This window comes from Pseudomonas sp. Irchel s3f10, from assembly GCF_900187515.1.
GTDB classification, from domain to species: domain Bacteria; phylum Pseudomonadota; class Gammaproteobacteria; order Pseudomonadales; family Pseudomonadaceae; genus Aquipseudomonas; species Aquipseudomonas tensinigenes.
Window position 1 is genome coordinate 225,392 of the sequence record NZ_FYDZ01000001.1, and the last position, 55,955, is coordinate 281,346.

General features: G+C 59.6%; 52 protein-coding genes (2 of these 52 running past the window's edge). 21 read left to right on the forward strand and 31 right to left on the reverse strand.

Annotated elements, in window-relative coordinates; all coding sequences use genetic code 11:
• Positions 1–199, reverse strand: partial view of an alpha-ketoacid dehydrogenase subunit beta gene (locus CKW17_RS01060; protein ID WP_003224000.1) — the beginning only. It extends 860 nt beyond the left edge of the window; the window shows 199 of its 1,059 coding nt (coding positions 1–199); it begins with the start codon at positions 197–199; the stop codon falls past the left edge of the window.
• Position 200: 1 nt separating this feature from the next.
• Entirely contained in the window at positions 201–1,436 is a 1,236-nt protein-coding gene (locus CKW17_RS01065) for a 3-methyl-2-oxobutanoate dehydrogenase (2-methylpropanoyl-transferring) subunit alpha (RefSeq protein ID WP_095118320.1), read from the reverse strand.
• Positions 1,437–1,621: 185 nt separating this feature from the next.
• Between CKW17_RS01065 and bkdR the strand changes: the two genes are divergently transcribed.
• Positions 1,622–2,110: a Bkd operon transcriptional regulator BkdR gene (gene bkdR, locus CKW17_RS01070; protein ID WP_016985245.1), complete on the forward strand. Its 489-nt coding sequence runs from the start codon at positions 1,622–1,624 to the stop codon at positions 2,108–2,110.
• A 3-nt stretch (positions 2,111–2,113) separates the two neighbouring features.
• Here the strand turns inward: bkdR and CKW17_RS01075 are convergent, their stop codons facing one another.
• Both CKW17_RS01075 and CKW17_RS01080 read right to left on the reverse strand, forming a co-directional pair.
• Entirely contained in the window at positions 2,114–2,971 is an 858-nt protein-coding gene (locus CKW17_RS01075; protein WP_095118321.1) for a tyrosinase family protein, read from the reverse strand.
• A gap of 125 nt (positions 2,972–3,096) precedes the next feature.
• Positions 3,097–3,960 (reverse strand): MBL fold metallo-hydrolase, encoded by an 864-nt coding sequence (locus CKW17_RS01080; RefSeq protein ID WP_095118322.1) that lies wholly within the window; start codon positions 3,958–3,960, stop codon positions 3,097–3,099.
• 91 nt (positions 3,961–4,051) lie between these two features.
• On the opposite strand from CKW17_RS01080, the gene CKW17_RS01085 reads away from it, so the two are divergent.
• The 3 genes from CKW17_RS01085 (at position 4,052) to CKW17_RS01095 (ending at position 6,615) form a co-directional block, all read left to right on the forward strand.
• Positions 4,052–4,393 carry a helix-turn-helix transcriptional regulator gene (locus CKW17_RS01085; RefSeq protein ID WP_007965280.1) on the forward strand — a complete coding sequence of 114 codons (342 nt, stop codon included), beginning with the start codon at positions 4,052–4,054 and terminating at the stop codon, positions 4,391–4,393.
• A 167-nt stretch (positions 4,394–4,560) separates the two neighbouring features.
• Positions 4,561–5,805 (forward strand): FAD/NAD(P)-binding oxidoreductase, encoded by a 1,245-nt coding sequence (locus CKW17_RS01090; RefSeq protein ID WP_095118323.1) that lies wholly within the window; start codon positions 4,561–4,563, stop codon positions 5,803–5,805.
• A 9-nt stretch (positions 5,806–5,814) separates the two neighbouring features.
• Positions 5,815–6,615 carry a sulfite exporter TauE/SafE family protein gene (locus tag CKW17_RS01095; protein WP_095118324.1) on the forward strand — a complete coding sequence of 267 codons (801 nt, stop codon included), beginning with the start codon at positions 5,815–5,817 and terminating at the stop codon, positions 6,613–6,615.
• Positions 6,616–6,718: 103 nt separating this feature from the next.
• On the opposite strand, the gene CKW17_RS01100 is transcribed toward CKW17_RS01095, so the two are convergent.
• The 6 genes from CKW17_RS01100 to CKW17_RS01125 form a co-directional block, all read right to left on the reverse strand.
• Positions 6,719–7,999 carry a TRAP transporter large permease gene (locus tag CKW17_RS01100; protein WP_095118325.1) on the reverse strand — a complete coding sequence of 427 codons (1,281 nt, stop codon included), beginning with the start codon at positions 7,997–7,999 and terminating at the stop codon, positions 6,719–6,721.
• A complete protein-coding gene (locus tag CKW17_RS01105; RefSeq protein ID WP_095118326.1) occupies positions 7,999–8,526 on the reverse strand; it encodes a TRAP transporter small permease in 528 nt (175 codons plus the stop codon). Before CKW17_RS01105 ends, CKW17_RS01100 begins: the two co-directional genes overlap by 1 nt.
• A 76-nt stretch (positions 8,527–8,602) precedes the next feature.
• On the reverse strand, positions 8,603–9,574 hold the full coding sequence (locus CKW17_RS01110) for a TRAP transporter substrate-binding protein (protein ID WP_095118327.1): 972 nt from the start codon (positions 9,572–9,574) through the stop codon (positions 8,603–8,605).
• A 64-nt stretch (positions 9,575–9,638) separates the two neighbouring features.
• Positions 9,639–10,532 carry an SMP-30/gluconolactonase/LRE family protein gene (locus tag CKW17_RS01115; RefSeq protein ID WP_095118328.1) on the reverse strand — a complete coding sequence of 298 codons (894 nt, stop codon included), beginning with the start codon at positions 10,530–10,532 and terminating at the stop codon, positions 9,639–9,641.
• A gap of 30 nt (positions 10,533–10,562) precedes the next feature.
• On the reverse strand, positions 10,563–11,387 hold the full coding sequence (locus tag CKW17_RS01120; protein WP_095118329.1) for an NAD(P)-dependent oxidoreductase: 825 nt from the start codon (positions 11,385–11,387) through the stop codon (positions 10,563–10,565).
• A 277-nt stretch (positions 11,388–11,664) separates the two neighbouring features.
• Complete coding sequence (locus CKW17_RS01125) at positions 11,665–12,960, reverse strand: OprD family porin (protein WP_095118330.1); 1,296 nt, start codon at positions 12,958–12,960, stop codon at positions 11,665–11,667.
• Positions 12,961–13,275: 315 nt separating this feature from the next.
• On the opposite strand from CKW17_RS01125, the gene CKW17_RS01130 reads away from it, so the two are divergent.
• Positions 13,276–14,931: an MFS transporter gene (locus CKW17_RS01130; RefSeq protein ID WP_095118331.1), complete on the forward strand. Its 1,656-nt coding sequence runs from the start codon at positions 13,276–13,278 to the stop codon at positions 14,929–14,931.
• A complete protein-coding gene (locus CKW17_RS01135; protein WP_095118332.1) occupies positions 14,928–16,070 on the forward strand; it encodes an HlyD family secretion protein in 1,143 nt (380 codons plus the stop codon). Before CKW17_RS01130 ends, CKW17_RS01135 begins: the two co-directional genes overlap by 4 nt.
• 124 nt (positions 16,071–16,194) lie before the next feature.
• Here CKW17_RS01135 and copD read toward each other — a convergent pair whose 3' ends face one another.
• The gene (gene copD / locus CKW17_RS01140; protein ID WP_095118333.1) at positions 16,195–17,052 is read right to left on the reverse strand and encodes a copper homeostasis membrane protein CopD; all 858 of its coding nucleotides are present in this window, start codon (positions 17,050–17,052) and stop codon (positions 16,195–16,197) included.
• 3 nt (positions 17,053–17,055) lie between these two features.
• Positions 17,056–17,418, reverse strand: coding sequence for a copper homeostasis periplasmic binding protein CopC (copC, locus tag CKW17_RS01145; protein WP_095118334.1), 363 nt, complete (start codon positions 17,416–17,418; stop codon positions 17,056–17,058).
• 139 nt (positions 17,419–17,557) lie between these two features.
• Between copC and CKW17_RS01150 the strand changes: the two genes are divergently transcribed.
• Positions 17,558–18,178: a TetR/AcrR family transcriptional regulator gene (locus CKW17_RS01150; protein ID WP_038365564.1), complete on the forward strand. Its 621-nt coding sequence runs from the start codon at positions 17,558–17,560 to the stop codon at positions 18,176–18,178.
• A 286-nt stretch (positions 18,179–18,464) separates the two neighbouring features.
• Here the strand turns inward: CKW17_RS01150 and preA are convergent, their stop codons facing one another.
• The 3 genes from preA to hydA all read right to left on the reverse strand — a co-directional run bounded on the left by preA (position 18,465) and on the right by hydA (position 22,705).
• Positions 18,465–19,739: an NAD-dependent dihydropyrimidine dehydrogenase subunit PreA gene (gene preA, locus CKW17_RS01155; RefSeq protein ID WP_077573438.1), complete on the reverse strand. Its 1,275-nt coding sequence runs from the start codon at positions 19,737–19,739 to the stop codon at positions 18,465–18,467.
• On the reverse strand, positions 19,740–21,107 hold the full coding sequence (locus tag CKW17_RS01160) for an NAD(P)-dependent oxidoreductase (RefSeq protein WP_095118335.1): 1,368 nt from the start codon (positions 21,105–21,107) through the stop codon (positions 19,740–19,742).
• A 158-nt stretch (positions 21,108–21,265) separates the two neighbouring features.
• Complete coding sequence (gene hydA, locus CKW17_RS01165) at positions 21,266–22,705, reverse strand: dihydropyrimidinase (protein ID WP_095118336.1); 1,440 nt, start codon at positions 22,703–22,705, stop codon at positions 21,266–21,268.
• A gap of 626 nt (positions 22,706–23,331) precedes the next feature.
• On the opposite strand from hydA, the gene CKW17_RS01170 reads away from it, so the two are divergent.
• From CKW17_RS01170 to CKW17_RS01180, 3 genes are all read left to right on the forward strand, one after another.
• Positions 23,332–24,816, forward strand: coding sequence for an NCS1 family nucleobase:cation symporter-1 (locus tag CKW17_RS01170; RefSeq protein ID WP_095118337.1), 1,485 nt, complete (start codon positions 23,332–23,334; stop codon positions 24,814–24,816).
• 136 nt (positions 24,817–24,952) lie between these two features.
• Positions 24,953–26,236 (forward strand): Zn-dependent hydrolase, encoded by a 1,284-nt coding sequence (locus tag CKW17_RS01175; protein ID WP_095118338.1) that lies wholly within the window; start codon positions 24,953–24,955, stop codon positions 26,234–26,236.
• Positions 26,237–26,337: 101 nt separating this feature from the next.
• Positions 26,338–27,279, forward strand: a complete 942-nt coding sequence (locus CKW17_RS01180; RefSeq protein ID WP_095118339.1) for a bifunctional oligoribonuclease/PAP phosphatase NrnA — start codon at positions 26,338–26,340, stop codon at positions 27,277–27,279.
• Here CKW17_RS01180 and CKW17_RS01185 read toward each other — a convergent pair.
• Together CKW17_RS01185 and CKW17_RS01190 are read right to left on the reverse strand one after the other, a co-directional pair.
• Positions 27,249–28,115, reverse strand: coding sequence for a CAP domain-containing protein (locus CKW17_RS01185; protein WP_095118340.1), 867 nt, complete (start codon positions 28,113–28,115; stop codon positions 27,249–27,251). The two genes, CKW17_RS01180 and CKW17_RS01185, sit on opposite strands and share 31 nt — an antisense overlap.
• A 274-nt stretch (positions 28,116–28,389) precedes the next feature.
• A complete protein-coding gene (locus CKW17_RS01190; protein WP_095118341.1) occupies positions 28,390–29,160 on the reverse strand; it encodes an alpha/beta hydrolase in 771 nt (256 codons plus the stop codon).
• A gap of 112 nt (positions 29,161–29,272) precedes the next feature.
• On the opposite strand from CKW17_RS01190, the gene CKW17_RS01195 reads away from it, so the two are divergent.
• Positions 29,273–30,217, forward strand: a complete 945-nt coding sequence (locus CKW17_RS01195) for an aldo/keto reductase (RefSeq protein WP_176470017.1) — start codon at positions 29,273–29,275, stop codon at positions 30,215–30,217.
• A gap of 359 nt (positions 30,218–30,576) precedes the next feature.
• Here the strand turns inward: CKW17_RS01195 and CKW17_RS01205 are convergent, their stop codons facing one another.
• Complete coding sequence (locus CKW17_RS01205; RefSeq protein ID WP_095118343.1) at positions 30,577–31,470, reverse strand: LysR family transcriptional regulator; 894 nt, start codon at positions 31,468–31,470, stop codon at positions 30,577–30,579.
• 97 nt (positions 31,471–31,567) lie between these two features.
• Between CKW17_RS01205 and CKW17_RS01210 the strand changes: the two genes are divergently transcribed.
• Complete coding sequence (locus CKW17_RS01210; RefSeq protein ID WP_095118344.1) at positions 31,568–32,044, forward strand: cupin domain-containing protein; 477 nt, start codon at positions 31,568–31,570, stop codon at positions 32,042–32,044.
• A gap of 240 nt (positions 32,045–32,284) precedes the next feature.
• On the opposite strand, the gene paoC is transcribed toward CKW17_RS01210, so the two are convergent.
• From paoC to CKW17_RS01230, 4 genes are all read right to left on the reverse strand, one after another.
• Positions 32,285–34,483 (reverse strand): aldehyde oxidoreductase molybdenum-binding subunit PaoC, encoded by a 2,199-nt coding sequence (gene paoC / locus CKW17_RS01215; RefSeq protein WP_095118345.1) that lies wholly within the window; start codon positions 34,481–34,483, stop codon positions 32,285–32,287.
• Entirely contained in the window at positions 34,480–35,436 is a 957-nt protein-coding gene (locus CKW17_RS01220) for a xanthine dehydrogenase family protein subunit M (RefSeq protein WP_095118346.1), read from the reverse strand. Before CKW17_RS01220 ends, paoC begins: the two co-directional genes overlap by 4 nt.
• On the reverse strand, positions 35,433–36,056 hold the full coding sequence (gene paoA / locus CKW17_RS01225) for an aldehyde dehydrogenase iron-sulfur subunit PaoA (protein WP_095118347.1): 624 nt from the start codon (positions 36,054–36,056) through the stop codon (positions 35,433–35,435). Before paoA ends, CKW17_RS01220 begins: the two co-directional genes overlap by 4 nt.
• Before the next feature lie 423 nt (positions 36,057–36,479).
• Positions 36,480–38,234 (reverse strand): L-lactate permease, encoded by a 1,755-nt coding sequence (locus CKW17_RS01230; protein ID WP_095118348.1) that lies wholly within the window; start codon positions 38,232–38,234, stop codon positions 36,480–36,482.
• A 243-nt stretch (positions 38,235–38,477) separates the two neighbouring features.
• Between CKW17_RS01230 and CKW17_RS01235 the strand changes: the two genes are divergently transcribed.
• Both CKW17_RS01235 and CKW17_RS01240 read left to right on the forward strand, forming a co-directional pair.
• Entirely contained in the window at positions 38,478–38,681 is a 204-nt protein-coding gene (locus CKW17_RS01235; RefSeq protein ID WP_007918829.1) for a hypothetical protein, read from the forward strand.
• A gap of 110 nt (positions 38,682–38,791) precedes the next feature.
• On the forward strand, positions 38,792–39,859 hold the full coding sequence (locus CKW17_RS01240) for a hypothetical protein (RefSeq protein ID WP_224795143.1): 1,068 nt from the start codon (positions 38,792–38,794) through the stop codon (positions 39,857–39,859).
• 87 nt (positions 39,860–39,946) lie between these two features.
• Here the strand turns inward: CKW17_RS01240 and CKW17_RS01245 are convergent, their stop codons facing one another.
• On the reverse strand, positions 39,947–40,231 hold the full coding sequence (locus CKW17_RS01245) for a hypothetical protein (RefSeq protein ID WP_095118350.1): 285 nt from the start codon (positions 40,229–40,231) through the stop codon (positions 39,947–39,949).
• A 287-nt stretch (positions 40,232–40,518) separates the two neighbouring features.
• Here CKW17_RS01245 and CKW17_RS01250 point away from each other — a divergent pair, with 287 nt between their 5' ends.
• Positions 40,519–41,601, forward strand: coding sequence for a hypothetical protein (locus tag CKW17_RS01250; protein ID WP_095118351.1), 1,083 nt, complete (start codon positions 40,519–40,521; stop codon positions 41,599–41,601).
• Positions 41,602–41,603: 2 nt separating this feature from the next.
• The gene (locus CKW17_RS01255; protein ID WP_095118352.1) at positions 41,604–41,957 is read left to right on the forward strand and encodes a DUF1428 domain-containing protein; all 354 of its coding nucleotides are present in this window, start codon (positions 41,604–41,606) and stop codon (positions 41,955–41,957) included.
• 116 nt (positions 41,958–42,073) lie between these two features.
• Here the strand turns inward: CKW17_RS01255 and CKW17_RS01260 are convergent, their stop codons facing one another.
• On the reverse strand, positions 42,074–42,268 hold the full coding sequence (locus CKW17_RS01260; protein WP_095118353.1) for a hypothetical protein: 195 nt from the start codon (positions 42,266–42,268) through the stop codon (positions 42,074–42,076).
• Positions 42,269–42,375: 107 nt separating this feature from the next.
• Here CKW17_RS01260 and thpR point away from each other — a divergent pair, with 107 nt between their 5' ends.
• Entirely contained in the window at positions 42,376–42,897 is a 522-nt protein-coding gene (gene thpR / locus CKW17_RS01265) for an RNA 2',3'-cyclic phosphodiesterase (RefSeq protein ID WP_095118354.1), read from the forward strand.
• Between the two features lie 236 nt (positions 42,898–43,133).
• Here thpR and CKW17_RS01275 read toward each other — a convergent pair whose 3' ends face one another.
• The 5 genes from CKW17_RS01275 to CKW17_RS01295 form a co-directional block, all read right to left on the reverse strand.
• Complete coding sequence (locus CKW17_RS01275) at positions 43,134–44,231, reverse strand: polyamine ABC transporter substrate-binding protein (protein ID WP_007919260.1); 1,098 nt, start codon at positions 44,229–44,231, stop codon at positions 43,134–43,136.
• Between the two features lie 189 nt (positions 44,232–44,420).
• Complete coding sequence (locus tag CKW17_RS01280; RefSeq protein WP_095113595.1) at positions 44,421–45,296, reverse strand: ABC transporter permease subunit; 876 nt, start codon at positions 45,294–45,296, stop codon at positions 44,421–44,423.
• A complete protein-coding gene (locus tag CKW17_RS01285; protein WP_095118355.1) occupies positions 45,293–46,207 on the reverse strand; it encodes an ABC transporter permease subunit in 915 nt (304 codons plus the stop codon). Before CKW17_RS01285 ends, CKW17_RS01280 begins: the two co-directional genes overlap by 4 nt.
• Positions 46,204–47,346 carry an ABC transporter ATP-binding protein gene (locus CKW17_RS01290; protein WP_007919249.1) on the reverse strand — a complete coding sequence of 381 codons (1,143 nt, stop codon included), beginning with the start codon at positions 47,344–47,346 and terminating at the stop codon, positions 46,204–46,206. The genes CKW17_RS01285 and CKW17_RS01290 overlap by 4 nt, the downstream gene beginning before the upstream one ends.
• Before the next feature lie 365 nt (positions 47,347–47,711).
• On the reverse strand, positions 47,712–48,473 hold the full coding sequence (locus tag CKW17_RS01295) for a gamma-glutamyl-gamma-aminobutyrate hydrolase family protein (RefSeq protein ID WP_095118356.1): 762 nt from the start codon (positions 48,471–48,473) through the stop codon (positions 47,712–47,714).
• Positions 48,474–48,755: 282 nt separating this feature from the next.
• Between CKW17_RS01295 and CKW17_RS01300 the strand changes: the two genes are divergently transcribed.
• The 4 genes from CKW17_RS01300 to CKW17_RS01315 all read left to right on the forward strand — a co-directional run bounded on the left by CKW17_RS01300 (position 48,756) and on the right by CKW17_RS01315 (position 54,265).
• The gene (locus CKW17_RS01300; RefSeq protein WP_007918694.1) at positions 48,756–50,132 is read left to right on the forward strand and encodes a glutamine synthetase family protein; all 1,377 of its coding nucleotides are present in this window, start codon (positions 48,756–48,758) and stop codon (positions 50,130–50,132) included.
• A gap of 259 nt (positions 50,133–50,391) precedes the next feature.
• The gene (locus tag CKW17_RS01305) at positions 50,392–51,882 is read left to right on the forward strand and encodes an aldehyde dehydrogenase (protein WP_095118357.1); all 1,491 of its coding nucleotides are present in this window, start codon (positions 50,392–50,394) and stop codon (positions 51,880–51,882) included.
• A 49-nt stretch (positions 51,883–51,931) separates the two neighbouring features.
• Positions 51,932–53,215 carry an FAD-binding oxidoreductase gene (locus CKW17_RS01310; RefSeq protein ID WP_095118358.1) on the forward strand — a complete coding sequence of 428 codons (1,284 nt, stop codon included), beginning with the start codon at positions 51,932–51,934 and terminating at the stop codon, positions 53,213–53,215.
• 501 nt (positions 53,216–53,716) lie between these two features.
• Positions 53,717–54,265, forward strand: coding sequence for a cupin domain-containing protein (locus tag CKW17_RS01315; protein ID WP_007950154.1), 549 nt, complete (start codon positions 53,717–53,719; stop codon positions 54,263–54,265).
• Positions 54,266–54,849: 584 nt separating this feature from the next.
• Here the strand turns inward: CKW17_RS01315 and CKW17_RS01320 are convergent.
• Positions 54,850–55,638 carry a DUF4225 domain-containing protein gene (locus tag CKW17_RS01320; RefSeq protein ID WP_095118359.1) on the reverse strand — a complete coding sequence of 263 codons (789 nt, stop codon included), beginning with the start codon at positions 55,636–55,638 and terminating at the stop codon, positions 54,850–54,852.
• Positions 55,631–55,955 carry the 3' portion of an Hcp family type VI secretion system effector gene (locus CKW17_RS01325; protein ID WP_095118360.1) on the reverse strand. It continues 176 nt past the right edge of the window, so the window shows 325 of its 501 coding nt (coding positions 177–501); its start codon lies off the right edge, out of view; the stop codon is at positions 55,631–55,633. The genes CKW17_RS01320 and CKW17_RS01325 overlap by 8 nt, the downstream gene beginning before the upstream one ends.

The following is a 55,955-nucleotide window of genomic DNA, read 5'->3' on the forward strand; positions in this document are numbered from 1 at the left end:
GCGAGGTGCCGTATTTGGTCTGCAAGCCTTCGGTGCAACGGAACACGCCGCCGAAGTAGCCGACGTCCTGACCGAACACGACGACATTGTCGTCACGCTCAAGCATCACATCCATGGCCGAGCGCAGGGCCTGGATCATGGTCATGGTGGTCGTGGTCATGGCGGTTTCCAACTGAATATTGTTGTTGTGATCGTTCATGTCAGATCCCCAACTGCTGACGCTGGCGCTTCAAGTGCTCCGGCATCTCTTTGTAGACGTCTTCGAACATGGTCGCGGCGCTAGGAATCTGGCCGCCGGCGAGGGTGCCGTACTGTTCGGCCTGTTTCTGCGCGGCAATCACTTCGGCTTCGAGCTCGGCGCTGACGGCGGCGTGCTCTTCTTCTGACCAATGGCCGACTTTGATCAGGTGCTGCTTGAGACGGGCGATCGGGTCGCCGAGCGGGAAGTGACTCCAGTCATCGGCCGGGCGATATTTCGACGGATCGTCGGAGGTCGAGTGCGGACCGGCGCGGTAGGTGACCCATTCGATCATGGTCGGGCCGAGGTTGCGGCGGGCGCGTTCGGCAGCCCAGGCAGATGCCGCATACACCGCGTAGAAGTCGTTGCCATCCACGCGCAGCGAGGCGATGCCGCAACCGACGCCGCGTCCGGCGAAGGTGGTGGCTTCACCACCGGCGATGGCCTGGAAGGTCGAAATCGCCCATTGGTTATTCACGACGTTGAGGATCACTGGCGCACGATAAACGTGGGCGAAGGTGAGGGCGGTGTGGAAGTCCGATTCGGCGGTAGCGCCGTCACCGATCCACGCCGAAGCGATTTTGGTGTCGCCCTTGATCGCCGAGGCCATGCCCCAGCCGACCGCTTGAATGAACTGGGTGGCGAGGTTGCCGGAAATGGTGAAGAAACCAGCCTCTTTAACCGAATACATGATCGGCAACTGGCGGCCCTTGAGCGGATCGCGCTCGTTGGACAGCAGTTGGCAGATCAGGTCGACCAGCGGCACTTCGCGGGCCATCAGAATGCTTTGCTGACGGTAGGTCGGAAAGCACATGTCGTCGATGTTCAGGGCCAACGCCTGAGCACTGCCAATGGCTTCTTCGCCAAGGCTCTGCATGTAGAACGACATTTTTTTCTGACGCTGGGCGACCACCATGCGGTTGTCGTAGATACGCGTCTTGAGCATGGCGCGCATGCCTTTGCGCAGGATCTCGACCGGCACGTTCTCAGCCCATGGGCCGAGGGCGTTGCCCTGATCGTCGAGCACACGAATCAGCCCACGCGCCAGGTCGGCGGTGTCGGCAGGTTCGACGTCGATGGAAGGTTTGCGCACCGTACCGGCATCGGTCAGATGCAGGTAGGAAAAATCGGTTTTGCAGCCTGGACGGCCCGAGGGTTCAGGGACGTGCAGACGCAGCGGTTCATACGCTTGGGTCATGGCTTCTACGCTCGATCTTGTGAATTTCTTGTAGTGAGCTGGCAGTCATTCTTCGGTAGAAGAAATCTTGTCCTACAACAATCATAGGCCGGGCCAAGAAGAATATTTATCTCTGTTTCGTTGCGCTGGAGACGATTTGCAGATAGAAATTCTGCATAAACATAAAAAACAGGTGGTTTTGTCTCATGCGCAAACTGGATCGTACCGACATCGGCATTCTCAACAGCCTTCAGGAGAATGCGCGCATCACCAACGCCGACCTCGCACGCTCGGTGAACCTGTCGCCGACGCCGTGCTTCAATCGGGTCAAGGCGATGGAAGAATTAGGCTTGATTCGCGAGCAGGTGACGCTGCTGGATGCCGACCTGCTGGGGCTGCACGTGAACGTGTTCATCCACGTCAGCCTGGAGAAGCAGGTCGAGGAAGCGCTGCAGCATTTCGAGGAAGCCATTTCCGATCGTCCCGAAGTGATGGAGTGCTACCTCATGGCCGGAGACCCGGATTATCTGATCCGGGTCCTGGTGCCGACCATTCAGTCGCTCGAACGCTTCATGATGGACTTCCTGACCAAAGTGCCGGGTGTGGCGAATATCCGGTCAAGCTTTGCGCTGAAGCAGGTGCGCTACAAGACCGCGCTGCCGTTACCCGCTAACGGTTTGACGCTGGGCAGTTGAACGTCAGATGTAGTCATAGCGGTAATCGAGCTCTGTGGTGAAGAGGGTTTGTTGGACGGTATAGGTTGGTACCCAGGGTGCCGGCTCATTGGCGGGATGAAAGATCAGCACGGTTTCGTTCATGTCTGTCGAGCCGGCCTCGTTGGTAAAGCCCGGAGTGCCAGGGTGTTGATGTTTCCAGCGCTCCCACAACAAGTCGAGGTAGCAGTGGTGCAGGAAGAAGATCGGGTCATTGGGTGAGGCAGCTTGCGCCATGCTGCCGCCTATCCAGGCATGTACTGGATTGTGCAGTTCGGTTTCCGAGATGTTTTCCCAGCCGCTTGCCTCCATCCAGTAAGGCGTACTGTTGAGCGTCGATATGACGGTCTCTGCGCTGGGCAGTGCGCCGTTTGCCCCGAGATCTCGACGAATGCCGGTGTTGCCGATGCCCTCGTCCCAGACTCTCACTTCGAACTGCGATTGCTCTCTGGAAAACGGCCCGCTGGTGACGCGCTGGTCTTGCAGGTTGTCACCGTTTGAACCCATGAAGTCCGAGGTGAAGGGGTTGTCGGCGCCGGTCAGTTGCCAGTTCCAGTAGGGCAGGGTGATGGTCGGGTCATTGGCGGCGGACTGCAGGGCCAGTTCGAACTGGCGGATCAGAATCCGGTGCCACGGATAGAACAGCGGGCTTCGATGCGGGTTGGGCGTCAGCGGATTGCCCCGGCCCATCGAGTTTTTGTGGATCTGGACAAAATCATCGTAGCGGCTTTGCTGTCCGGGGCGCAGTACGCTGTCGACGTTGTTCTTCAGCCTCAGGATGGCATCGATGAATGCGGATTTCTGTTGCGCGGTCATGTCACGGTGATTACGGCGAATATCCATATTGCGAAAACTCCATTGAATGTTTGCCCAATGGAGTCTGATCGCTGAGAGGATTTTCACCAGTTCATCACTATCGCCAGCGTTTGTAGGAAAAATAATCCGGCGACGGCCCGAGCGGTTTTTTCCTATAGGGAATTGAGCGGAATCTTCAGGTAAACCACGCCGTTTTCCTCCGCCGGTGGCAAATTCCCCGCCCGCACATTCACCTGAATCGCCGGCAGCAACAATGTCGGCATGCCCAGCCCGGCATCACGTTTTGTACGCATCTCGACGAACGCCGCTTCATCGATCCCGTCATGCACATGAATATTGTTTTTGCGCTGCTCGCCGACCGTGCTCTGACACTGCGAGGCGCGACCCTCGGGCGGATAGTCGTGGCAGACGTAGAGTTTCACGCTGGCGGGGAAGGCCAGCAGTTTGTGAATCGAGTTGAACAATTGGTGGGCATTGCCACCGGGAAAGTCGCAACGCGCGGTGCCGACGTCCGGCATGAACAACGTATCGCCCACCAGAATCTGTTCGCCATCGATCAGATAGGCCATGTCCGCCGGCGTATGCCCCGGCACATGTAGGGCAGTGGCCTTGAGATTGCCGATGCGGAATGATTCGTTCGGTGCAAACAGGTGATCGAACTGCGAGCCATCAACGCAGAACTCCGGCTCCAGATTGAAAAGAGCCTTGAACACGTTCTGCACTTTGCTGATCGATTCACCAATGGCGATTTTCCCGCCCAGCTCCCGGCGCAGATAAGGCGCGGCGGAAAGGTGATCGGCGTGGGCGTGGGTTTCCAGCAGCCACTGCACTTGCAGGTCATGCGTGCGGACGAAGGCGATGATCTTGTCGGCCTGCGCGGTGCAGGTGCGCCCGGCGGCGCCGTCGTAATCGAGCACCGGATCTACGATCGCACATTGCCCGCCGTCGGCTTCATAGACCACATAGCTGTAGGTCGAAGAGGCGGGGTCGAGGAAAGCTTCAATCTGCGCGGGCATGGACACCAACCTGAACGAGGAAAATGGGTTGCAACACTTTATCTAAAAACATAATGTTCGCAGCTTAAGTGACCTTGAAGGCATCGTGCAAATGCAATCCAGTCTGACCGAATGTGAAGTCGCCCAGCTGCGCGCCTCGGCCTCCAAGGCCTGCGCGTTGCTCAAGGCTTTGGCCAATGAGGATCGTCTGCTGATCCTCTGTCAACTGACCCAAGGCGAACGCAACGTTGGCGAACTGGAAAAGATGACCGGCGTGCGCCAGCCGACGCTGTCCCAGCAACTGGGCATTCTGCGTGATGAAGGGCTGGTCGCGACCCGTCGTGAAGGCAAGTACATTTTTTATGGGCTCGCCAGTCCGGAAGTGATTCAGGTGATGAAGACCCTGTCGGGACTGTATTGCGGGGCCGTGCTGAAAAGTCTGGGCCATCAATAAAATGCCAGCCAACACGCTATCCCAATGTAGGAGTGAGCCTGCTCGCGATAGCGGTAGGTCAGCCAGAACATTCATTGACTGACACACCGCTATCGCGAGCAGGCTCACTCCTACAATGGATGTGTGTGAGGCCAATTAATCCTTGCGTGCAGCAAAAGGAACAAGCAATGAACGATCAACACTGGGGCCCATCCATCAGTGCAGACATCGTGGTCATCGGCGGCGGTACGGCCGGTATCGGTTTTGTCGCCAGTCTGCTCAAGCGTGATCCGGCGCTGAAAATTACCGTGATCGAACCGAGTGCCCAGCATTACTACCAACCGGCGTGGACGCTGGTCGGCGGTGGCGCCTACGACGTCAAAGACACCGCACGGCCGATGAACAAGGTCATGCCAAAGCAAGCGAACTGGCTGCAAGCGGCAGTCACCGCAATCGACCCGGACAATCGCCAGCTCACCCTCAATGATCAACGCACGGTCAGCTATCAAAACCTGATTGTCTGTCCCGGCCTGCGTCTGGCCTGGGACAAGATCGAAGGCCTGCAGGAAAGCCTCGGCCAGCACGGCGTCACCTCCAACTACAGCTATCAGCACGCGCAATACACTTGGGATCAGGTGCAGAAACTGCGCGGCGGCAAGGCGCTGTTCACTCAACCGGCGATGCCGATCAAATGCGCCGGTGCGCCGCAAAAGGCGCTGTATCTGTCCTGCGATCACTGGCGTAAAACCGGCGTGTTGAACAACATCAATGTCGAATTCAATCTCGCCGGCGCAGCGCTGTTCGGGGTGGAGACGTTCGTGCCGCCGTTGATGAAGTACATCGAAAAGTACAACGCGCAGTTGGCGTTCAATTCGAATCTGGTCAAGGTCGACGGCCCGGCGAAAACCGCGTGGTTCGAGATCAAGGACGCTGACGGCAACGTCACCCGTGTGGCGAAAACTTTCGATCTGCTCCACGTCGTGCCGCCGCAGATCTCGCCGGATTTCATTGCCCAGAGCCCGTTGGCCGACGCTGCCGGCTGGTGCGAGGTCAACCCGCACAGCCTGCAACATCCGCGCTTTCCCGAGGTGTTCGGACTCGGTGATATCTGTGGCACCAGTAACGCGAAAACCGCTGCCGCAGTGCGCAAGCAAGTCGTAGTGGTCGCGGAAAACCTGCTGGCCCTGCGCAAGCAACAACCACTGCCGCTGAAGTACGACGGCTACGGTTCCTGCCCGCTAACGGTGGAGAAGGGCAAGGTGATCCTTGCCGAGTTCGGATACGCCGGCAAGTTGCTGCCGACCTTTCCACTGGACCCGACGGTGGCGCGGCGTTCGGCATGGTTTCTCAAGGCGACGCTGCTGCCGTGGTTCTACTGGAACGGCATGCTCAAGGGCCGCGAGTGGCTGACACGTGTGTCCAAGGTCGACTGAGAAAACCCTATGTTGCTGGCAAGTCTGTTTGGCGTGGTGATGGGGTTGGTCCTCGGTTTGACCGGGGCCGGCGGTGGCATTCTGGCGGTGCCGGCGCTGGTGCTCGGGCTTGGCTGGACGATGACGCAGGCAGCGCCGGTGGCGTTGTTTGCGGTCGGCAGTGCGGCGGCGGTCGGTGCCATCGATGGCCTGCGTCATGGCCTGGTGCGCTATCGCGCGGCGTTGTTGATTGCCGCTTTGGGGGCGGTGTTTTCGCCGTTGGGCATTTACTTTGCGCATCAGTTGTCGGAGAAAATCCTGATGGTCCTGTTCAGTCTGCTGATGGTCATGGTGGCCTGGCGCATGCTGCGCCGCGAGCGTCAGCAGGAGGGGCCGAGCGATCATGGCCACGCCAGTTGGGGTCAGAAGAACTGCATGCTCAATGAAGACACCGGGCGCTTTGACTGGACCGCCAAATGCACCGCAACATTGGCTGCGTTAGGCGCAATTACCGGCGTGGTGTCCGGATTGCTCGGTGTCGGTGGCGGTTTTTTGATTGTGCCTGCGTTCAAGCAACTGACCGATGTGCAGATGCGCGGGATCGTCGCCACGTCGTTGATGGTGATCAGTCTGATTTCGGCGATTGGCGTGATCGGCTCGTTTCACGCCGGTGTGCGGATTGACGGGCAGGGCGCGGCGTTCATCGTCGCCAGCATTGTCGGCATGATCATCGGCCGTAAGCTCTGCGCGCGGGTGCCGGCGCGGGCGTTGCAGGTGGGGTTTGCCAGTGTGTGTCTGGTGGTGGCAGCCTACATGCTATTTCGCGCCTGAGCGTGGGTAAGATCAAAAGATCGCAGCCTCGTTTTACTCGACAGCTCCTACATGGGAATGCGACTTCTGTAGGAGCTGCCTAAGGCTGCGATCTTTCAGGGGGTTACAGAACCAAGTGCGGCAACCACAGCGACAGTGCCGGCACGTAAGTCACCAACATCAACACCAGGAACAGCACGGCATAGAACGGCAGCAACGCTTTAACAGTGCTTTCAATACTCACTTTGCCCACCGCTGACCCGACAAACAGCACCGCACCCACCGGCGGCGTTATCAATCCGATCCCAAGGTTCACCAGCATGATCATGCCGAACTGTACCGGATCGACGCCGATGCCGAGAATCACCGGCATCAGGATCGGCGTCAGGATCAGAATCAGCGGCGCCATGTCCATCACCGTGCCGAGCAACAGCAGCATGACGTTGATGCACATCAGGATCACGTAGCGGTTGTCCGACAGGGTCAGAAACGCCGTGGTGATCTTCGCCGGAATCTGCATCAGGGTCATGATGTAACCGAAGCTCGCCGCGAAGCCGATAAGGATCATCACGATCGAAATCGTCCGCACCGTACGGTGCATCAGTTTCGGCAGTTCGCTCCACTTGTAGTCGCGGTAGATGAACATGGTCACGAAGAACGACCAGAGCACGGCGATGGCCGCCGACTCGGTCGCGGTGAAGATGCCGGACAGGATGCCGCCGAGGATGATCACCATCGCCATCAGGCCCCAGAGGGCTTCGCCGACGATTTTCAACGCCTGGCGCATCGGGATCACTTCACCCTTGGGATAATCGCGTTTTCTCGCGAAAATCAGACACAGCACCATCAGGCAGGCGCTCATCAGCAAGCCCGGCACGATGCCCGCCATGAACAGCGAGGCAATCGAAACCGTGCCACCGGCGGCCAGCGAGTAAAGCACCGAATTATGGCTGGGCGGGGTCAGCAGGGCTTGCACCGAACCGCTGACGGTCACGGCGGTGGAGAAATCCCGTGGATAGCCCTCGCGTTCCATTTCCGGAATCAGCACCGAACCCACCGACGCGGTGTCGGCCACCGACGAGCCGGAGATCGCGCCGAAAAAGGTCGAGGCGACAATGTTGACCAGTGACAGGCCACCGCGGACAAACCCCACCAGCACCCCGGCACACGCCACCAATCGACGCGACATGCCGCCCTCGGCCATGATCGCACCGGCCAGCACGAAGAACGGAATGGCCAGCAGCGAGAATTTGTTCACCCCCGAAGCGACCTGAATCATCACCGCCTGGAACGGAATGTCGATCCACCATGCACCGATCAGCGCGGCCGCGCCCAGCGCGTAGGCGACCGGCATGCCGATCAGGATCAAAGCGATAAAACTGCCCAGCAGTATCAGAGCGTCCATTAAGCGGCACCTTCACTTTCTTCAACCAGGTCGAACTGCACGACGCGTCGTTTGCTCTGGTCACCGAGCAAGAGTTTTTCCAGCACGAAAATCAGCGTCAGCAAGCCGCCCACGGGAATCGGCAAGTAGGTCACGCCAACCCGCAGATCGGGCAGGGCTGCCATGAACTGGTTCCAGGTGGACATGCACAGCTTGGCGCCCCAGATCGTCATGAAGATGCAGATCGCCGCCATGAGCAGCTGGGAAAAAATCGCCGCCGCTGATTTCACGTGCGCTGGCATGCGATCGGTGAGCATGGCCACGGCCATGTGCGCGCCGGCGCGGTAACTGGCGGCGGCGCCGATGAAGGTAAACACCATCATCAGCAGGATCGCCGTGGGCTCGGGCCAGCTCGAACCGGTACCCAGGACGTAGCGGGCGAACACGCCCCAGGGAATCATCAGGGAAATCGCCAGGACGGAAAGGCCGGCGACCCAGATGCACGTCATGTAGATCTTGTCGTTGATACGCAGCAGTAGATTCTTCATCGGGTTCCACCGTAACCGGGCGTGCCGCAGTCATCGGGCGCACCGGGCCTTGTTCATGAGGACGGAGCGGGAGGCGTTACTGAACGGCTTCGATTTTCTTGATCAGGTCGGCATACTTCGCGCCGTACTTTTCCCGTACCGGTGCGGTGGCGTCGTAGAAGGGTTTTTTGTCGACCTCGATGAACTCGACGCCGGCGGCCTTGAGTTTTTCTTCACTGGCAGCGGACTTCTTGTCCCACAGCACGCGCTCTTCGGCCTGGGCAGCCTTGGCGGCTGTCTTGACCAGCGCCTGTTGATCCGGCGTCAGTTTTTCCCAGGTGATTTTCGACATCACGATCGGCTCTGGCAGGATCAGGTGACCGGTGAGGCTGTAGTACTTCGCATTCTGGAAGTGGTTGTGTTCGAGCAGGGTTGGCGGGTTGTTCTCCGCACCGTCGATCACGCCGGTCTGCAGGGCGCTGAAGATCTCGCCGGTGTCCATCGCGATACCGTTGCCGCCCATGGCGTTCATCATGTCGATGAACATCGGGTTGCCTTGCACGCGGATTTTCATGCCCTTGAGGTCTTCGAGCTTGCGTACCGGTTTCTTGGTGTAGACGTTGCGCGTGCCACCGTCCATCCAGGCCAGGGCTACCAGGCCGAATTCAGAGTTGGTGATTTTGTCGAGGATCTCGTCGCCCACTGCGCCGTCGATGACGTTACGCATGTGTTGGTGATCGCGAAAGATGAACGGCATGTTGAACACGTTCACGTCCGGGACCACGGGGCCGACGATACCCAGGCTGACGCGAGACAGCTGTACGGCGCCGACTTGCATCTGCTCGATGACTTCCTTTTCGGAGCCGAGCACACCGCCGGGGAAGTATTGGAAGGTCAGTTCGCCGTTGGTCTCCTTGGTCAGGGTCTTGCCCATGTTTTCTTCGGCCACCACGGTGGGATAACCGGCGGGGTGAATGTCAGCGAATTTGAGTTGCAGTGCCTGAGCGGCGCCAGTGAAGGTAAACATCAGCGGGAGTGCAGCGGCCAGCAAGGTGCGTTTGAAGTTCATGGGGGTGAGTCTCCAGTCTTGTTATTGTTGTGTTCAAGGCGCAGCGGTGCAGCAGAGGCGGGTGTTACAGCAAATCGTCGAACAGCGGTTCCGGCAGGCCTTTGACGTTGGGGTTCAGGGCGAACACGCCACCGGCCAGGGATTGCGGGTCGTGGTCGTCGCCGGGGCGAATCGAGGTGACGAACAAGGTGTCCATCCGGGTTCCACCGAAGGCGCACATGGTCGGTTTTTTCACCGGTACGGCCAGCGAGAAGTCGAGTCGGCCGTCCGGCGCGAAACGGTGAATGAGGCCGGCGTCGTTGGCGCAGATCCAGTAGAAACCTTCGGCGTCCACGGCGGCTCCATCGGGGCGACCGGGGAAATGATTCATGTCGACGAAGACGCGGCGGTTCGACGGCGTGCCGGTCTCGGTGTCGTAATCGAACGCCCAGATCAGTTGCACGTCGGGGTGCGAATCGGACAGGTACATGGTTTTGCCGTCGGGGCTGAAACCGAGGCCGTTGGGCACGATGAAGCCGTCGAGCTGCGCTTCGATCACGCCAGACTGCCCGACGCCGTAGCGGTAGAGCCGGCCTTCGGGCGCATTCAGGCCCATGTTCAACACCATGCTGCCGGCCCAGAAGCGGCCCTGACGGTCGCAGCGACCATCGTTGAGACGCATGTCTTTGCGGCCGTGCTCGACGCTGGCAAGTCGTTCGCTGTCGAGGCTGCCGTCGCTGTGTGGGTGCAAATGAAAGAAGCCGCTTTCCATGCCTGCGACCCAGCCGCCACGGCTGTGGCGGGCGATGCAGGCGAGCATTTCCGGGGTTTTCCAGGCATGCACATGGCCCGTGTCAGCGCTCCAGCGTTGCAGGCCGCCGTTGGGAATATCCACCCAGTACAGCGCGTTTTCCTCTGCCACCCAGACCGGGCTTTCGCCCACGGCGTTGCGGGCATCAACGATCAATTCGGCTTGCATACTCATTCCTTTGCGTCGTTGTCAGAGTGATCAGTCGCCGAACGGTCCGGCGGCGACAAACGCGCCGCCCTGATAGATCCGCGCCGGGTCGTCGGCCGCCGGCATTGGCTGCGCCTCGACTTTTTCGCGGAACACTTCGGAGCTGTCCTTCGCCGCGAAGCCGAGGTGGCTGGCGAAGCGGTTGTCCCACCAGACGTCCTTGTTGGCGGACATGCCGTAGACCACGGTGTGGCCGACGTTCGGCGTGTACAGCGCGCGTTCGAGCAATTGCGTGAGGTCGTCGAAGCTCAGCCAGGTGTGCATCATTCGACGGTTTTGCGGCTCGGGGAACGAGGAGCCGATGCGGATGCTGACGGTCTCGATGCCGTAGCGATCGAAGTAGAAACTGGCCATGTCTTCGCCGTAGGACTTCGACAGTCCGTAGTAGCCATCGGGGCGGCGCGCGGAGCTGGCGTCGAGCGGTTCGTCCTGTTTGTAGAAGCCGATGACGTGGTTGGAACTGGCGAAGATCACCCGTTTCACGCCATGCCGGCGCGCGGCTTCGTAGATGTGAAACACGCCGCTGATGTTGGCGCCGAGGATCTCTTCGAAGGGCCGCTCGACGGAGACGCCGCCGAAATGCAGGATCGCATCGACGCCTTCGACCAGTTGATGCACGGCGTGTTTGTCGGCCAGATCGCAGAGGACGATTTCTTCGCGGTCATCGACGGCCGGGGCGAGGGCGGCGATGTCCGACAAGCGCAGGACATGGGTATAAGGGCGCATCCGTTCGCGCAGAACTTTGCCCAGACCACCGGCAGCGCCGGTCAGCAGCAGACGGTTGAACGGGGCGCGGGGAGTGGAGGTAGATGTCATGGCAATCCCTTACACGATTGTTATTAGGTTTGTTGTAGGTTGTCGTATGACTGCGCTGAAGTATCGGTAGGGTTTCCGGAACTTGTCAACGCGACTTTTGGTGTAGATGACGGAAGGCCTGGTTCCTCTCCCTTCAGCACAATTCCCTCCTTGCAATGCAATCCCCTGTAGGAGTGAGCCTGCTCGCGATAGCGGTGTGTCAGTTGAGGAAGAGGCGGCTGACACACCGCTATCGCGAGCAGGCGAAGGCCTACAGGGGGTTTGCGGCGCCTGGTGGTTACAACAACGAAATCGGATAACTGATAAAAATCCGGTTCTCGTCAAACTCGTTGGTGCTGAAGTCCCGGCGTATCGTCGCGTTGCGCCATTTCACGTTGAGGTTTTTCAGCGGCCCGCTCTGCACGGTGTAGGCCAGTTCCGACTCGCGGCCCCATTCCTTGCCGTCATTGGTGGTGGCGGTGTGCACGTTGTCGCCGCTGATGTAGCGGTTCATCAGAGTCAGACCGGGAACGCCGAGTACGACGAAGTTGTAGTCATGGCGCAACTGCCAGGAACGTTCCTTGGCGTTGTCATAACTGGCGTTGTAACTGTCGTTGGCGAGGGTGCCGCCGCTGGTGCCGTTGACCCGCATCCAGGCGTCGTCGCCGCTGAGTTTTTGCAGGCCGACATAGAACGTGTTGCCGCCGTATCTGGCCGAAAGCAGAGCGAACGCAGTCTTGTTGTCGAGGTCGCCGGCCTGGGCGCTGCCGTCTTCCTTGCCGGTGAAGAAACCGAGGTTGGCGCCCAGCGTCCAGTCGCCCACAGGCTGGCTATGGCTGAGATTGAAATACTGCTGCTGGTAGATGTCCGTGAGTTCGGCGTACCAAACACCAACCTGCGTGCGCTTGTCGTTGAAGCTGTACTCGCCGCCGCCGAAGTTGAAGCGATCGGAAGTGAACGCTCCGCGGCCGTTCATCGACATGTCTTCCATGCTCGCGTCGTTGCGCGGGCTGTTGCCACGGAACTGGCCGCCGTAGACGGTTAGGCCGTTGATTTCGGTGGAGGTGATCTGGCCGCCACGAAAAGTCTGCGGCAGCGAGCGGCCATCATCGGAACGCAGGATCGGCAGCACCGGCATCCATTCGCCGACCTTCAATTCAGTCTTCGAGACCTTGGCTTTCAGCGCTACGCCGAGCCGTCCGAAATTGTCCGCCGGGCGCCCGTCATCGTGGATCGGCAACAGTTGCGTGCCGCCCGTGCCTTTGCCGCCATCGAGCTTCTGCGAATACATCCCCAGCAGATCAAGGCCGAAACCGACGGTGCCCTGAGTGAAGCCGGATTTGGCGTCGAGGATGAAGTTCTGCGTCCACTCCTCAGCCTTGCCCTGCGGGTTGGCCGGGTTGACGAAGTTGCGGTTGAAGTAGGCGTTGCGCAGGTTCAGCGTGGCTTTGCTGTCGTCGAGAAAACCTTCGGCTTCGGCGCTCATCGGCAAGGCGAGGGCGAGGCTGCTGCAGCCGATCAGACTTAAAGCGGTACGCGGGCGGGTGACGGAAAGACGGGAAGGGCGGACGGAACTGCAGACGAGTGTGCTCACTGTGACGCTCCCTGTTTCGTTTGTTGTTTTTATTATTTGTTATACGTCGTCGTACAACATGGGTGCGGATATTTCCTAGGTTTTACGGGAATGTCAACAGCAAGTTGTGCGATGACTTAGCGTCGCGACGCAGATCTCTTTGTAGGAGCTGCGGCACGCTGCGATCTTTTGATCTTGCTTTTTAAAAAATCAAAATCAAAAGATCGCAGCCTCGTTTCACTCGACAGCTCCTACAAAGATTTGTGTTGTCCATGGGATGTGTGTTGCCGGTGAATTTGCGGCAAACTTCACCCACTCTCCGTACAAGGCCTTGCAATGGATCAATACGCCCCGCGCAACTGGCAGCCCCACGAAAAGCCCAGTCTGCCCGGTTCCCCCTCGACGCCGTTGCACTCCAACCCCAAGCGCCTGGCCTATGCGCTGGTGGGCGTGCTGGTGGCGGTGACCGGTGGCTTGGGCAACTCGCTGGTGGTGGCCAACCTGCCTTATCTGCAAGGCGCACTCGGCGCGACCACCGCCGAAATGGCCTGGCTGCCGGCGGCGTACGTGATGACCAACGTGTCGATGAACCTGCTGCTGGTGAAGTTTCGCCAGCAGTTTGGTTTGCGCGCGTTCACCGAGGTGTTCCTGGTGTTGTATGCGCTGGTGACCTTCGGCCATCTGTTCGTCAATGACCTCAATTCGGCGGTGGCGGTGCGGGCGGCGCACGGCATGGTCGGCGCGGCGCTCAGCTCGCTGGGCCTGTATTACATGGTCCAGGCGTTCCCGGCGAAGTGGCGGCTGAAGGCGCTGGTGCTCGGCCTCGGCACTTCCCAACTGGCGCTGCCGTTGGCGCGATTATTTTCCGAAGACTTGCTGCAGATTGCCGAGTGGCGCGGCTTGTACCTGTTCGAACTGGGCATGGCGTTGCTGTCGCTCGGCTGCGTATTGCTGCTCAAGTTACCGCCCGGCGACCGCTTCAAAACCTTCGAAAAACTCGACTTTCTCACCTTCGCCATTCTCGCCACCGGCGTGGCGCTGCTGTGTGCGGTGTTGTCGCTGGGGCGGATCGATTGGTGGCTGGAGGCCGACTGGATCGGCTATGCGTTGGCTGCTTCGATTGCCTTGATCATCGCCGGCCTGGCCATCGAACATAACCGCAGCAATCCGCTGCTGATGACCCGTTGGCTTGGCAGCGGAACGATGATCCGCCTGGCGCTGGCGGTGACCCTGATTCGCATGGTCACCTCGGAGCAGTCCACCGGTGCGGTCGGTTTCATGCAGAACCTGAACATGGGCTACGAGCAGTTGCACAGCCTGTATGTGGTGATGCTGATCGGCAGCGTCGCGGGTTTGGTGACCAGCGCACTGACGATCGACCCCAAGCACCTGCTGATGCCGTTGATCATCTCGCTGGGTCTGATGGCCACCGGGTCGGTGATGGACAGCTTTTCCAACAACCTGACCCGGCCGGAAAACCTCTATTTCAGTCAGTTTCTGCTGGCCTTCGGCAGCACATTTTTCCTCGGCCCGACCATGGTTTTCGGTACGCGCAACGTGCTGACCAATCCGCGCAATCTGGTGAGCTTTTCCGTGTTGTTCGGGATCTGTAACAACCTCGGCGGCCTGCTCGGTGCGGCGCTGCTGGGCACCTTCCAGATCGTCCGGGAAAAATTTCATTCCAGTCACATCGTTGAGCACCTGACGCTGTCTGACCCGTTGGTGGCTGCGCGCGTGCAGAGCGGCGGCTCGGCGTACGGTTCGCTGTTGGCCGATCCGAGTCTGCGCAACCTGGCGGGGATTCGCAGCCTGGCCAACGCTGCCACCCGTGAGGCCAATGTGCTGGCCTATAACGATGTGTTCATGCTGATCGCCGTGATTGCGGTGTTGACCATGATCTGGCTGTCCATTCGTGCGCTGTGGCTGATGAGCACCACCAAAGCCGTCGCCACGGCGCCATCCACACCTTCGAGCGGTGCCACTTCTTCATGACCGAACCGACCACCACAACCACCAATGCCATCGCTGCCACGCCCGAGGGTGAGGCGCCGCCGTCATCGCCAAACACCGAGCCACGTTCGCTGCGGGTGCGGATTATTTCCTCGCTGGGGTTTGCCGCGATTGCCATCGTTGGTGTGCTGATCGTGCTGTATGCCTGGCAATTGCCGCCGTTCAGCAGTGCGGTCGAAACCACCGAAAACGCGTTGGTGCGCGGGCAGGTGACGATCATCGGCCCGCAGCTCGCCGGTTATGTCTATGAAGTGCCGGTGCAGGATTTCCAGTACGTGAAGGCTGGCGATTTGTTGGTGCGCCTGGACGACCGCATCTATCAGCAGCGTCTCGACCAGTCACTGGCACAACTGGCGGTGCAGAAGGCTGCATTGGCCAATGTGGTGCAGCAACGCAACAGCGCCGAGGCGACGATCAAATTGCGCCAGGCCGTACAGGCTGACAGCGAAGCGCAGTTGCGTAAAAGCGAGGCGGATCTGCGCCGCAACAAGGAATTGGTTAGCGACGGTTCGGTGTCCAAGCGCGAGATGGACGTCGCGCTGGCGGCGAATGCGCAGAGTGTCGCAGCGGTGGCGCAGGCCAAGGCCAATCTGGAAATTGCCCGCCAGGATCTGCAAACGGTGATCGTCAATCGCGGCTCGCTGGAAGCGGCAGTGGCCAGCGCCGAAGCGGCGGTGCAACTGGCGCGAATCGATCTGTCGAATACGCGCATCGTTGCCCCGCGTGACGGTCAGCTCGGGCAGATCGGCGTGCGCCTCGGCGCCTACGTCAACTCCGGGGCGCAGTTGATGGCGTTGGTGCCGAACCAGAAATGGGTGATCGCCAACATGAAGGAAACCCAGATGGACAACGTGCGCGTCGGGCAACCGGTGCGCTTCACTGTCGATGCGCTGAACCACCGCAAATTCACTGGGCATGTGCAGCATATTTCGCCGGGCACCGGTTCTGAATTTGCTCTGTTGCAGGCGGATAACGCTACTGGCAACTTTGTGAAAATCGCTCAGCGGGTGCCGGTGCGGATCACCATCGATCCGGATCAGCAGGAAGAGGAACGGTTGCGGCCGGGGATGTCGGTAGTGGTCAGTATCGACACCGCCGCCGGCAACACCCAGCCCCACTGATCAACACGCAGATCCAATTGTAGGAGTGAGCCTGCTCGCGATAGCGGTGTGTCAGTCGAAACATTCGTCACTGGCACACCGCTATCGCGAGCAGGCTCACTCCTACAGGGGATCTCTGTGGTCTTCAGGTGGTGATCATCGGGGGCAGGGTACCGAGCAGCGAGACAGCCGCCACCGCGCCAATGCCCAGCAGCCATTCGAGCATCACACTGCGCCTGAGCGCGGCCATGCGCTGCTCGCAATCCTCAACCCGCAAGCGGTTGAACAGCGCCAACCCAAGCATCCCCAGCACGATCAGCGCCTTGATCAACAGAATCAAGGCAAACCCGCTGAACAACGGCGTCGGCCACCACTGGCCGGTCAGCACGCGCACATTGATCAAACCGGTGATCAGCAGCCCGGCGACCAGCGCATAACCGACGCCGCTGAAGCGCCGCAAAACTTCACGCATCGGCTCCGTCGGCTGACGCAAAATCATCACCAGCAACCACAACCCGCCCAGCCACGCCGCCACGCAGGTCAGATGCACGATCTGGTTGAGAATCAGTAATTGCCCGCTCAGCCCGTCGAGCATCGCACCATGCCCGACCGGTGCCAGGGTCGCCAGCAGCAACGCGCTCAAGCCCAATCGCAACGGCATGCTTGAACGCCAAGGTGTGAACAGCAACGCCAACAGCACAGCATTGATCAGCAGATGCCAACGCCACACCTGACCAAAAAACGTATGGCCCAGCACCAGCGCAACCGTGTCCGGATCAAACGCCGCCGCTGCCGAACCGGCCATGCTCGCGGTGATCAACAACGCCCAGGCGATCCCGCTGACCAGCGCCACCGCAGCCAGCCAACGCGCCAGTCGCGCCAGGTGCCGATCCACTTGCAGCGCTTCATCCTTGAGCAGCAACGGCCTGAACAGCCAGGCCCCGAACAGCATCAACACCACGATGAAATGCACAAAGCGGCACAGCACCAGCGCTTCACTCATGAATTACTGGCCCACCTTGAACTGATAAGCGCCTTCGCTTTTGTGCGTGTCGACCGACACTGCATGCCATTCGACCTTGTATTCGCCAGCGGTCAGCGGCGCGGCGGGGGTGACGATCAGGGTTTTCTTGTCGCCTTCGGTGGTCAGTGCTTTGACGGCGACCGGCGCGCCATCGCGGGTGACGGTGACTTTGGTGAAACTGGCTTCAACACCTTCGGAAAAGGTCAGGCGCAAATCGGACGGCGCGGCGACGGTGCTGTCGGCGGCGGGGGTCTGGCTTTCAAGGTGGGCGTGGGCGAATACAGAAGATGCGGCGAACAGCGAAGCGAGCAGGGCAGTGGTGGTCAGGACGTTCTTGAACAGCATCGCGAATACCTTTGGGGCAGGAGTGAAGAAGCGTCAGTTTAGCCATCCGCTGACGCCAGTACGAAGTTTTGTTTGCAGCGGTCGCCCGCGCACCAGAGCGGATGCTAGTCTTGGGCAACGCTGTTGTCAGGGAGCCCTCATGGGCAATCACAAGATCGAGATTCGTCGCAGTAACGTCGAGAAAATCCTCCTGGCGGCGGAGAAAGTCTTCGCTGAAAAAGGTTTCGGTGGCACCGCCATGGCGGACATCGCGGCTGAAGTACAACTGCCGCGTTCCAACCTGCATTACTACTTCAGCACCAAGAGCGAGCTGTACAGCGCGGTGCTGTTCGACCTGCTGGAAGTGTGGAAACAGGACGCGCTGTGCTTCGAGATGTTCGACGACCCGCGCGTGGTGCTGAGCAGCTACATCCGCGCCAAGATGAACCACTCGCGCAGTCGGCCGTACGGCTCGAAAGTCTGGGCCAACGAAATCATCCACGGCGCGCCAACCTTGGGTGAGGCGCTGGATGTCAGCCTGTATGACTGGGCGAAGATGAAGGAAGCGAAGATTCGTCAGTGGGTCGAGGACAAGCGGATTCTGCCGGTTGAGCCGTCGAGTCTGCTGTACATGATCTGGGCGTCGACCCAGCACTATGCCGACTTTGATCATCAGGTGAATATTCTGAATGAACATCAGCCGTTGTCGGATATGCAGTTTGAGCGGGCGGTGCAGACGGTGACGAGTGTGATATTGCGTGGGATCGGGTTGGAGCCCTGAAGCAGACCCTCACCCCAGCCCTCTCCCGGAGGGAGAGGGGGCCGACCGAGGTGTCTTGTGAGGTACATCGACCTGAAAAATTCAGTCGATTATGGTTCAAAAAGCCGTCCGAGCCTGTGCCTGTTTCGATTAAGGATTCAAAGCAGTTCTTACCTGTGAACCCCTAGTCGATTATGGATTCACAACAGCACTTTCAGGTCGGCGGAGTTTGCCAGCATCCCCCAATCAGTCCCCTCTCCCTTTGGGAGAGGGTTAGGGTGAGGGGGCTGTTGGATCAGTCGGCAATCTAGACCGCAACGTGATACGGATTGCGCGGATCATGATTCCAGTCCAGAAACGGCTTGCCAGTCTCCATCGGCACCATCTCGATGCAATCCGCCACCGGACAAGTGATCTGGCACAAGTTACAACCCACACACTCCTCATCAATCACTTCATATTTATGCGTGCCGTCCGCCTGCTTCAGACTGCCAATCGCCTGGTGTGAAGTGTCCTCACAAGCAATGTGGCAACGCCCGCAACCAATGCACGCGTCCTGGTCAATCTTCGCGATCACCTGATAGTTGATGTCGAGGTACTTCCAGTCGGTGGTATTGCCCACCGCACGCCCGGAAAACTCGGCAATGTTGGCGTAACCCTGACTGTCCATCCACCGCGACAGCCCATCCTTCATCTCCTCGACAATGCGGAAACCATGCAGCATCGCCGCCGTGCACACCTGCACCGCGCCGCTGCCCAACGCCATGAATTCTGCCGCATCGCGCCAACTGCCAATACCGCCAATGCCACAGATCGGCAGGCCCTGGGTCTGTGGATCGCGGGCAATCTCGGCGACCATGTTCAGCGCAATCGGCTTCACCGCCGAACCGCAATAACCGCCATGGGTGCTTTTGCTGCCGACGGTGGGCAGGGCGACCATGTGCTCCAGATCGACGCTGGTGATCGAGTTGATCGTATTGATCAGCGACACCGCATCGGCACCACCGCGATGGGCCGCGCGGGCGGCGACACGGATGTCAGTGATGTTCGGCGTCAGCTTGACGATTACCGGCAGCGAGCAATAAGTCTTGCACCAGCGCGTGACTTGCTCGACGTACTCCGGCACCTGACCGACCGCCGCGCCCATGCCGCGCTCGGGCATGCCGTGCGGGCAGCCGAAATTCAGTTCGATGCCGTCAGCGCCCGTTGCTTCGACCAGCGGCAGAATGTGTTTCCACGACTCCTCGACGCACGGCACCATCAGCGAAACGATCAGCGCGCGATCCGGCCAATCCTTCTTCACTTGAGTGATTTCGCGCAGGTTGATTTCCAGCGAACGGTCGGTGATCAACTCGATGTTATTGATACCGAGCACTTCACGGTTGTTGCCGTAATGCGCCGAGTAACGCGAGGACACGTTGACGGCCGCCGGGTCCTCACCGAGGGTTTTCCAGACCACGCCACCCCAGCCGGCTTCAAAGGCACGGACCACGTTGTAAGCCTTGTCAGTCGGTGGCGCGGAGGCCAGCCAGAACGGATTCGGCGCTTTGATGCCAGCGAAGACAATCGACAAATCGGCCATTTACGCAGCCTCCACGTTAAGCATCAGTTGAACGTTGATCGCCTCGGCGGCGCGTTTGCCGTGCTGCACGGCTTGCACGGTGAGGTCCTGATCGAGGCTGGTGCAGTCGCCGCCGGCATACACGCCGGGGATGCTGGTGCGCAGGTTTTCATCGACGTAGATGCGTTCGCCCTGACGCTTGAGTTCACGGGCCAGCGGGTCGGCGAGGGCGCTGCTGTCGAAGGCCTGGCCGATGGCTTTGAAGATCGCGTCGGCGGCCAGTTCGAAGGTTTCGCCGGTGGTTTGCAGGCGACCGTCGACCAGATCGGTGCGGGCGAAACGCATGCCGCGCACATGACCCTGAGCGTCGAGCAGCACCTCTTCCGGTTGCGCCCAGGTCATCAGGCGTACCTGATTGGCTTTGGCGATGTCTTGTTCGTGACCGGTGGCGCCCATGTCCGCCGCGCCACGGCGATACACCAGATTCACATCACGGGCACCGAGGCGGGCCATTTGCACGGCCATGTCGATCGCGGTGTTGCCGGCGCCGAGGACGATGCAGCGCTCGGCCAGCGGCAGTTGCGTGAGGTCATCGGTCTGGCGCAGTTCGCGGATGTAATCGGTGGCGGCGAGCAGACCGGGTGCATCTTCGTGAGGTAAACCGAGTTGCTTGCTGGCATTCAGGCCGAGGCCGAGGAACACCGCGTCGAACTGTTGATGCAGTTCACTCAGCGTCAGATTCTCGCCGAGTTTTTGCCCATGACGAATCTCGATGCCGCCGATCTGCAAGAGGAAATCCAATTCCTTCTGCGCATAGTCGTCGACCAGTTTGTACTTGGCGATCCCGTATTCATTGAGACCGCCAGCCTTCTCCCGTGCTTCGAAAATCACCACGTCGTGACCGTGCATGGCGCTGCGGTGAGCGCAGGACAACCCGGCAGGACCGGCGCCGACCACGGCAATCTTTTTGCCGCTGGCGGCGGCGCGCTGGAACGGATGTTCGGTGAAGTGTGCGTTGTCGACGGCGTAGCGTTGCAGCAGGCCGATCAGCACCGGCGCGCATTCCTGAGCGTTGTTGCGCACGCAGGCTTGCTGGCAAAGGATTTCTGTCGGACACACCCGCGCGCAGCTGCCGCCGAGGATGTTCGCCGAGAGGATTTTCTGTGCGGCACCGGTCACATTGTCCTGGTGGATATTGCGGATGAACGACGGGATGTCGATCTCGCTCGGGCACGCATTCACGCACGGCGCGTCGTAGCAATACAGGCAGCGCGAGGCTTCCAGATGTGCCTGCCGATCGTTGAGCGGTGGCGCCAGATCGGTGAAATGCCCGGCGAGGGCGGCCGCGCTTTCGTGCGGGTGGGGGAGATGGTTGAGGGTCTCGATCACGGTTTTGTGCCTCACGGTTTTTTAGGTTCTCTGCCTCTAATGGGCAGTGGTTTTTGTGTTGTTTGAACTGACGCCATCGCGAGCAGGCTCACTCCTACAGGTGTACGCATTCCAAATGTAGGAGTGAGCCTGCTCGCGATGAGGCCGAAGGCCTCGCGTTAGCGCTTCACGGCAGTCGGACGATGTTGCTCAGCCCGCTTGCTCAGCAAATCAAACACCGCCGGGTACGCCGGCCGTTCGATATACCGCCCGGCACCGCGCTCGGCGCGCAGGTCGCCATCGGCCCAGACCACCCGGCCCTGGCTGACGGTATGGCTCGGCACGCCGCGCACGGTCTTGCCTTCGAAGATGTTGAAATCCACCTGCTGATGGTGGGTCTTGGCGGAAATGGTGCGGGTGCCTTGCGGATCCCACAGCACCAGATCGGCATCGGCGCCGATGCGAATCGCGCCTTTGCGCGGATAGAGATTGAAAATCTTCGCGGTGTTGGTGGAGGTGAGGGCGACGAAATCTTGCATCGACAAACGCCCGGAATTAACCCCCTCATCCCAAAGCACCGCCATGCGATCTTCGATGCCGGCCGTACCGTTGGGAATCTTGCTGAAGTCATCGCGCCCGGCGGCTTTTTGCTCGGCGCAGAAGCAGCAGTGGTCAGTCGCGGTGGTGTGCAGATTGCCGTTTTGCAGCCCGTGCCACAGCGCCTCCTGATGACCGCGCGGGCGGAACGGCGGGCTCATCACGTAACCGGCAGCGGTCTGCCAGTCCGGGTGTTGATAGACGCTGTCGTCGAGCAGCAAATGCCCGGCCAGCACTTCGCCGTACACCGGCTGACCCTTGCTGCGCGCATAGGTGATTTCGTCGAGGGCTTCCTTGGTCGAGACGTGCACCAGGTACAGCGGTGTGCCAATGGTTTCGGCGATGCGAATCGCCCGGCTCGCCGCTTCACCTTCAACCTGCGACGGCCGCGATAGCGGATGCGCCTCCGGCCCGGTGATGCCCTGGGCCATCAATTTACGTTGCAGGTGATAGACCAGCTCGCCATTTTCCGCGTGCACGGTCGGCACGGCGCCGAGCTCCAGACACCGCTCGAAACTCGCCACCAGCGTGTCATCGGCGGCCATGATCGCGTTCTTGTAGGCCATGAAATGCTTGAAGCTGTTGATGCCGTGATGGCTGACCAGCTCGGCCATTTCCTCACGCACCTGCTCGCTCCACCAGGTGATCGCGACGTGGAAGCCATAGTCGGAAGCCGACTTTTCCGCCCAGCCGCGCCACTGATGAAAGGCTTCCATCAGCGACTGCTGCGGATTGGGAATCACGAAATCGATGATCGACGTGGTGCCGCCGGCCAGACCGGCCGCCGTGCCACTGTAGAAATCCTCACTGGCCACGGTGCCCATGAACGGTAGTTGCATGTGCGTGTGCGGATCGATGCCGCCGGGCATCAGGTATTGGCCACTGCCGTCGAGCACTTCGGCGCCGGCGGGAATATCAAGGTTTTCACCGATGGCTTTGATCACTCCGTCGGCGCAATAGACGTCGGCGCGATAACTTTCATCATGGGTAACAACGGTGGCGCCACGGATCAACAGAGACATTCCGAGTTCCTCGCAGGCATTGACCGACTTGTGTCGGTTCTAGATGTTTTATTGATGTACAGCGTTGCAGGGTGTATTCCTGTCAGCGCTGTCAGGAATAGAAACTAGTCGCAGATTTGCAATAGAGCAAGATTATTTTTTATAAGCTTATGACTGTTTTAAATGTTTGAAAAATAACGATAAAAACAGAAAATCACCAAAATGGTGAGGCTGCTCACCATTTTGACGCACTTGACAGGATGGAAATATGAGCAAGATTTCCTATGTGAAATCAGCCGCTTGAAGTTGAGCTGCGGTTGCTCGCTCACGATGAAAAAAAGTGCAGTGCACCAGATTGAGTCCTGTCTGTTCGGACAACTTGCCAGGTGTTTAGCCTGAGCACTCAGACAAGTTTCCGCGAACTCATCCGGTGAATAATTAAAACTGATGAATATCAGAAAGTTGCAATGCGTTTTAACCACGGCCCGATGCGCAAGCGGGGCACCCGGCACGTTTATTGATGCCGCCGCTGACACCATGGCCGGTGCACGAAAGTTGTCAGTTCCTCCGGCCATCGTCCGGCTCGCACCCTCGTGTGTCAGCCGCCTGATGAGCAAAAAAATAATCAGAAGAACAGTGGAGCGGCCATGCAACAGAACAGATCGCAAGTGACCGAGCGCGACGGCTTGTTCGAACTCGAAGCCGGCAGTGACGTCCTCGACAGTCCCCGTTACAACCACGACATGGCACCGACCAAGGTGCGCGAACGAACCTGGAACAAATGGCACATCACCGCGCTGTGGGTCGGCATGTCGATCTGCGTGCCGACCTACACCCTCGGCGGCGTGCTCACCGCCTACTTTGGCCTGACCGTCGGTGAAGCGTTACTGGCAATTCTGTTCGCCAACGTCATCGTGCTGATTCCGCTCACGCTCAACGCCTTTCCCGGCACCAAGTACGGCATCCCGTTTCCGGTGTTGCTGCGCTCATCGTTCGGCATTCTCGGTTCCAACGTGCCGTGCCTGATTCGGGCGCTGGTGGCGTGTGGCTGGTTCGGTATTCAAACGATGTTTGGCGGGTTGGCGATTCACCTGTTTCTCGGCTCGGTGTTCGAGGGCTGGAAATCCCTCGGCGGCACCGGGGAGGTGATTGGCTTCATGATCTTCTGGGCGCTGAACCTGTGGGTGGTGATTCGTGGCGCCGAGTCGATCAAATGGCTGGAAACCTTGTCGGCGCCGCTGTTGGTGGCGGTCGGCATCGGGCTGCTGGTGTGGGCGATGCCCAATGTGTCGATGACCGAACTGTTGGCGATTCCGGCCAAGCGTCCGGAGGGTGCCAGCGTGGTCAGTTACTTTGCGGCGGGGCTGACCGCGATGGTTGGCTTCTGGGCCACGTTGTCGCTGAACATTCCGGACTTCAGCCGTTACGCCAAAAGCCAGAAAGATCAGATTCTCGGGCAGATTTTCGGCCTGCCGCTGACCATGTTTCTGTTCGCTTCGCTCGGCGTGATCATGACGGCCGCCTCGGTGAAACTGGTCGGTGTGACCGTCTCCGATCCGGTCACTCTGATCGGTCATATCCAGAGTCCGGTGTGGGTTGCAGTGGCGATGGCGTTGATCATCATCGCCACGCTGTCGACCAACACCGCCGCCAATATCGTCTCACCGACCAACGACTTTCAGAACATCGCGCCCAAAGTCATCAATCGCACTAAAGCGGTGTTGCTGACCGGCATTGTCGGGCTGGCGCTGATGGGTCATGAGCTGCTGAAAAAACTCGGTTTGATTGTTTCCGATGTCAGCCTGGAAACCGTGTATTCCAACTGGTTACTGGGTTATTCGAGCCTGCTCGGGCCGATTGCCGGGATCATGGTGGTGGACTATTTCCTGATCAAGAAACAGCAACTGGACCTCGCTGGGTTGTACCGCGATGACGTGTATCCGGCGTGGAACTGGGCCGGTTTTGTGGCGTTTGGCGTGCCGGTGGTGCTGACCTTGCTGTCGCTGGGCAGCGATGCGTTCAGCTGGTTCTACAGCTATGGCTGGTTCACCGGCTCGGCGCTGGGCGGGATTATTTATTACGGGTTGTGCGTGATGCGTGCGCAGCCCTCGGTCGTGAAGTCGGCGGTGTAACACATGATCGTTCCCACGCTCTGCGTGGGAATGCAGCCCGGGACGCTCCGCGTCCCAACAGCGGACGCAGAGCGTCCATGGATGAGTTCCCACGCAGAGCGTGGGAACTATCGGTACCAGCACTGAGGAGATCCCCATGAACGCAGCCGTAGACGTTCTGCAATCAACCCATCAGCACATCAACCGCGATCGCCTGTGGGCGTCGCTCATGGAACTGGCCAAACTCGGCGCGACGGTCAAGGGCGGTGTCTGTCGCCTGGCCCTGACCGATCTCGACCGTCAGGCCCGCGACCTGTTCGTGCAATGGTGCAAGGACGCCGGATGCAGCGTCACGGTCGATGCGGTCGGCAACATCTTCGCCCGCCGCCCCGGGCGCAATCCGAACCTGCCGCCGGTAATGACCGGCAGCCACATCGACACCCAACCCACCGGCGGCAAATTCGACGGCTGCTTCGGCGTGCTCGCCGGTGTCGAAGTCCTGCGCACGCTCAACGACCTCGGTGTGGAAACCGAAGCACCGCTGGAAGTGGTGGTCTGGACCAACGAAGAAGGCTCGCGCTTCGCCCCGTGCATGATGGGCTCCGGCGTGTTTGCGGAGAAATTCACCCTCGAAGAAACCCTCGCCAAAGTCGATGCCGACGGCGTCACCGTCGGCGAAGCGCTCAACGCCATCGGTTACGCCGGTCCGCGCAAAGTAAGCGGGCATAAGGTCGGCGCTTATTTCGAGGCGCACATCGAACAAGGTCCGATCCTCGAAGACGAACAGAAAACCATCGGCGTCGTGCTCGGCGCGCTGGGGCAGAAGTGGTTCGACCTGAAGCTGCGCGGCGTCGAAGCGCATGCCGGCCCGACGCCGATGCACCTGCGTAAAGACGCGCTGGTCGGCGCCTCGGTAATCGTCGGCGCCGTCAACCGCGCCGCGCTCGGCCATCAACCTCACGCCTGCGGCACGGTCGGTTGCCTGCAAGCCTATCCCGGTTCGCGCAATGTCATCCCCGGTGAAGTGCGCATGACCCTCGACTTCCGTCACCTGGAGCCGGCGCGGCTTGACTCGATGATTGCTGAAGTGAAGCAAGTCATCGACGCCACCTGCGAAGAACATGGCCTGACCTACGAACTGACGCCGACGGCGGACTTCCCGCCGCTGTACTTCGAAAAAGGTTGCGTGGAAGCGGTGCGCGGCGCGGCGAAAGGGCTGGGCTTGTCGAATATGGACATCGTCAGCGGCGCCGGCCATGACGCGATTTTCCTCGCCGAACTCGGCCCGGCCGGGATGATCTTCGTGCCGTGCGAAGGCGGCATCAGCCACAACGAAATCGAGAACGCCGCGCCGGATGATCTGGCGGCCGGGTGTGCGGTGTTGTTGCGGGCGATGCTGGCGGCTTCGGCGATGGTTGCGGGAGGGCAGCGCGCAGCCTGAAGATCAAAAGGTCGTAGCCTTGTAGGAGCTGTCGAGTGAAACGAGGCTGCGATCTTTTCCTGTCACCCAAACGTCACAAACCTGTGCGATGTTGCCGGCCCATGAAAATCATCACCTCCGGTGCGTCCTATCTGGACATCGACGCCTACGCCTGCTGCATCGCTTACGCAGAATTGCTCAACCTGCAAGGCATTCCCGCCCGCGCCGTCAGCAGCGCGCAACCCAACGCCAGCGTTTCGCTAACCGTACTCGGTTGGGATGCGACTTTTGACGAATACCAACCGAAACCGGACGATGAATTTGTCATGGTCGATGTCTCCGACTATTACCATTTCGACCCGTCGGTGGTGCGCGAGCGGGTGGTAGAGATCATCGATCATCATCCGGGGTTCGAGCATTATTGGGCGCAGAAGCTTGGGTCTGCCGCCGATATTCGCCCGATCGGCGCGGCGGCAACTCAGGTTTTTCAACGCTGGCAGGCGGCCGGTGTGCTGCCGCAGATCAGCGTGCAAAGTGCCGCATTACTGGCCACCGCGATTCTCGACAACACGCTGAATTTCACCGGGCAGATGACCACGCCAGCGGACATCGAGGCCTACGCCGACCTCGCTTCACGGGCAAAACTGCCGACAGACTGGCCTCGGCAATATTTTCTCGAATGCCAGGCCAGCATCGAGTCGAACCTTGCCGCTGCATTGGCAACCGACTCGAAACGGATGAAACCCGAGAGCAACCTGCCAGGCTTTTTCGCGCAAATGACGGTGTGGGATGCCGACGCCTTGCTGCAAAAACACCGGCCGATGATCAATGGCTGGATGGCGCAGCAGGGCGATGACTGGCTGCTGAATGTGATCAGTATCCGCGACCACAAAAGCTGCTTTCTGGCGCCAACCGAGGTCAGCCAGCAAAAGCTCAATCGCTTGTTGCCACTCGACTGGCAGGCCGGATTGGCCGTGCGGTCGCCGTCAATGCTGCGCAAGGAACTGTTGAAATTGGGGCTGGACGCTGGCAGTCACTGCGCGCCAAACAGCATCGTCCAGTAAACCCCTTCATCACTGCGCGCCTCACTGGCAAACCCGGCGCCGACCTGGGTAAACGTCGGGTTCATCAGGTTGGCGCAATGTCCGGGGCTGGCCAGCCAGCCGGCCATGGCCTTGCCCGGTGAACTCTGCCCGGCGGCGATGTTTTCGCCGATTTGCCGACCACGGTAGCCGGCCGCGCGGGCGCGATCGGCGGGCATGTCCCCGTCCGGATCGCGGTGGGCGAAGTAGTTGCCGTAAGCCATGGCTTTGCTGTGCCCCTGCGCGGCAGCGCCTAGCGCAGCGTTCCAGCTCAGTGGCCGGGCGGCGGTGAAGCGCTGGCGTCCACACATCCGTGGCCGGGCGCGCGCGGCGTTGACCTCAGCGAGCAAGGCCTTGCCGACGCTGCGATTGTCACCGACGCGATGGTCGAGCACCGGTTGCGCCAACACCACTTGCCATTCATTGCGCGAACGACTGACACCGATATCGGCGTAGCTCGCATCCAGCAGCGCGGCGCAGTGCTCGTCTTGCAGCAGGTCGAAAGCCTCCTCGGCGTCCTCGGCCCCGACCACGCGAATACTGCGCACCGCCACGGCGGAATAACCGGACGACTTCAACGCTTCACGCATGCCGCCGGCATAGCGATAACCGATCGGCAAGGCCAGGTTCGACTTCAGCGCCAACGGTGCCAGCCGTTGCACCGGGCGTCGATCACAGCGTTGCGGATGGGCACGATAGTCGTTGATGGCGGCCACCAGTTGCCGCTCCGCACCGGCATGGGCGGTTGCAGCGAACAGCGGCGAAAGGATCAGCAGGCACAGCGAAACCAAGCGAGACGAACGAACGGCGTGGCGCATGAGACGGGCAGCTCTGAAGGAGGACAGCGCAAAAGTTGAGTGAACCGCAGAAAGCGGCGCGAGTAGGACTGGGGAATCGGGACTTGGTTCAAGGGGCGGTGAAGGCTTTACGGCGAAGCGACGAACAGTGGAATCAAACAGAGCGCTATGTTGCGCCGGATGACGCTATCGCGAGCAGGCTCACTCCTACATTTGGAATGCGTTCCCCTGTAGGAGTGAGCCTGCTCGCGATGGCGTCACTGAAAACAATACAAAAGACACAGGCAGACCACTATCACCGATTCAACACATCCTTCATCCACTGCAAATACTGCGCACGATCCGAGATCGAGTTATGCCCCGAATCCGGCACCACCCTGAGCACCGCCACGCCTTGCGGGAAGTTCTCCAGCAAACGCTGCGTGCTGGCGCGCGGAATCACCTCGTCGTCACTGGCCGCCAGCAGCAACGTCGGCACGCGGATATGCGCGGCGTATTTGCCGGATTCGAAGCGATCCTTGAGCAACCATTTCACCGGCACCCACGGATATTGCTGCGCCGCGATTTCTTCGAGGCTGTTGTAAGGCGTCACCAGAATCAGCTGTTGCACCGGTCGCTGACTGGCCAGACGCACCGCGACGCCAGAACCGAGACTGCGCCCGACCACGGCTATCTGCGGATGACTGGCGTAGACCTGATCGAACAGCGCCAGCGCATCCTCGGCAATCGCCGCTTCCGACGGTGAGCCGCCGCTGCCACCGAAGCCGCGGTAGTTGAGCAGATACACCGCGTAATCGGGAAACGCCTCGGCAAACTCCGGCAGATTGCGCGACACGTCCTCGGCATTGCCACCGAAATAGATCAGCGCCCGTGGCCCGACACGCTCGCGGGTGATCAGCGAAATCTGCGCGTCCGGCATCGACAGTGTCATCCGTGAATCAGCGGAAGTGACGGCATTAGGCTGCGGAAAATAGATCAGCGAGCGCTGAAAAAAGAACAGCGCCGCGCACAGCACCAGGTACACGGTAACGATCAATGCGACGAGTGACATCAGGGTTCGGGACATTCGGCTACTTTTAACGGTGTGTGAAGGATCGCTGTCGCAGTGTAGTCCAGCCCTGCAACCGGGCCGCTCGCACACACAAAAGGCAACAGATCCACGCAGCAGGGGAACCAGCATGAGCCACACTGAGGGTTACTCCCGTCGCCGATTGCTCACGCTGGCCGCCGGGGTTTCGGCGGTCTTCACCTTTGATCGGGCGTTGGCCACAACCACCACGTCCGCGACTACCGGAGGCCACGCCATGCAGACCCGCGCCATCCCGTCCAGCGCCGAGTCGCTGCCCATCGTGGGTCTGGGCACCTATCGCGGCTTCGACGTCGCCCCCGGCGATCCGGCCTACCGGCAACTGCCGGCGGTGCTTGATGAGCTGTTCACCAAGGGCGGCACGCTGATCGACAGTTCACCGATGTATGGCCGTGCCGAACAGACCACTGGTGAATTGCTATCGATCCATGAGCCGCGCTCGCCGGCGTTTCTGGCGACCAAGGTGTGGACGCGCGGACGCGAGGAGGGCATCGCGCAGATGGAGCAGTCATTCAGCCTGCTGCGTGCCGAGCGCATCGACCTGATGCAGATCCACAACCTGCTCGATTGGCAGACGCACTTGCCGACCCTGCGTGAATGGAAAGCCCAGGGGCGCATCCGTTACATCGGCATCACCCATTACACGGACTCGGCCTATGAAGAAGTCGAAGCGGTGTTGAAGGCCGAACAACTGGATTTTCTGCAAATCAATTACGCCCTCGATGACCGTGGCGTGGAAAAACGCATTCTGCCGCTGTGTCGCGAGCGTGGCGTGGCAGTGATCTGTAATCGGCCGTTCGGTGGCGGGGGACTGCTGGCCCGGCTCAAAGGCAAACCGCTGCCGGGCTGGGTGTCGGACGTGCAGGTCAACAGCTGGCCGCAACTGGCGTTGAAGTTTCTGCTGTCGCATTCAGCGGTGACCTGCGTGATCCCGGGCACGGGCAATCCGCGTTTCATGGCCGATAACGCCAAGGCCGGGTTCGGGCCGATGCTCACGGATGCGCAGCGGCATCAGTTGATTGCGTTGATGGGTTGATCGAGCTCGCCAAACGATCGCGACTTCGCGTTGGTTCAGGCTTGTATTAATTTCGAAATGGTCTGAAGGACTGTCATATCTGACAGTTGGAAGGGGTTTGTTTGTCGGTGAGTATGAAGATTCCTGCCTCACCAAAGAAGAACGATCATGGACGTGCAAGGCCGCAGGTTCACCTATTGCACCGGGGTTTGTCTCTTGCTGATTTTGTTCGCTGCGTACGCCCATAACGAACAGTATGTTTGTCTGGGCATGCAGCGCGGGCAGATTGCAACAGTGACGGCGAACTCTGTGTACGCGGCCGTGCAGATAGCCAAGGCGTCTTGGGGCGCTGCGGGTTGCTTTAAAACGTGACAAGTCGCTCAAGCGCGATAGCGCAACGCCTCCAGCAACAACGCAAACGCCGGTGCTGCCTGACGTCGACTCGGGTAATACAGGTGATACCCGGCAAACGTCGGGCACCAATCCCCCAGCACCTGCAGTAAACGACCGTCGGCCAGATACGGCGCGACGACGTTTTCCGGGATGTAACTCAGGCCAAAACCGTCCAGCGCAGCGTCGAGCAGCGGGTAGACGCCGTTCAGGGTGATCTGCCCGGATACTCGCACTTTCAGGCTTTCCCCAGCCTTTTCGAATTCCCAGCTGTACAACCCGCCATTGGTGGGCAGGCGCAGGTTATTGCAGGCGTGGTCGGTCAGATCCCTTGGCGTTTGCGGCGGGGTGCGTTTGGCGAAATAGGCGGGTGAACCCACCACCGCCATGCGCATGTCGGGACCGATGCGGGTGGCGATCATGCCTTGTGCGACGTCTTCGCCCAGGCGCACGCCGGCGTCGAAACCCTGGCCGGCGATGTCGACGAAACCGTAATCGCAGCAGACTTCGACGGCGATGTCCGGGTACTGCGGCAGAAAGTCTTTGAGCACCGGGCGCAGCAGCCAGTCCAGCGAATGATCGGTGGCACTGATGCGGAGCTTGCCGGCGGGGGTGTCGCGCAGGTTGCTCAGGGCCGCGAGTTCCAGTTCGATTTCTTCGAAGCGCGGGCCGATGGTTTGCAGCAGATGATGACCGGCTTCGGTGGGCGAGACGCTGCGAGTAGTGCGGGTCAGCAGACGCAGGCCCAAACGGGCTTCGAGTGCGCGAATGGTGTGGCTGAGCGCCGATTGCGAGACGCCGAGTTTGGCCGCCGCTTTGGTGAAACTGCGCTCGCGGGCTACGGCGAGGAAGGCGAGGAGGTCGGTGGCATTTTCACGCAGCATTGATGAGTGTCCCGCATAAGTTTTTTTGAATTCTAGTCGATTATCTGAAGAGTTGTTGTCGGTACAGTGGTGGCATTGAATATCCGGAGGAACCACCATGAACCCGATTGCTGCTTCTGCGTTGACCCTTTCTCTGTTGGCGGGTGAGGTGCAGGCCGATGAAACTCCGCGTGTGACGGTCACGCCCAATGGCTCGCAACCTTCGGCCAAAGGCCCGACGGATTGGTTCACCGGCACTGTCCGTGTCGATGCGCCGTTCAAAGGCACAGACGAGGCGCGGGTCAGTGGTGCGACGGTGACGTTTGAGCCGGGCGCGCGTACCGCTTGGCACACGCATCCGTTGGGACAGACCTTGATCGTCACGGCCGGTTCCGGGTTTGTGCAGGAATGGGGGCAGCCGGTGCGTGAGATTCGTCCTGGGGATACGGTGTGGATCGCGCCGGGGGCAAAGCATTGGCACGGGGCGGCGCCGACTACGGCGATGACGCATATTGCTATTGCTGAAGTGCAGGATGGCAAGGTGGTGGAATGGATGGAGCAGGTGAGTGCCGAGCAGTATCCGCGAGCGGACTGAAAGCTATCGGTAGCGCACTAGCACCCCATGCTAGTGCGCCACCTGACTTCCCTCACCCCAGCCCTCTCCCGGAGGGAGAGGGGGCCGACCGCAGTGTCTTGCGTCATACATCGACTTGAGAGACCGAGTCGATTATGGATTCACATTGGAGCTTTCAGGTCGGTGAAATTCTCCAATATCCCCCAATCGGTTCCCTCTCCCTCTGGGAGAGGGCTAGGGTGAGGGGCTTTTCCGGGGCTTTCAGATCATCTCCGGCAACGACGACAAAATCTTGTCCAGCGTAATCGGATACTCCCGCACCCTAGCCCCCGTGGCGTTGTAAATCGCATTCGCCACCGCCGCACTGACCCCGCAAATCCCCAACTCACCAACACCTTTGGCCTTCATCGGCGAAGACACCGGATCGGTCTCATCGAGAAAAATCACCTCCTGATGCGGAATGTCGGCATGCACCGGCACTTCATACCCGGCCAGATCATGATTGACGAAAAAGCCGAGTTTCTTGTCCACCGCCAACTCTTCCATCAACGCCGCACCAACGCCCATAGTCATCGCGCCGATCACCTGACTGCGCGCCGCTTTCGGATTGAGAATTCGCCCGGCCGCGCACACCGCCAACATTCGGCGCACACGCACTTCACCGGTCGCCGCATCCACCGCGACCTCAACGAAATGCGCACCAAAGGTCGACTGCTGATATTTCTCGGCCAGATCACCGAACTCGATGCTGTCCTCGCCGACGAGCGCGCCGCCTTCAGTCGCATTGCGTAACGGCACGCTCTTGCTGCCGACGCGCACCTCACCGTCGACAAACTCCGCCTGATCCGCCGCCATGCCCAACTTGCCAGCCACCGCCTCACGCAATTTCATACACGCGGCATACACCCCGGCAGTCGAGCAGTTAGCGCCAAATTGCCCGCCGGAACCTGCCGACACTGGAAAACTCGAATCGCCCAGATGCACGCTCACATCCTTCAAACCAACGCCCATCATCTCGGCCGCCGTCTGCGCGATGATCGTGTAGCTGCCGGTGCCGATATCGGTCATGTCAGTTTCCACCGTGACCTTGCCGTCGCGTTCCAGCCGTACCCTTGCACCGGACTTGACCAGCAGGTTGTTGCGGATCGCCGCCGCCACGCCCATGCCGATCAACCAGCGGCCTTCGCGCCGTGAGCCCGGTTGGGCATTGCGCTGACTCCAGCCGAATTTCTCGGCACCGGTTTGCAGGCATTCGATCAGGCGCCGCTGCGAAAACGGCCGCTCGGTTTTCACCGGATCGACCTGCGTGTCGTTGAGAATCCGGAACTGGACCGGATCAAGCTTGAGCTGCTCGGCCATCTCGTCCATGGCGATTTCCAGGACCATCAGCCCCGGCGTTTCACCGGGTGCGCGCATGGCGTTGCCTTCGGGCAAATCCAGCGGCGCAAGACGCATGCTGACCAGCCGATTTTCCGCCGCGTACAACAACTGACTCGGCTGCGCTGCAACCTCGACTTTGCCTTCCGCCAGATTGCCCGACCAGCCTTCGTGGGCGATCGCAGTGAGTTTGCCGTCCGCTGTCGCGCCCATGCGAATGCGCTGAATCGTCGCCGGGCGGTGAGTGGTGTTGTTGGCGATCTGCGGGCGGGCGAGGGCGACTTTCACCGGCCTGCCAGCCATCCGCGCACCGAGGGCGGCGAGGATCGCATCGGCGCGCACGAACAACTTGCCGCCGAAACCACCACCAATGTACGGCGAAATCAGCCGCACCTTTTCCTTGGGCAAACCGAGCGTCGTAGCGATGTCGCCGACGCTCCACGCGATCATCTGGTTCGACGTCCACAAGGTCAGTTGATCGCCTTTCCACGCCGCCAACGTGGCGTGCGGCTCCATCATCGCGTGGGACTGATCCGGCGTGGTGTAGGTCTGATCGAACTGCACCGGCGCGGAGGCGAAGGCCTTGGCGAAATCACCGTGGCTGACGTCGGGCAATTCGTCTTTCGGCTCGACGCCTTGGTCGCGCACGCTGGCCAGATCGAATTCGCCTTTGGCCGCGACGTAGTCGACCTTGACCAATTGCGCAGCTGCACGGGCCTGCTCGAACGTCTCGGCAACCACCAGTGCAACAGCCTGGTGATAGTGCTGAATCTCCGGCCCGGCCAACAGATGCGCGGCGTTGTATTGGCCTTTGCCGAGTTTGCCGGCGTTGGCGGCGGTGACGATGGCCAGCACACCCGGTGCGGCTTTCGCCTGTTCAAGATCGATATTGTTGATGCGGCCCTTGGCGATGGCTGAACCGACCATGACACCGTAAGCCTGATTGGCCACCGCCTCGTGCTGCTCGTAGGCGTAAGGCGCCTGACCGCTGGTTTTCAGCGGACCTTCGATGCGGTCGGTGGGTTGGCCGATGACCTTCAACTGGTCGATCGGGTTGGTGGTGGCGGGCGTGTCGAATTTCATGCTTCATCCCTCGCTTGCGCCAACACTGAACCGAGCGTGCGCTCGACCAGGGTCAGTTTGAATTGGTTGTCGTGGGTCGGCGTGGCGCCGTCGAGCAGGCGTGCGCTGACGGCTTTGGCGCCTTGGGGCAGCAACGCTTCGGCGGCTTCAACCCGCCATGGTTTCGGCGCGATACCGCCGACGGCGATGCGGCCACTGCCGTCCTTTTGCAGGATCAGACCGACCGACACCAAGGCGAACGCGTAGGACGAGCGATCGCGCACTTTGTGATAAACGTGGGTGCCGCCGAGCGGTGCGGGCAGTGTCACCGAGGTGATGAACTCGCCGGGCGTGAGGCTGGTTTCGATGTTCGGCGTGGTGCCGGGCAACTGATGGAAATCGGCCATGGCGATGCTGCGGGTCGTGCCATCGGGTTTCACCGTTTCAATCTGCGCATCGAGCGCGCGCATGGCAATTGCCATGTCACTCGGGTGTGTGGCGATGCAGGCGTCGCTGACGCCGATGATTCCCAGTTGCCGACTGACCCCGCCGATCGCTGCGCAACCGCTGCCGGGTTGGCGTTTGTTGCAGGCCTGATTCGTGTCGTAGAAGTACGGACAGCGCGTGCGTTGCAGCAGGTTGCCGGCGGTGCTCGCCATGTTGCGCAATTGCCCGGAAGCCCCGGCGAGCAAGGCGCGCGAGAGCAGCGCGTAGTCTTTGCGGACCCGCTCGTCTGCTGCCAGATCGGTGTTGCGCACCAGCGCGCCAATTCGCAATCCGCCTTCGGGCGTGGCTTCGATCTGATCCAGGCCGAGGTGATTGACATCGATCAGGTGCAACGGCGTTTCGATGTCGAGTTTCATCAGGTCGAGCAGGTTGGTGCCGCCAGCGATAAACCGCGCACCTTCGACTTGAGCGGCTTGCGCAGCGGCCGCGGCGGGGGAGTCGGCGCGGCTGTAATTGAACGGTCTCATGCCGGCACCTCCGCGACTTCAGTGATGGCTTCGATGATGTTCGAGTAAGCGCCGCAGCGGCAGATATTGCCGCTCATGCGCTCCTGAAACTCACTGGCAATCAACCGTGGCGCCTCGGTGAGGCTTTCACTGACATGGCTGGGAATGCCATCGCGGATTTCCTTGATCACCGCCACTGCCGAGCAGATCTGCCCCGGCGTGCAATAGCCGCACTGATAGCCGTCGTGCTTGATGAATGCGGCCTGCATCGGGTGCAGATTGTCGGGCATGCCGAGACCTTCGATGGTGGTGATCTCACTGCCTTCGTGCATCACCGCCAGGGTCAGGCACGAGTTGATGCGTCGACCATCGGCGATCACCGTGCAGGCGCCACACTGGCCGTGGTCGCAGCCTTTTTTACTGCCGGTCAGGTGCAGGTGTTCGCGCAAGGCATCAAGGAGGGTGGTGCGGGTGTCGACGTCAAGCGCACGCGGCTTGCCGTTGACGTTGATCGTCACTTTGCTCATGGCCGGTTGCTCCAGATTGGCCGCGTAGGCCTTGAGGCTGATAAACGGCGGCATCGCGAAGGCGGTGGCGGTCACGGCGCCGAGGATCAGAAATCCGCGTCGGGAAATCGTCATGGTTCGATTCCTTTTCTCTCTTCATCAGGGCAGCAGGGTCGTAGAAGGCCCAAGCGGGCAGCCAGCGTCATCGCCGGTCTCGTTAAGGAGTGACTGCTGGAGAGAGGAAAAGGTTTTGTCGGATTTTCGTTATAGAGTTATGCAAGCAGCTCATTAATCGCTTGGCCAACACAGATCCACTGTAGGAGTGAGCCTGCTCGCGATAGCGATAGACCAGTGAGCAATGTGGCGATTGACACACCGCTATCGCGAGCAGGCTCACTCCTACAGGGATCTGTGTGGTAACCACCATTTCATTCACAACTTGAAACCTGTGGGAGCGAGCCTGCTCGCGAAGAGGCCGGCACAGCCAATATCTTCATTGGCAGACCGGACGCCTTCGCGAGCAGGCTCGCTCCCACATTGGATATGTGTCCGGCCGGACTAATGCCCGCCCACCACCATCGAGGTAAACGGCGCCACATACGCCTGCAACGTCACCAGCCCACCGACCAGGATCGCCAACACAATCGAGTGGAAGAACACGTAGCGCAGAATCTCGCCCTCATGCCCATACCAGCGGGTCGCGGTGGAGGCGACCACGATCGATTGTGCATCGACCATTTTGCCCATCACCCCACCGGAACTGTTTGCTGCCGCCATCAGCACCGGACTGATCCCGAGCTGTTCCGACGTCACCCGCTGCAACCCGCCAAACAGAACGTTCGACGCCGTATCCGAACCGGTCAATGCCACGCCGAGCCAACCGAGCAATGTGCCGAACATCGGATAGAAAATCCCCGTCGCCGCAAACGCCAGGCCCATGGTCGCGTCAAGTCCCGAGTAGCGCGTAAGGAACCCCAGCGCCAGCATCGCCGCAATGGTGATCAGCGAAAACCGCACCACCCACAACGTGCGCAGGTATTGCTTGATCAGTTGCGGAATCGAATAACCCATCAGCAAACCGCCGACAATCGCCGCCAGCAAGATCCCGCTGCCGGTGGCGGTCAGCCAGGTGAATTTGTACACCGCTTCTTCCGCTTTCGGCGCGGCAACCACCGGCGGGACTTTTTCGATTTGCAGGTGCAGGCTGGTAAAGGTCACTGCCGGGGCGAAAATCGGGTTGGCCTCGCGCAGCGGTTTGCCCTGTGGGTCGAGCTTGACCGACTGGGTGACCGGATCAATCGCCGGACGGGTGTCGAACATATTCTTGAAGCCCTGCGTGCCCCAGGCAAACACGAACACGGTGAGGATGATCCACGGCATCCACGCGCGCATCACCGCCGGGCGCGCCTGATCACTGAACGCGGCGCTGGCGGTGACTTTTTCTTCCTCGACCTTGGAGTTGTCGACACGCCCCGACAGCGCTGCCGAGGTGTGAATGGTCGCCGGTTTCCACACCTTCAAGAACAGCGTCAGGCAGGCCATGGAAATCAGCGCGGCGATCACATCCACCAGCATCGGCCCGTGGTAGTTCGACACCAGAAACTGCGGGATCGCGAAGCTGACGCCGGCCACCAGAATCGCCGGCCAGATCTCGAGCATCTTGCGCCAACCGGCAAACGCCCAGATCAACCAGAACGGCACCAGCACCGAGAAAAACGGCAACTGCCGACCGACCATCATCGACAGCTCCATTTCATCCAGCCCGGTGACTTTGGCCAGCGTGATGATCGGCGTGCCCAGCGCGCCGAATGCGACTGGCGCGGTGTTGGCGATCAGCGCCAGACCGGATGCTGCCAGCGGCGAAAAACCGAGACCGATCAGAATCGCCCCGGTCACCGCCACCGGTGTACCGAACCCCGCCGCGCCTTCGAAAAACGCACCGAAGCAGAACGCGATCAGCAGCAACTGCAAACGTCGGTCATCGGTGATCCGCGCGAGAGAATCCTGCAGCACTTTGAACGAGCCGTTCTCGGTGGTCAGGCGATGCAGGAAGATGATGTTGAGGACGATCCAGCCGATCGGCAACAAGCCATTGGCCGCGCCAAACAACGCCGCTGAGCCGGCCATGCTCGCCGGCATGCCGAAGGCAAAAATCGAAATCAGCAGGGCGGAAGCCAGCGCCAGCAGCGCCGCCAGATGCGCCTTGACGTGGAAGAACGCCAGCGCCGCGAGCATCACCACCACCGGTACGGCGGCCATGAGCGTGGAGATCACCGGGTTGCCGAACGGGTCGTAAATTTGCTGCCAGACCATGGTCCACCTCTGCTTGTTGTTATTGAGGGCGCAGATCCATTGCGTGGGGCTAGGTTGCAAGCAGTATAGGTGGCATTTCGCCGCCGCTCGTATAGCGCGGACGGGGCGACCAACGGTCAATGGTGGCCACTGAATCAACGCTGATTTGCCCGGTCGTATCTGCGGCTGCGCGCACCGCGTCCTGAAGGCGTGGGCAGCGTCGCCGATTCCGTCGTCAAGACCTTGGTTTTAGGGAAGTGTTGAATGAAGCGTGCAACAACGATGCTGCTGACTGTGACTGCCGCCGTATTGCTCGGCGGCTGCGTCGCGGATTTTGATGATGACCACCGCCATGGCCGGCATTACGACCGCGATCATGGCCGCAATTACGACCACGATCGGCGTTGGGATGATCGCGATGATCGCCGCGACGGGCGTCGTTACTATCGCGATCGGGATGATGACTGAGCCGTGAAGTAATCGGCAGACACCCAAGCGCACAGACATGACGAGGGTGGACGCAGTAGTGGCAATTCAGTAGCATCGCCGCTTTTTCGCGCCTTCCTCCAAGGATGATCATGTCTGTCGCTTCTTTTCTGCGCTATTCGCCTGCGCTGTTCAGCTCTGTCGTAGCCGCTTTTGCACTCGTCGGCTGCACGCAGACGGGGACTTATCAGGACGCCAGCGTGCCTGACGCAGCCAAACTGCGTTTCGTCGCTAACTTGTCCAATGCCACCCTCAATTATTTCGATGCCGAGCATTGCGATGGCATGAGCACCGGGCCGCTGAACAATCTGTTTATCGCCGAGAGCCAGCGCCGGGTCGGCATGAGCGTCGCCGCACCCAAAGACGCCCGTGGTTATCTGGAAATCAAATTGCCGCCGGAAAAAGACCTGTATCTCCAGGTTATGACTCAGTTGGGGCATGGTACCTGTGGTACCGGATTCAACTTGAAACCGGAGCGCGGCGCCGAATACGAGGTGACCTTCGGCTTTACCGGACGTGGCCAGTGTTCGACGTTGGTGGAGCGTTTGCAGCGGGTGGATGGCAAGGATGTGCGTATGCCTCTGACCGTCAAGCGTGGCGGTTTTCCTGCCTGTTACGGGCGCAACGCACTTTTCCCGCAACCGCCGAAACTGCTGCCGGACACGCCAGAGCGTGCTGCGCTGATCGAGCAGATCGTCAATGGCAGCGTGATTGTCATGATCAAGCCCGACCCGGCCAAGGAGCCGCCTGCCAGCATGACGCCTGAGAAACTCGAATCGCTGATCAGCGAGCGCAAGGGCAAACTCGGTTTTGCGCTGCCAGACGAGTATTGGACGCTGTACCGTCAGAACCTTGTTGAATTCGAAAAAGAGGCGGGCACTAACAGGACGCGGGCGCTGCAAGTGGCCACCGATGAATATCGCCAGCGCCTGCGCAGCGTTGACGACAAGCAGTTGAAAGAGTGGTCGCACAGCGAAGATACATCCGGCAAGCGCGCTAATTCGGCGCCGGCCGAGCAGGAAAAACTGGCGATCATGGATTATTTTCAGGCCACCAATAAGGTGATGGCCGAGACCATCAATCATCATCTCGAGCGCATGGCGCAAATGGATACGCAGTACGACGTGTGCTCGCGTTATTCCGAGTGCTGGAAGCGCTGACTGCGTATATCGCCGATGTAAAAAAGCCCACTGAGTCGTGATGACCAGTGGGCTTTTTCATGGCCGCTCGGTTTGTCCAGGCGTCCGTTACGGCAATTGAAAGTGAGCGCTCGCCCGGACGCTGGATCGCGCAGGCACGGCGGCCTCGATGTCCAGCAAATGGGTGGCGAGAATGTCGCTCAGAAAACGGAACTGATCGTTGATGCCGACCACTTCGTTGCTGAAGTGATTGGTTGCAGCCGGCATCAGCAGATCTTCGAAATCTTCGTTGAACACCAGTGCCTGCGCCTTGTGCGACACGACGTGCTGGTCGTAATAGTTGCTGCCGAACACCGGGAAACTCACGGAGAGTGTGACGTGGGTGTGAATCATGTTGTGAACTCCTCGTTGTGTTTCGGATGGCTTAATCGTGCCTTTCATGGACGGTGTGCGGAAGGCAATCGTGGCGATGGTGAATATCGATGACAGTGATGGTTGGGGTTTTTGGGGTGTTGCTGATGGCGCCTTCGCGAGCAGGCTCGCTCCCACTTTGAAATGCATTCCCCTGTGGGAGCGAGCCTGCTCGCGAAGGCGCCAGTCCAGCCACAACCGGACAAACGGCCCGATACTCACACCTATACTCAGATCTGCATCCTCCCTGTTTAAAGGAAACCGCCACCGTGAACCCGCGTGCGCTGCTCGTCGCCGCACTGCTTCTGCTGGCCGGCTGCGCGACTTCCGCGCGGGCCCCGGTGGCAGCGCCCCAGGCCGTGTTCATCTCGCCGGCAACCTGGCAGCAGATCGACCGCGAAATCGTCAGTGCTTCGCAGCAGTCCACCGAGCAGGTCAAAGTCTTCGCCCGTGGCTCGATGGAACATTGGCGCACTCGGGTCTATCAGCAAACTGAAGAAAATTTCATCCCGTGGTTCAGCAGCTACTGGACCCAGGAATGGCTGTCGATGAAGGTCAGTTGGTACACGATCAATGCCGGTGGTGAGCAAGATGCGTCGGCCAAGCGTCTGGCGGCGTATCTGCTTGAGCAATATCAGGAAAGGGTGCTGGCGCCAGTGGCAGTGGAGGTCGATCCGGACGCGATTCTCGGCCAGGCCACGGCGTTCTATGCGCAGTTGATGGCGCAGCAGATGCCGCTTATCGCCCAGCGTCATGGTGTGCCCGTTGGTCAGCTCAATGGGCGTTTGCAGAAAGTCCCGGCCATTGCGTTGGGCCCGCCGCCGGCGCGTGATGCTTCGCTGTATCAGGTCATCAGTACCGAGCCGTTGAACACGCTGCCGGCCTACGCCGCACTGATCGACAAGATTCACACCGAGGGTGGCGCCAAAGGCATCGCCTCGACCGACGCCGGCATGGCGCCGGTGGCCAAGCGCGCCAGTCAGCGGATGGAAGCGGAAATGGCCCCGCGTGGGGCTGCCAGCGCAGTCGCAGCAGCGGCTGGGAAACTGGCTGGCGGACTGATTTCGGTGGGAGTGGCGGGCATTCGCGCGATCATTCAGGCCAATGACCGCCCTGACAGCGAAGCGCTGATCCGCAGCAGTCTGGGCAGCACCTTCGACAAGGCCTGGCTGAAACTGGTGCAAAACCCGACCACCGGCGTCATGGCCGGCACGCTGCACATGGCCGGGCAAGTCGAGCGCAATCTGGGCGGGGGCGATGAACCGTCGGTCGGCTTGGGGGTGAATCGTGTCGAATGGCAACCGCCGCAATCGACCAGTCAGCAGATCGAACCCAACGTGCAAGGAAAGTGATCATGGCTTATATCGATATTTTTGTAGCGCCAGTGCCGACTGCCAATCGTGAGCAGTACAAAAAGCACGCCGAAATTGCCGCCGTACTGTTCAAGGAGTACGGCGCCCTGAGCGTGGCCGAATGCTGGGGAGACGACGTGCCGGACGGCAAGCTCACCTCGTTCCCGATGGCGGTGAAGCTCAAGGAAGGCGAAACCGTCGCCTCGGGCTGGTTGATCTGGCCGGACAAAGCCACCCGTGATGCCGGCATGGCAAAAATGATGGAGGACCCGCGCATGCAGCCCGATGTGAACCCGATGCCGTTCGATGGCCAGCGCATGATCTACGGCGGCTTCCAATACCTCATCGAACCCTGAAGCCACCGCAAATCCATTGTAGGAGTGAGCCTGCTCGCGATAGCGGTGGGTCCGTCAATGAAGCATTGAATGTGCAAACGCCATCGCGAGCAGGCTCACTCCTACAGGTACGGTGTTCACTCGGCAGAGGGGGTGATGCGGCAGCTTTTGCGGTTGCGGATCTGCTCGTCAGTCGGCCGTTCGCGGACGAATTCGAAGCGCGGCTCACCCTCGCTGTAATGCACCAGCCAGCCCCATTCCAGTTCGCTTTCATCCTGCCCGGGATGCGGCGGCCGCGCCCACCACGGTTCTTTGCTGAGGATCTCACGCATGGCGGTCTCCGGTTGATGGCAATCCTTGAACTATAGCCAGCTGTCACGAGTCGTCAGATCAGGCTGTGTAGAATCCGGCGGATAACGATGAACAGGGGAGCAGGGCCATGACCGATGAAGCGAAGCGACTGTTTTTCGCCCTCGATTGCCCGCCGGCGCAGCGCAAGGCGATTGCACAATGGCGAGCAGATCTGGGCTTGAGAACCGGGAAACCGGTGCCTGCGGATAATTTTCATCTGACGTTGCTGTTCCTTGGCGCGGTGCCATTGGCGCAGATCAACGAAGTCTGTGAAGCGGCCGGGCAAGTGCGCACGCCAGGAGAGGCGTTGAAGATTTCGCTGGATCGCATGCAGGTCTGGCATCGCGCCGGGGTGTTGTCGCTCGCGCCGGAGCAGGCACCGCTGGCGTTACTGCGCCTGGTCTACGCGCTGGAACAGGCGATGTTACCTTTTGGTCTGGAAGAGACGCCCCGCGAGTTTCGCCCGCACCTGACGTTGGCTAGAGACTACCGTGCGCCGGAGCCGGAATCCGCTACGCCACCGGAGTTTTTCCTGCGTGCAGAACGCTTTGCCTTGTTCGAATCGCACAAGGGTCGTTATCGCGTTCTGCAAGATTGGTCGCTGATGTGAAGGCACAAAAAAAGGCGCCTGAGGGCGCCTGAGAATTCACCTGAACCGAGGGAGCCAGGTGAGGCCGTTCATAGCAGGGTGCAGCGGTGGTAAGGCGCTGCGTGAACGGGAAATTTTTACACTGATCGTTCCCACGCTCTGCGTGGTAATGCCTCTTGTGACGCTCCGCGTCACGCTTTGGGACGCAGAGCGTCCCGGACTGCGTTCCCACGCGGAGCGTGGGAACGATCATCGGCTCACTTACCGAGCTTCACCCGGGTCCAGCCACGGGTCATGATTCGCTGCGTGGCAATCGGCTGATCCGGCACCGCATACAGTGTCGCCATTACCGCTTGCGACGGATACGAACCCGGATCGTTGCGGATCGCTTCATCCACCAATGGCGTAGCCGCCGCGTTGGCGTTGCTGTAGCCGTTGCTGTTGGTGATCTCGGCGATGATGTCCGGACGCATCAGGAAGTCCATGAACAGGTACGCGTTGTCGACGTTGGCGGCATCGCGCGGGATGGCGACCATGTCGTAGAAGCTGCCGGCGCCTTCCTTGGGAATGCTGTAGTCGATCACTACGTTGTTGCCGGATTCCACCGCGCGGGCCTTGGCCTGCAGCACGTCACCGGAGTAACCGACCGCCACGCAGATGTTGCCGTTGGCCAGATCGGAGATGTATTTCGAAGAATGGAAATACGCCACGTTCGGGCGGATCTTCATGAACAGCGCCTCGGCTTCCTTGATGTGCGCGGTGTCCTTGTCGTTCACCGGGTAGCCCAGGTAGTGCAGGGCGGCCGGGATCATTTCGGTCGGCGAGTCGAGGAAACTGATGCCGCAGGCTTTGAGTTTTTCTGCGTTTTCCGGTTTGAACAACAAGTCCCAGGAATTGGTCGGGGCGTTGGCGCCGAGCACTTCCTTGACCTTGGCCGGGTTGAAACCGATGCCGATCGAGCCCCACATGTACGGGAACGCGTGGGCGTTGTCCGGATCACTGGCGGCGGCATTTTTCAGCAGCACCGGGTTGAGATTCTTCCAGTTCGGCAGTTTGGATTTGTCCAGCGTCTGATAGACGCCGGCCTTGATCTGCTTGGCCAGGAAACTGTTCGACGGCACGACCAGGTCGTAGCCGGATTTGCCCGCCAGCAAGCGCGCCTCAAGGGTTTCGTTGCTGTCGAAGACGTCATAGGTCACGCGGATGCCGGTCTCGTCTTCGAACTTCTTGACGGTGTCCGGTGCGATGTAATCGGACCAGTTGTAAACACGCAGCACCTTGTCGTTGGCCTGGGCGCCCATGACCATTGCGCCCATTAAGGACAGTGTCAGCAGAGTCCTGCCAAACATTTTCATCGGTACAACTCCATTGTTTTTATTCACGTTACGCAAATTCCCCTCACCCTAACCCTCTCCCAGGGGGAGAGGGGACTGACCGAGGGGCTGACTACATTTGTGTAGGAGCTGTCGAGTGAAACGAGGCTGCGATCTTTTGATCTTTTACATCAAGATCAAAAGATCGCAGCGTGCCGCAGCTCCTACCGGTCAAGCGGTGGCGGCTTGTTGCTGTGGTTGCCACGACTCGTTCGCCGTCTGATCCATCGCTTCCTGAATCGCTCGTTTGCGGTTGGCTTCTGCCTTGCGGCCGAAGTACCAGACCAGGAAGGTCACCAGCGACACCGCCAGCAGAATCAGGCTGGCCACGGCGTTGATCTCAGGCTTCACACCCAGACGCACCGCCGAGAACACTTCCATCGGCAACGTGGTCGAACCTGGTCCGGAAACGAAGCTGGCCAACACCAGGTCATCCAGCGACAAGGCAAACGACATCATCCCGCCCGCCGCCAGCGACGGCGCGATCATTGGAATGGTAATCAGGAAAAACACCTTGAACGGCTTCGCACCGAGATCCATCGCCGCTTCTTCGATCGACAGATCCAGCTCGCGGAGGCGGGCGGAGACTACCACCGCCACATAAGCGGCACAAAACGTGGTGTGGGCGATCCAGATGGTGACGATGCCACGCTCTTGCGGCCAGCCGATCAACTGCGCCATCGCCACGAACAGCAGCAACAGCGACAGACCGGTAATCACCTCAGGCATCACCAACGGCGCGGTGACCAGACCTCCAAACAGCGTGCGCCCCTTGAAGCGCGTCACTCGAGTCAACACGAAAGCGGCGAGGGTGCCCAACGCTACAGCGGCGATCGCGGTGTAGCAGGCGATCTCCAGCGAGCGCACTACCGAGCCCATCAGTTGCGTGTTGTCGAGCAGGCCGACGTACCACTTCACCGACCAGCCGCCCCACACCGTCACCAGTTTCGAGGCGTTGAACGAGTAGATCACCAGAATCAGCATCGGCAGATAGATGAACATCAGGCCGAAGATCAGCATGAACTTGGAAAAACCGAAGCGTTTCATCCCCGTGCCTCCATCTCTTTGGCCTGGCTGCGGTTGAACAGCAGAATCGGCACAATCAGGATCAACAGCATCACCACCGCCAGCGCAGACGCCACCGGCCAGTCGCGGTTATTGAAGAACTCTTGCCACAGCACGCGACCGATCATCAGCGTCTCCGGGCCACCCAACAGTTCGGGAATCACGAACTCACCGACCACCGGAATGAACACCAGCATGCAGCCGGCAATAATCCCGTTCTTGGCCAGCGGCACGGTGATTTTCCAGAAGTTGTTGAAGTTGCTCGAACCCAGGTCCTGCGCGGCTTCCAGCAAGCTGCCGTCGTGCTTGACGAGGTTGGCGTACAGCGGCAACACCATGAACGGCAGGTAGGCGTAGACCACGCCGATATACACGGCCGTGTTGGTGTTGAGGATCTCGATCGGGTGATCGGTCAGCCCCGTCCACATCAGAAACCCGTTGAGCAAACCGTTGTTGCTGAGGATGCCCATCCATGCGTAAACGCGGATCAGGATCGCGGTCCAGGTCGGCATCATGATCAAAAGCAGCAGGACGTTTTGCGTTTCCTTGCCGGTCTTGGTGATCGCGTAGGCCATCGGGAAACCGATCAGCAGACACATCATCGTGCTCAGCGCCGCGACCTTCAGCGAACCGAGATACGCCGACAAGTACAGCTCGTCTTCGCCGAGCAGGGTGTAGTTGCCGATGTTCAGCAGCAGCTGGAATTTCTGTTCGGCGTAGGTGTAGATCTCCGAGTACGGCGGGATCGACAGCGCGGCTTCCGAGAAGCTGATCTTCATCACCAGAAAGAACGGCAGCATGAAGAACAGGAACAGCCAGATGAACGGGATGCCGATCACCAGTTTTCGCCCGCTGGGCACCAAGCGCAGGAATTGCTGATTGAAGGTTTTCATGAGCGCAGTACCACGCCGCTGTCGTCTTCCCACCAGACGTAGACTTTGTCGTCCCAGGTCGGCCGCGCGCCACGGCGTTCGGCGTTGGCCATGAACGACTGGACGATTTTGCCGCCGGGCAATTCGACGTAGAACACTGAGTGGCCGCCGAGGTAGGCGATGTCATGCACCTTGCCTTCGGACCAGTTGTAGCGGAACTCGGGTTGGGTGGTGCTGACGAGCATTTTTTCCGGACGGATCGCGTAGGTGACCGACTTGTCCTGCACCGAGGTGCTGACGCCGTGGCCGACGTAAATCTTTTGCTGCAAGTCCGGGCTGTGAATGATCGCGTGACCTTCAAGGTCTTCCACCACAGTGCCATCGAAGGCGTTCACGTTACCGATGAATTCGCAGACCATGCGGCTGACCGGCGCTTCATAAATGTCGACCGGGCTGCCGATCTGCGCGATCCAACCGAGGTGCATGATCGCGATGCGCTCGGCCATGGTCATGGCCTCTTCCTGGTCGTGGGTCACCATCACGCAGGTCACGCCGACGCGTTCGATGATCTGCACGAGTTCCAGTTGCATCTGCGAACGCAGCTTTTTATCCAGCGCGCCCATCGGTTCGTCGAGCAGCAACAGCTTCGGACGCTTGGCCAGCGAGCGGGCGAGGGCGACGCGCTGACGCTGACCGCCGGACAACTGGTGCGGGCGGCGTTTGGCGTATTGAGTCATGTGGACAAGGCGCAGCATTTCATCGACGCGGGCATCGATTTCACTGGCAGGCAAACGGTCCTGCTTCAGACCGAAGGCGATGTTCTGCGCGACGGTCATGTGTGGGAACAGCGCGTAGGACTGGAACATCATGTTGATCGGCCGCTCGTACGGCGGCATGTCGGTGATGTCCACGCCGTCGAGCAGAATCCGCCCTTCGGTCGGGCGCTCGAAACCGGCGAGCATGCGCAGCAGGGTCGATTTGCCCGAACCGGAGCCACCGAGCAGGGCGAAGATTTCGCCCTGATGGATCTCCAGGGACACATCGTCCACGGCCACGGTTTCGTCGAACTTCTTGGTGACACGATCGACTTTCACCAGCACCTTTTTCGGTTGCTGATGACCTTCAAGTGCCTTCCTGTAAGTGCTGGAGGCGTTTGCCATGTGAAACTCCCAACAGGTTTCGTTCGCCTGGCCAATGTGGCCGGGCTTAAGTGGATTGCAAGCCTGCAAGCGCAATCTCAGTCATTACACATCCCCTGTAGGAGTGAGCCTGCTCGCGATGAGGCCATGTCAGTCGACATCTCTGTTGACTGGTCTATTGCTATCGCGAGCAGGCTCACTCCTACAGGGGAATTGCGCATGCCTGACTGACCTTGCACTGCCGAGGGCTTGGTCGGCGCCGCCGTCCTGGCTGCCTGGGTCGTACTTGTTGTTATTACGGGTGTTGCTGTTCACGAATGACGGATGTGCGCAGGCACACCCGACGTCCGTGGGGGCAGTAAATCGTTATGGATTCTTGGGGTGAGTCAGCGTTTGTTGCGCTGCGCCGCCCGTTGCCGGCAAGCCGCGCCGAATGCCTGGAAAATCTTCAGGTAGTTCGGGTTGTCGAGCACTTGCCATTCCGGGTGCCATTGCACGCCGAGGGCGAAGGCCGGGCTGTGCTCGACCGAGACCGCTTCGATCAAGCCGTCCGGCGCCACCGCTTCGGCACGCAGGCCGGGGGCGAGGCGATCGATGCCCTGGCTGTGAATCGAGTTCACCTGAAACTCGCTCGGCAGTTCCAGCGCCTCGAACACGCCGCCGGCGAGCACGGTCACCGCATGCGCCGGTGCGTACTGCACGGCCACATCCGGGCTATCGGCTTCGCGGTGATCGAGCATGCCCGGCAGCTCATGCACCTTCTGATGCAGGCTGCCGCCGAATGCCACGTTCATTTCCTGGAATCCCCGGCAAATGCCGAGCACCGGAACGCCCGCCGCGATGGCTGCACGCAATAAAGGAAGGGTAGTGGCATCCCGCGCCGGATCGTGATCCGTGCCGGGGGCGCTGGCCGGGCCTTGATAGTGGAAAGGTTCCACATTCGAGGGCGAGCCGGTCAGCAGCAGACCGTCGAGTTGACCGAGCAGGTCTTCGATTTCAGTCAGGTTGCCAAGGGAAGGAATGACCACTGGCAACCCGTTAGCGCCAACGCTGACAGCACGTACGTACTTGTCGCCGCTGATGTGATAGGGGTGCAGGCCAATCTGTTTGACGCACGCAGTAACGCCGATCAATGGCTTGAATGCCATTTTTATTCACCTCGAAGTTTGACACTTGAACGAGCTTTTCCGGAGCTTAGCCTCGTTGATTTTAATTAACAACTGCCATGTAAAAAATTCTAAACGCCGTTCATCAAATCTTCATGATTTCCGGGGCTGTGGCGTCTGTGTTGGCACGCAAGTGTTAAAAAAAGCCCGAAAAATAAACCCTGAGCGGTCATCTGTTCGCTATTGACTTCACTTTGCCGTTCGGGTTGACTGGCTCGGCGAAACAGCAGTGAACATAATAATTAACAGCTAAATAGGTGCATCATGTCGGTCCCTCTGCGTACCGTTCAACTCAACGAAGCAAACGCATTCCTTAAGAAATATCCTGAGGTTTTGTACGTCGACCTTCTGATTGCGGATATGAACGGTGTGGTGCGCGGCAAGCGCATCGAACGCACCAGTCTTCATAAGGTTTACGAGAAAGGCATCAACTTGCCGGCCTCGCTTTTCGCCCTCGACATCAACGGCTCCACGGTGGAAAGCACCGGCCTGGGTCTGGACATCGGCGACGCTGACCGCATCTGTTACCCGATCCCCGGCACCCTGAGCATCGAGCCGTGGCAGAAGCGCCCAACCGCACAACTTCTAATGACCATGCACGAAATCGAAGGCCAGCCGTTCTTCGCTGACCCGCGTGAAGTGCTGGCCAACGTCGTGCGCAAATTCGATGACCTCGGTCTGACTATCTGCGCGGCATTCGAACTCGAGTTCTATCTGATCGACCAGGACAACGTGAACGGTCGTCCGCAATCGCCACGTTCGCCGGTGTCCGGCAAGCGTCCGGTGTCGACTCAGGTGTACCTGATCGACGATCTCGACGAATACGTCGATTGCCTGCAAGACATCCTCGAAGGCGCGAAAGAGCAGGGCATCCCGGCTGACGCGATCGTCAAGGAAAGCGCCCCGGCGCAGTTCGAAGTCAACCTGCATCACGTCTCCGACCCGATCAAGGCGTGCGACTACGCCGTCCTGCTCAAGCGTCTGGTGAAGAACATCGCCTACGACCACGAGATGGACACCACTTTCATGGCCAAGCCGTATCCGGGTCAGGCGGGCAACGGTCTGCACGTGCACATTTCGATCCTGGACAAAGAAGGCAACAACATCTTCGCCAGCGAGGATCCCGAGCAGAACGCCGCACTGCGTCACGCGATCGGCGGTGTGCTCGAGACCCTGCCTGCGCAAATGGCCTTCCTCTGCCCGAACGTCAACTCCTACCGCCGCTTCGGCGCACAGTTCTACGTACCGAACTCGCCAAGCTGGGGCATCGACAACCGCACCGTTGCGGTCCGCGTGCCAACCGGTTCGGCCGATGCTGTGCGTATCGAGCACCGTGTTGCTGGCGCTGACGCCAACCCGTACCTGCTGATGGCTTCGGTACTGGCCGGTATTCACCACGGTCTGACAAATCAGATCGAACCGGGCGCGCCGGTGGAAGGCAACAGCTACGAGCAGAACGAACAGAGCCTGCCGAACAACCTGCGCGACGCACTGCGTGAGCTGGACGACAGCGAGGTCATGGCCCGCTACATCGACCCGATGTACATCGACGTGTTTGTCGCGTGCAAGGAAAGCGAGCTGGCCGAGTTCGAAAACTCGATTTCTGACCTTGAGTACAACTGGTATCTGCATACGGTCTGAGTGTTTGAGGGCCCCAAAGCCCCTCACCCTAACCCTCTCCCAAAGGGAGAGGGGACTGATTCGGGGATGCTCGGGGAATCCGCCGACCTGAACGATTTTTGCCGAATCCATATTCGACTCGGTCGTTCAGGTCGGTGCAGATCCCGAGACACTTCGGTCGGTCCCCTCTACCCCTGGGAGAGGGCTAGGGTGAGGGCAGCCATCTCAAGCCAGACCCAACACCCCGACACCCCCAATCCCCCCTTGTCGAGCCACAACAATGACAACGACCCGCAACGACTGGGAACAACGCTTCCAGTCCCTGACCATCGAAGCCCGCGCGTTCATCAACGGTGAATACCGCCCGGCCATCAGTGGCGACACCTTCGAATGCCTGAGCCCCGTCGACGGCCGTTTCCTCGCCTCCGTGGCCAGCACCGATGAAGCCGACGCCAACCTCGCCGTTGAAGTTGCGCGCCAGTCTTTTGAATCCGGCATCTGGGCGAAAAAAGCCCCGGCCGAGCGCAAGCGCATTCTGATTCGCTTCGCCGATCTGATCCTGCAGAACCAGGAAGAACTGGCGCTGCTGGAAACCCTCGATATGGGTAAACCGATCAGCGATTCGATGAGCATCGACATCCCGGCGACCGCCAACGCGATCCGCTGGAGCGCCGAAGCCATCGACAAGATCTACGACGAAGTCGCCGCCACACCGCACGATCAACTCGGCCTCATCATTCGCGAGCCATCCGGTGTGGTCGCGGCCATCGTGCCGTGGAACTTCCCGCTGATCATGGCCAGCTGGAAATTCGCTCCAGCATTGGCGGCGGGCAACTCGTTCATTCTCAAACCTTCGGAAAAATCGCCGCTGACCGCAATCCGCATCGCTCAACTTGCGCTGGATGCCGGCATTCCAAAAGGCGTGTTCAACGTCCTGCCAGGCTTTGGCCACACCGTCGGCAAGGCGCTGGCGTTGCACATGGACGTCGACGTGCTGGCCTTCACTGGCTCCACGGCGATTGCCAAGCAACTGATGATTTATGCCGGCCAAAGCAACATGAAACGCGTCTGGCTCGAAGCAGGGGGCAAGAGCCCGAACGTGGTGTTTGCCGACGCACCGGACTTGCGTGCGGCAGCACAAGCGGCGGCCGGCGCCATTGCCTTCAACCAGGGCGAAGTCTGCACTGCCGGTTCGCGCTTGCTGGTCGAGCGCTCGATCCGCGAGCAATTCATTCCGCTGTTGGTGGAAGCGCTGCAAGCGTGGCAACCGGGTCATGCACTCGACCCGGCGACCACCGTCGGTGCCGTGGTCGATCAGCGTCAACTCGACAACGTGCTGCGCTACATCAGCATCGGTCGCGGGCAGGGCGCCGAGCTGATCGCCGGCGGCCAACGCACCCTCGAAGAAACCGGCGGCCTCTATGTGCAGCCGGCGCTGTTCGACGGCGTGACCAACGCGATGACCATCGCCCAGGAAGAAATCTTCGGCCCGGTGCTGTCGCTGATCACCTTCGACACCGCTGAAGAAGCGCTGCAGATCGCCAACGACAGCATCTTCGGCCTCGCCGCCGGTGTATGGACCAGCAACCTCAGCAAGGCGCACACCTTCGCCCGTGGCCTGCGTGCCGGCAGCGTCTGGGTCAACCAGTACGACGGCGGCGACATGACCGCACCGTTCGGTGGCTTCAAACAGTCGGGCAACGGTCGCGACAAATCGCTGCACGCGTTCGACAAGTACACCGAGCTGAAAGCGACCTGGATCAAGCTCTGACTCTATTACAGCGGTGGTCGCCGTTTATTGGCGGCCCTCGGAGAAACGTATGAAACAGCAACACGTAAACAGCTACTACGCCGCCACCCGCAATGAAGTCATCGACTTTCCGGTTCTGGAAGAGTCGGTCGAGTGCGATGTCTGCATCATCGGCGCCGGTTACACCGGCCTGTCCTCGGCGCTGTTCCTCACCGAAGCCGGCTACAAAGTGACGGTGCTGGAAGCGGCAAAAGTCGGCTACGGCGCCAGCGGTCGCAATGGCGGTCAACTGGTCAACTCGTACAGCCGCGACGTCGACGTGATCGAAGCGCGCTATGGCGACAAGACTGCGGAAATCCTCGGCAGCATGATCTTCGAAGGCGCCGACATCATCCGTTCGCGCATCAAGGAGTACGACATCAAATGCGACTATCGCCCAGGCGGCATCTTCGCAGCGATGAACAAGAAACAACTCAACGGTCTGGCTGAGCAGAAGCGTGGCTGGGAACGTTACGGCAACAACAATCTGAAGATGCTCGACGCGGCTGAGATTCGTCGTGAAGTTGGCTCTGATGCTTACGTTGGCGGCTTGCTCGACATGCAGGGCGGCCACGTTCATCCGTTGAACCTGGCACTGGGTGAGGCGGCAGCCATCGTGCGTCTGGGCGGCAAAATCTACGAGCAATCGGCGGCCGTGGAAATCAAATATGGCGAGCCCAACGTCGTGCGCACCGCCAAAGGTCAGGTCCGCGCCAAGTACTTGCTGATCGCCGGCAACGCTTATCTGCCGCAAGGTCTCGACAACCGCGTGACCGCGAAAAGCATGCCGTGCGGTTCGCAGATCGTCGTCACCGAACCCTTGACCGAGAAACAGGCGCGCAGCCTGATCACCAACAACTACTGCGTTGAAGACTGCAACTATTTGCTGGATTACTACCGCCTCACCGCTGACAACCGTTTGCTATACGGCGGCGGCGTGGTCTACGGCGCACGCGAACCGGACGACATCGAACAACTGATCCGCCCGAAGATCCTCAAGACCTTCCCGCAGCTCAAAGACGTCAAGATTGACTACCGCTGGACCGGCAACTTCCTGCTGACCATGTCACGCATGCCGCAATTCGGCCGCATCGAAAAAAACGCCTACTACATGCAAGGCTACAGCGGCCACGGCGTCACTTGCTCGCACCTCGCCGGCAAACTGATCTCGGAAATGATCCGCGGCGACGCCGAACGTTTCGATGCTTTCGCATCGCTGCCGCACATGCCAATGCTCGGCGGCCGCACCTTCTCCGCGCCGCTCACCGCCCTCGGCGCCGTCTACTATTCGCTGCGCGACCGCTTCGGCATTTAAGTTACCTCCCCGGCGGCGGTCTCCAAGACCCCGCCGGTTTTTCTTATCGCAACACTCCCTGATATCCAAATGTGGGAGCTGGCTTGCCAGCGATGAGGCCAGCAAACACAACATCAATCCGACTGAAACACTAAAGATCAAATTGTAGGAGTGAGCCTGCTCGCGATGAGGTTAGAAAAGACACCATCACTCCCGCTGACACACCACAAAACCTGTGGGAGCTGGCTTGCCAGCGATGGCGGTCTTTCAGCAAAAGGGATGTTGAATGTGCCACCCAATCGCTGGCAAGCCAGCTCCCACAGGTTTTGTATTCAGCCCAGAATTACCACCGGCGGGTTCATTTCACCCACCGTCCATCGAACCTGCTGAGCAACACCACCAAACGTGATTTAATAGCCGCCTTTCACGGTTCCGGGACACGGGAGCAACGTGATCCGCGCCCCGGCGCGTCACCCGCCACCCACCCCCATTACCCTTAAGTACTCCTCACATAAGGCTGTCATGGATACGGGTTCTCGACTCAAACTAGTACGCGAAAGCTACAAACTCTCCCAGCGCGAGCTGGCCCGGCGTAGCGGCGTGACCAATGCCACCATCTCCCTGATCGAACAGAATCGCGTCAGCCCCTCCGTCAGCTCCCTGAAAAAGCTGCTCGAAGGCATACCGATGTCCCTGGCCGACTTCTTCACCTTCGACCAGCCCCCACGCGAACACCAATACGTGTTCCGTGCCAATGAACAGCCTGATCTGGGCCGCCATGGTTTGCGCCTGCTGCTGATCGGCGCCTCGGTACCAAGCCGCCAGATGCGCTTGCTGCGCGAGCAATACGCACCGGGCGCGAGCTCCGGGGAAGAGCCGATTGTGCATGCGGAAGGCGAGGAGTGTGGGTTGGTGACGCGGGGCACGGTTGAGTTGACCGTGGATGGGTCGGTGAGTGTGTTGAATGCGGGGGATGGGTATTACTTCCCGACGACGCTGCCGCATAAGTTCCGGAATATCGGGGCGGATGAGGCTGAGATAATTAGTGCGAATACGCCGGCTAACTTCTGATCACTGTTTAGATTAGGCGCACGTTGTAAATAAATCCGACACCTTTTATTGGGTGTCGGATTTTTTGTGCGTGGATGAAATGTTTGTAGGGGGTAGGGTTTTGATTTGTAGGAAGGTTCTGAATGGTTGCGTGAAGATGCAGGGTCAATGGTGTTGTGGCTTTATTGGCATGTTTACATTGCGTGGCGGTTCAATTTTTCGAGGCTGAAAACTGGTCTTGAGGTTTTTGGGTGAGTTAATGAAGTTGTTTGATCTTCGGTATTATTTTAGTGTCTTCTGTCTTGTTGCCGGTTCCGCTGGTTTCTGGGCGGTAATGATTGTGAGTGGTATTCGTCAGTTCATCGATCTAGAGGGAGGGTTGCTTTGGGGGGTATTCTGGGGTGTTTATGTGTTTCTTATGGTGTTTGATTGTATTTATAATTTACCGCGACTTCGTAATGTGCTCCGTGGCGAGATGATTGAGGAAAAATATTATAGTCTACGAGTCGCATGGGTTCAGATAGTTATTGTATCTATAGCTGCGACCTTTATTTTTACTCCTTTTTTAATGGAGTTTGATTTTTTTGTTGATGTCTCTTGTTGGGTTATGGCTGGAGGACTGTTTTTTTTGTTTCTTGGGTTGTTTTGTTATTTGAGTTTCTTTCGGCGTTGATTTCGTTCTCGTCGTTGATAAAGCCGTCACTTGATAATTTTTCAGGAAGTGATTCCTTTATAATCGTACTCAGTGTGATGCTGTCTGCAAGTGCTTCGAGGGCTAGTGCGAGCGCTCCCATTTGTTTGTATCCGCGCTCGTGGTTTATCGGGTCTCTATTGAAAAGCTGTACCGAGTCAGGCTTTCGAACAAATCTCATCATTCCGTTAATAGATAGGTAGAAATCGAAGGTGTAATAGGCCAAGTTACCATTTTCAAGGCCGAAAGTTTTCTGATAAGCCATCCTTATAGGCCCCAAAATACTTGGCTTTTCAGGGCCGACGTAGATGTTTCCCACCCCCTCGTAAATGTTGTTGATGCCATGAGCCACTAGGGCAGCGCCCTTGACGCCGTCCCTACCTCGGCTAGCTGAAATTACTAAAGCGCCAGCCTGAAGTTGCATGCTTCCCGCAGCGATAGTCACCCCATTCTGAAAATAAAACATGGACTTGGCAGAAAGCTCTGAATACTCCTCCCTCAGTTCCTGCAACCCTTGCTTCGCACTAATAACACCTTCATCCACCGCCCGAATAATCTCATTCGCATAAGCCGACACGATCTCGCCAAACTTGAGCTGGCTGAAACTGTCGTACAACTGCGTGGCGCCAATCTGGCAGCCGAAAGCGACCAGGTCCGATGCGGCGCGGGTAACGTCGTTAATGTCGCATGAGTCCTCATTCACCGTTATTTCCCCACGTGCTGTGGCCGCACGTTCCCGCTTGAATATGCGTCCAGCTGATCTCGCGATAAGTGAACGACACCAGTTCCTGTGGTTGTGCGTCATTGAGGTGAATGGCGTGGGGAACTTGAAGATTGATGTGGGCGACTTTGGCGCCGGTTATATGGATTTTGAAATATTTGTCTTGGGTGCCGGCGGGCGAGGTTCGGTAGAAAAATATTGTGCATTCCAGCACTTCGCGTTCGTGAAGTGCGGCGGACAGGAGCGGGGAAGACTTGTCTATGTTCTTGGTGATCATGATGGGCAGGTGTTGGCCTCGG

Bases quoted from the DNA above. Each gene is read 5' to 3' on its own strand.
- CKW17_RS01065 (WP_095118320.1), bottom strand. From the start codon at position 1,436: ATGACCCAAGCGTATGAACCGCTGCGTCTGCACGTCCCTGAACCCTCG.
- bkdR (WP_016985245.1), top strand. From the start codon at position 1,622: ATGCGCAAACTGGATCGTACCGACATCGGCATTCTCAACAGCCTTCAG.
- CKW17_RS01075 (WP_095118321.1), bottom strand. From the start codon at position 2,971: ATGGATATTCGCCGTAATCACCGTGACATGACCGCGCAACAGAAATCC.
- CKW17_RS01080 (WP_095118322.1), bottom strand. From the start codon at position 3,960: ATGCCCGCGCAGATTGAAGCTTTCCTCGACCCCGCCTCTTCGACCTAC.
- CKW17_RS01085 (WP_007965280.1), top strand. From the start codon at position 4,052: ATGCAATCCAGTCTGACCGAATGTGAAGTCGCCCAGCTGCGCGCCTCG.
- CKW17_RS01090 (WP_095118323.1), top strand. From the start codon at position 4,561: ATGAACGATCAACACTGGGGCCCATCCATCAGTGCAGACATCGTGGTC.
- CKW17_RS01095 (WP_095118324.1), top strand. From the start codon at position 5,815: ATGTTGCTGGCAAGTCTGTTTGGCGTGGTGATGGGGTTGGTCCTCGGT.
- CKW17_RS01100 (WP_095118325.1), bottom strand. From the start codon at position 7,999: ATGGACGCTCTGATACTGCTGGGCAGTTTTATCGCTTTGATCCTGATC.
- CKW17_RS01105 (WP_095118326.1), bottom strand. From the start codon at position 8,526: ATGAAGAATCTACTGCTGCGTATCAACGACAAGATCTACATGACGTGC.
- CKW17_RS01110 (WP_095118327.1), bottom strand. From the start codon at position 9,574: ATGAACTTCAAACGCACCTTGCTGGCCGCTGCACTCCCGCTGATGTTT.
- CKW17_RS01115 (WP_095118328.1), bottom strand. From the start codon at position 10,532: ATGCAAGCCGAATTGATCGTTGATGCCCGCAACGCCGTGGGCGAAAGC.
- CKW17_RS01120 (WP_095118329.1), bottom strand. From the start codon at position 11,387: ATGACATCTACCTCCACTCCCCGCGCCCCGTTCAACCGTCTGCTGCTG.
- CKW17_RS01130 (WP_095118331.1), top strand. From the start codon at position 13,276: ATGGATCAATACGCCCCGCGCAACTGGCAGCCCCACGAAAAGCCCAGT.
- CKW17_RS01135 (WP_095118332.1), top strand. From the start codon at position 14,928: ATGACCGAACCGACCACCACAACCACCAATGCCATCGCTGCCACGCCC.
- copD (WP_095118333.1), bottom strand. From the start codon at position 17,052: ATGAGTGAAGCGCTGGTGCTGTGCCGCTTTGTGCATTTCATCGTGGTG.
- copC (WP_095118334.1), bottom strand. From the start codon at position 17,418: ATGCTGTTCAAGAACGTCCTGACCACCACTGCCCTGCTCGCTTCGCTG.
- CKW17_RS01150 (WP_038365564.1), top strand. From the start codon at position 17,558: ATGGGCAATCACAAGATCGAGATTCGTCGCAGTAACGTCGAGAAAATC.
- preA (WP_077573438.1), bottom strand. From the start codon at position 19,739: ATGGCCGATTTGTCGATTGTCTTCGCTGGCATCAAAGCGCCGAATCCG.
- hydA (WP_095118336.1), bottom strand. From the start codon at position 22,705: ATGTCTCTGTTGATCCGTGGCGCCACCGTTGTTACCCATGATGAAAGT.
- CKW17_RS01170 (WP_095118337.1), top strand. From the start codon at position 23,332: ATGCAACAGAACAGATCGCAAGTGACCGAGCGCGACGGCTTGTTCGAA.
- CKW17_RS01175 (WP_095118338.1), top strand. From the start codon at position 24,953: ATGAACGCAGCCGTAGACGTTCTGCAATCAACCCATCAGCACATCAAC.
- CKW17_RS01180 (WP_095118339.1), top strand. From the start codon at position 26,338: ATGAAAATCATCACCTCCGGTGCGTCCTATCTGGACATCGACGCCTAC.
- CKW17_RS01185 (WP_095118340.1), bottom strand. From the start codon at position 28,115: ATGCGCCACGCCGTTCGTTCGTCTCGCTTGGTTTCGCTGTGCCTGCTG.
- CKW17_RS01190 (WP_095118341.1), bottom strand. From the start codon at position 29,160: ATGTCCCGAACCCTGATGTCACTCGTCGCATTGATCGTTACCGTGTAC.
- CKW17_RS01195 (WP_176470017.1), top strand. From the start codon at position 29,273: ATGAGCCACACTGAGGGTTACTCCCGTCGCCGATTGCTCACGCTGGCC.
- CKW17_RS01205 (WP_095118343.1), bottom strand. From the start codon at position 31,470: ATGCTGCGTGAAAATGCCACCGACCTCCTCGCCTTCCTCGCCGTAGCC.
- CKW17_RS01210 (WP_095118344.1), top strand. From the start codon at position 31,568: ATGAACCCGATTGCTGCTTCTGCGTTGACCCTTTCTCTGTTGGCGGGT.
- paoC (WP_095118345.1), bottom strand. From the start codon at position 34,483: ATGAAATTCGACACGCCCGCCACCACCAACCCGATCGACCAGTTGAAG.
- CKW17_RS01220 (WP_095118346.1), bottom strand. From the start codon at position 35,436: ATGAGACCGTTCAATTACAGCCGCGCCGACTCCCCCGCCGCGGCCGCT.
- paoA (WP_095118347.1), bottom strand. From the start codon at position 36,056: ATGACGATTTCCCGACGCGGATTTCTGATCCTCGGCGCCGTGACCGCC.
- CKW17_RS01230 (WP_095118348.1), bottom strand. From the start codon at position 38,234: ATGGTCTGGCAGCAAATTTACGACCCGTTCGGCAACCCGGTGATCTCC.
- CKW17_RS01235 (WP_007918829.1), top strand. From the start codon at position 38,478: ATGAAGCGTGCAACAACGATGCTGCTGACTGTGACTGCCGCCGTATTG.
- CKW17_RS01240 (WP_224795143.1), top strand. From the start codon at position 38,792: ATGTCTGTCGCTTCTTTTCTGCGCTATTCGCCTGCGCTGTTCAGCTCT.
- CKW17_RS01245 (WP_095118350.1), bottom strand. From the start codon at position 40,231: ATGATTCACACCCACGTCACACTCTCCGTGAGTTTCCCGGTGTTCGGC.
- CKW17_RS01255 (WP_095118352.1), top strand. From the start codon at position 41,604: ATGGCTTATATCGATATTTTTGTAGCGCCAGTGCCGACTGCCAATCGT.
- CKW17_RS01260 (WP_095118353.1), bottom strand. From the start codon at position 42,268: ATGCGTGAGATCCTCAGCAAAGAACCGTGGTGGGCGCGGCCGCCGCAT.
- thpR (WP_095118354.1), top strand. From the start codon at position 42,376: ATGACCGATGAAGCGAAGCGACTGTTTTTCGCCCTCGATTGCCCGCCG.
- CKW17_RS01275 (WP_007919260.1), bottom strand. From the start codon at position 44,231: ATGAAAATGTTTGGCAGGACTCTGCTGACACTGTCCTTAATGGGCGCA.
- CKW17_RS01280 (WP_095113595.1), bottom strand. From the start codon at position 45,296: ATGAAACGCTTCGGTTTTTCCAAGTTCATGCTGATCTTCGGCCTGATG.
- CKW17_RS01285 (WP_095118355.1), bottom strand. From the start codon at position 46,207: ATGAAAACCTTCAATCAGCAATTCCTGCGCTTGGTGCCCAGCGGGCGA.
- CKW17_RS01290 (WP_007919249.1), bottom strand. From the start codon at position 47,346: ATGGCAAACGCCTCCAGCACTTACAGGAAGGCACTTGAAGGTCATCAG.
- CKW17_RS01295 (WP_095118356.1), bottom strand. From the start codon at position 48,473: ATGGCATTCAAGCCATTGATCGGCGTTACTGCGTGCGTCAAACAGATT.
- CKW17_RS01300 (WP_007918694.1), top strand. From the start codon at position 48,756: ATGTCGGTCCCTCTGCGTACCGTTCAACTCAACGAAGCAAACGCATTC.
- CKW17_RS01305 (WP_095118357.1), top strand. From the start codon at position 50,392: ATGACAACGACCCGCAACGACTGGGAACAACGCTTCCAGTCCCTGACC.
- CKW17_RS01310 (WP_095118358.1), top strand. From the start codon at position 51,932: ATGAAACAGCAACACGTAAACAGCTACTACGCCGCCACCCGCAATGAA.
- CKW17_RS01315 (WP_007950154.1), top strand. From the start codon at position 53,717: ATGGATACGGGTTCTCGACTCAAACTAGTACGCGAAAGCTACAAACTC.